Annotated in this window: 51 protein-coding genes (2 of these 51 cut by a window edge); 30 read left to right on the forward strand and 21 right to left on the reverse strand. The window is 64.6% G+C overall.

Going from position 1 to position 57,498, the window contains the following annotated elements:
- From AB4099_RS21490 to AB4099_RS21560, 15 genes are all read left to right on the forward strand, one after another.
- Positions 1–740, forward strand: the 3' portion of a protein-coding gene (locus AB4099_RS21490; RefSeq protein ID WP_441479560.1) for an LLM class flavin-dependent oxidoreductase. It extends 595 nt beyond the left edge of the window; only the last 740 of its 1,335 coding nucleotides appear in the window; the start codon falls outside the window, past its left edge; the stop codon is at positions 738–740.
- A gap of 202 nt (positions 741–942) precedes the next feature.
- Entirely contained in the window at positions 943–1,584 is a 642-nt protein-coding gene (locus AB4099_RS21495) for a GNAT family N-acetyltransferase (RefSeq protein WP_441479561.1), read from the forward strand.
- Between the two features lie 146 nt (positions 1,585–1,730).
- Positions 1,731–2,747, forward strand: coding sequence for a PLP-dependent cysteine synthase family protein (locus AB4099_RS21500; protein WP_441479562.1), 1,017 nt, complete (start codon positions 1,731–1,733; stop codon positions 2,745–2,747).
- A gap of 552 nt (positions 2,748–3,299) precedes the next feature.
- Positions 3,300–3,836, forward strand: a complete 537-nt coding sequence (locus AB4099_RS21505; protein ID WP_441479563.1) for an OsmC family protein — start codon at positions 3,300–3,302, stop codon at positions 3,834–3,836.
- Positions 3,837–3,888: 52 nt separating this feature from the next.
- Positions 3,889–4,911 (forward strand): ABC transporter substrate-binding protein, encoded by a 1,023-nt coding sequence (locus tag AB4099_RS21510; RefSeq protein ID WP_441479564.1) that lies wholly within the window; start codon positions 3,889–3,891, stop codon positions 4,909–4,911.
- Positions 4,898–5,917 carry an ABC transporter permease gene (locus AB4099_RS21515; protein WP_113511401.1) on the forward strand — a complete coding sequence of 340 codons (1,020 nt, stop codon included), beginning with the start codon at positions 4,898–4,900 and terminating at the stop codon, positions 5,915–5,917. Before AB4099_RS21510 ends, AB4099_RS21515 begins: the two co-directional genes overlap by 14 nt.
- Complete coding sequence (locus tag AB4099_RS21520; RefSeq protein WP_441479565.1) at positions 5,911–6,717, forward strand: ABC transporter ATP-binding protein; 807 nt, start codon at positions 5,911–5,913, stop codon at positions 6,715–6,717. Before AB4099_RS21515 ends, AB4099_RS21520 begins: the two co-directional genes overlap by 7 nt.
- A gap of 41 nt (positions 6,718–6,758) precedes the next feature.
- A complete protein-coding gene (gene copC / locus AB4099_RS21525) occupies positions 6,759–7,127 on the forward strand; it encodes a copper homeostasis periplasmic binding protein CopC (protein WP_113511398.1) in 369 nt (122 codons plus the stop codon).
- 1 nt (position 7,128) lies between these two features.
- Positions 7,129–8,892, forward strand: coding sequence for a CopD family protein (locus AB4099_RS21530; RefSeq protein ID WP_441479566.1), 1,764 nt, complete (start codon positions 7,129–7,131; stop codon positions 8,890–8,892).
- Positions 8,893–9,360: 468 nt separating this feature from the next.
- Positions 9,361–9,882 carry a hypothetical protein gene (locus AB4099_RS21535; RefSeq protein WP_441479567.1) on the forward strand — a complete coding sequence of 174 codons (522 nt, stop codon included), beginning with the start codon at positions 9,361–9,363 and terminating at the stop codon, positions 9,880–9,882.
- A 263-nt stretch (positions 9,883–10,145) separates the two neighbouring features.
- Entirely contained in the window at positions 10,146–10,340 is a 195-nt protein-coding gene (locus tag AB4099_RS21540) for a hypothetical protein (RefSeq protein WP_113511393.1), read from the forward strand.
- Positions 10,340–10,576 (forward strand): hypothetical protein, encoded by a 237-nt coding sequence (locus tag AB4099_RS21545; protein WP_441479568.1) that lies wholly within the window; start codon positions 10,340–10,342, stop codon positions 10,574–10,576. The genes AB4099_RS21540 and AB4099_RS21545 overlap by 1 nt, the downstream gene beginning before the upstream one ends.
- Before the next feature lie 326 nt (positions 10,577–10,902).
- The gene (locus AB4099_RS21550; protein WP_069881900.1) at positions 10,903–11,106 is read left to right on the forward strand and encodes a cold-shock protein; all 204 of its coding nucleotides are present in this window, start codon (positions 10,903–10,905) and stop codon (positions 11,104–11,106) included.
- Positions 11,107–11,780: 674 nt separating this feature from the next.
- A complete protein-coding gene (locus AB4099_RS21555; RefSeq protein WP_162767946.1) occupies positions 11,781–12,164 on the forward strand; it encodes a nuclear transport factor 2 family protein in 384 nt (127 codons plus the stop codon).
- A gap of 239 nt (positions 12,165–12,403) precedes the next feature.
- Positions 12,404–13,222, forward strand: a complete 819-nt coding sequence (locus AB4099_RS21560) for an MBL fold metallo-hydrolase (RefSeq protein ID WP_441479569.1) — start codon at positions 12,404–12,406, stop codon at positions 13,220–13,222.
- Positions 13,223–13,249: 27 nt separating this feature from the next.
- On the opposite strand, the gene AB4099_RS21565 is transcribed toward AB4099_RS21560, so the two are convergent.
- Together AB4099_RS21565 and AB4099_RS21570 are read right to left on the reverse strand one after the other, a co-directional pair.
- Positions 13,250–15,772, reverse strand: coding sequence for a rhomboid family intramembrane serine protease (locus AB4099_RS21565; RefSeq protein WP_441479570.1), 2,523 nt, complete (start codon positions 15,770–15,772; stop codon positions 13,250–13,252).
- A 295-nt stretch (positions 15,773–16,067) separates the two neighbouring features.
- On the reverse strand, positions 16,068–16,790 hold the full coding sequence (locus AB4099_RS21570) for a hypothetical protein (protein WP_441479571.1): 723 nt from the start codon (positions 16,788–16,790) through the stop codon (positions 16,068–16,070).
- Between the two features lie 287 nt (positions 16,791–17,077).
- Here AB4099_RS21570 and AB4099_RS21575 point away from each other — a divergent pair, with 287 nt between their 5' ends.
- Positions 17,078–17,569, forward strand: a complete 492-nt coding sequence (locus AB4099_RS21575; RefSeq protein ID WP_441479572.1) for a hypothetical protein — start codon at positions 17,078–17,080, stop codon at positions 17,567–17,569.
- 137 nt (positions 17,570–17,706) lie between these two features.
- Here AB4099_RS21575 and AB4099_RS21580 read toward each other — a convergent pair whose 3' ends face one another.
- From AB4099_RS21580 to AB4099_RS21610, 7 genes are all read right to left on the reverse strand, one after another.
- Entirely contained in the window at positions 17,707–18,522 is an 816-nt protein-coding gene (locus AB4099_RS21580) for an ABC transporter permease (RefSeq protein ID WP_441479573.1), read from the reverse strand.
- 2 nt (positions 18,523–18,524) lie between these two features.
- A complete protein-coding gene (locus AB4099_RS21585) occupies positions 18,525–19,439 on the reverse strand; it encodes an ABC transporter permease (RefSeq protein ID WP_113511379.1) in 915 nt (304 codons plus the stop codon).
- Entirely contained in the window at positions 19,436–20,584 is a 1,149-nt protein-coding gene (locus tag AB4099_RS21590) for an ABC transporter ATP-binding protein (protein WP_441479574.1), read from the reverse strand. The genes AB4099_RS21585 and AB4099_RS21590 overlap by 4 nt, the downstream gene beginning before the upstream one ends.
- Complete coding sequence (locus AB4099_RS21595) at positions 20,581–21,636, reverse strand: ABC transporter substrate-binding protein (RefSeq protein WP_441479575.1); 1,056 nt, start codon at positions 21,634–21,636, stop codon at positions 20,581–20,583. Before AB4099_RS21595 ends, AB4099_RS21590 begins: the two co-directional genes overlap by 4 nt.
- 168 nt (positions 21,637–21,804) lie before the next feature.
- Positions 21,805–23,103 (reverse strand): NAD(P)/FAD-dependent oxidoreductase, encoded by a 1,299-nt coding sequence (locus AB4099_RS21600; protein WP_441479576.1) that lies wholly within the window; start codon positions 23,101–23,103, stop codon positions 21,805–21,807.
- Between the two features lie 24 nt (positions 23,104–23,127).
- Positions 23,128–24,621 (reverse strand): aldehyde dehydrogenase family protein, encoded by a 1,494-nt coding sequence (locus tag AB4099_RS21605; protein ID WP_441479577.1) that lies wholly within the window; start codon positions 24,619–24,621, stop codon positions 23,128–23,130.
- Positions 24,618–25,724 (reverse strand): mandelate racemase/muconate lactonizing enzyme family protein, encoded by a 1,107-nt coding sequence (locus AB4099_RS21610; RefSeq protein WP_441479578.1) that lies wholly within the window; start codon positions 25,722–25,724, stop codon positions 24,618–24,620. The genes AB4099_RS21605 and AB4099_RS21610 overlap by 4 nt, the downstream gene beginning before the upstream one ends.
- 167 nt (positions 25,725–25,891) lie before the next feature.
- Between AB4099_RS21610 and pdxR the strand changes: the two genes are divergently transcribed.
- The 4 genes from pdxR to AB4099_RS21630 all read left to right on the forward strand — a co-directional run bounded on the left by pdxR (position 25,892) and on the right by AB4099_RS21630 (position 31,393).
- A complete protein-coding gene (pdxR, locus tag AB4099_RS21615) occupies positions 25,892–27,376 on the forward strand; it encodes a MocR-like pyridoxine biosynthesis transcription factor PdxR (RefSeq protein WP_441479579.1) in 1,485 nt (494 codons plus the stop codon).
- A gap of 191 nt (positions 27,377–27,567) precedes the next feature.
- Positions 27,568–29,178: a GMC family oxidoreductase gene (locus AB4099_RS21620; protein ID WP_441479580.1), complete on the forward strand. Its 1,611-nt coding sequence runs from the start codon at positions 27,568–27,570 to the stop codon at positions 29,176–29,178.
- A 78-nt stretch (positions 29,179–29,256) separates the two neighbouring features.
- Positions 29,257–29,937 carry a hypothetical protein gene (locus AB4099_RS21625; RefSeq protein WP_441479581.1) on the forward strand — a complete coding sequence of 227 codons (681 nt, stop codon included), beginning with the start codon at positions 29,257–29,259 and terminating at the stop codon, positions 29,935–29,937.
- A 361-nt stretch (positions 29,938–30,298) separates the two neighbouring features.
- Positions 30,299–31,393, forward strand: a complete 1,095-nt coding sequence (locus tag AB4099_RS21630) for a helix-turn-helix transcriptional regulator (RefSeq protein ID WP_441479582.1) — start codon at positions 30,299–30,301, stop codon at positions 31,391–31,393.
- A gap of 192 nt (positions 31,394–31,585) precedes the next feature.
- Here AB4099_RS21630 and AB4099_RS21635 read toward each other — a convergent pair whose 3' ends face one another.
- Entirely contained in the window at positions 31,586–32,914 is a 1,329-nt protein-coding gene (locus AB4099_RS21635; RefSeq protein WP_113511344.1) for an MFS transporter, read from the reverse strand.
- Between the two features lie 51 nt (positions 32,915–32,965).
- The gene (locus tag AB4099_RS21640; RefSeq protein WP_113511342.1) at positions 32,966–33,628 is read right to left on the reverse strand and encodes a flavin reductase family protein; all 663 of its coding nucleotides are present in this window, start codon (positions 33,626–33,628) and stop codon (positions 32,966–32,968) included.
- Positions 33,629–33,781: 153 nt separating this feature from the next.
- On the opposite strand from AB4099_RS21640, the gene AB4099_RS21645 reads away from it, so the two are divergent.
- Positions 33,782–34,423, forward strand: a complete 642-nt coding sequence (locus AB4099_RS21645; protein ID WP_441479583.1) for a GntR family transcriptional regulator — start codon at positions 33,782–33,784, stop codon at positions 34,421–34,423.
- A gap of 140 nt (positions 34,424–34,563) precedes the next feature.
- Here AB4099_RS21645 and AB4099_RS21650 read toward each other — a convergent pair whose 3' ends face one another.
- Complete coding sequence (locus tag AB4099_RS21650) at positions 34,564–34,944, reverse strand: phasin family protein (RefSeq protein ID WP_113511338.1); 381 nt, start codon at positions 34,942–34,944, stop codon at positions 34,564–34,566.
- Positions 34,945–35,787: 843 nt separating this feature from the next.
- On the opposite strand from AB4099_RS21650, the gene AB4099_RS21655 reads away from it, so the two are divergent.
- Complete coding sequence (locus AB4099_RS21655) at positions 35,788–36,426, forward strand: DedA family protein (protein WP_113511332.1); 639 nt, start codon at positions 35,788–35,790, stop codon at positions 36,424–36,426.
- 64 nt (positions 36,427–36,490) lie between these two features.
- On the opposite strand, the gene AB4099_RS21660 is transcribed toward AB4099_RS21655, so the two are convergent.
- The 7 genes from AB4099_RS21660 to AB4099_RS21690 form a co-directional block, all read right to left on the reverse strand.
- Positions 36,491–38,557, reverse strand: a complete 2,067-nt coding sequence (locus tag AB4099_RS21660; RefSeq protein WP_113511326.1) for an alkyl/aryl-sulfatase — start codon at positions 38,555–38,557, stop codon at positions 36,491–36,493.
- 250 nt (positions 38,558–38,807) lie between these two features.
- Positions 38,808–39,665: a hypothetical protein gene (locus AB4099_RS21665; protein ID WP_441479584.1), complete on the reverse strand. Its 858-nt coding sequence runs from the start codon at positions 39,663–39,665 to the stop codon at positions 38,808–38,810.
- Positions 39,666–39,875: 210 nt separating this feature from the next.
- Complete coding sequence (locus AB4099_RS21670; RefSeq protein WP_441479622.1) at positions 39,876–40,874, reverse strand: HAD family hydrolase; 999 nt, start codon at positions 40,872–40,874, stop codon at positions 39,876–39,878.
- A gap of 75 nt (positions 40,875–40,949) precedes the next feature.
- On the reverse strand, positions 40,950–41,345 hold the full coding sequence (locus tag AB4099_RS21675; RefSeq protein WP_441479585.1) for a hypothetical protein: 396 nt from the start codon (positions 41,343–41,345) through the stop codon (positions 40,950–40,952).
- A gap of 152 nt (positions 41,346–41,497) precedes the next feature.
- Positions 41,498–41,719 (reverse strand): hypothetical protein, encoded by a 222-nt coding sequence (locus AB4099_RS21680; protein WP_113511313.1) that lies wholly within the window; start codon positions 41,717–41,719, stop codon positions 41,498–41,500.
- Positions 41,720–41,817: 98 nt separating this feature from the next.
- Complete coding sequence (locus AB4099_RS21685; RefSeq protein ID WP_441479623.1) at positions 41,818–43,563, reverse strand: arylsulfatase; 1,746 nt, start codon at positions 43,561–43,563, stop codon at positions 41,818–41,820.
- 85 nt (positions 43,564–43,648) lie between these two features.
- Positions 43,649–44,572: a formylglycine-generating enzyme family protein gene (locus AB4099_RS21690; RefSeq protein WP_441479624.1), complete on the reverse strand. Its 924-nt coding sequence runs from the start codon at positions 44,570–44,572 to the stop codon at positions 43,649–43,651.
- Between the two features lie 429 nt (positions 44,573–45,001).
- On the opposite strand from AB4099_RS21690, the gene AB4099_RS21695 reads away from it, so the two are divergent.
- From AB4099_RS21695 to AB4099_RS21715, 5 genes are all read left to right on the forward strand, one after another.
- Positions 45,002–47,215, forward strand: coding sequence for a sensor histidine kinase (locus AB4099_RS21695; RefSeq protein WP_162767944.1), 2,214 nt, complete (start codon positions 45,002–45,004; stop codon positions 47,213–47,215).
- A gap of 7 nt (positions 47,216–47,222) precedes the next feature.
- Positions 47,223–47,828 carry a response regulator transcription factor gene (locus tag AB4099_RS21700; protein ID WP_113511295.1) on the forward strand — a complete coding sequence of 202 codons (606 nt, stop codon included), beginning with the start codon at positions 47,223–47,225 and terminating at the stop codon, positions 47,826–47,828.
- 100 nt (positions 47,829–47,928) lie between these two features.
- Positions 47,929–48,279, forward strand: coding sequence for a response regulator transcription factor (locus AB4099_RS21705; protein WP_441479586.1), 351 nt, complete (start codon positions 47,929–47,931; stop codon positions 48,277–48,279).
- Between the two features lie 48 nt (positions 48,280–48,327).
- Positions 48,328–50,106 carry an ABC transporter ATP-binding protein gene (locus tag AB4099_RS21710; protein WP_441479587.1) on the forward strand — a complete coding sequence of 593 codons (1,779 nt, stop codon included), beginning with the start codon at positions 48,328–48,330 and terminating at the stop codon, positions 50,104–50,106.
- A gap of 42 nt (positions 50,107–50,148) precedes the next feature.
- Positions 50,149–51,141 carry a phospholipase D-like domain-containing protein gene (locus tag AB4099_RS21715; protein WP_113511280.1) on the forward strand — a complete coding sequence of 331 codons (993 nt, stop codon included), beginning with the start codon at positions 50,149–50,151 and terminating at the stop codon, positions 51,139–51,141.
- A gap of 234 nt (positions 51,142–51,375) precedes the next feature.
- Here AB4099_RS21715 and AB4099_RS21720 read toward each other — a convergent pair whose 3' ends face one another.
- Positions 51,376–52,524 carry an HlyD family secretion protein gene (locus AB4099_RS21720; RefSeq protein WP_113511274.1) on the reverse strand — a complete coding sequence of 383 codons (1,149 nt, stop codon included), beginning with the start codon at positions 52,522–52,524 and terminating at the stop codon, positions 51,376–51,378.
- Positions 52,525–52,535: 11 nt separating this feature from the next.
- Positions 52,536–52,937 carry a hypothetical protein gene (locus tag AB4099_RS21725; RefSeq protein WP_441479588.1) on the reverse strand — a complete coding sequence of 134 codons (402 nt, stop codon included), beginning with the start codon at positions 52,935–52,937 and terminating at the stop codon, positions 52,536–52,538.
- A gap of 1,048 nt (positions 52,938–53,985) precedes the next feature.
- On the opposite strand from AB4099_RS21725, the gene AB4099_RS21730 reads away from it, so the two are divergent.
- The 3 genes from AB4099_RS21730 to AB4099_RS21740 form a co-directional block, all read left to right on the forward strand.
- Complete coding sequence (locus AB4099_RS21730; RefSeq protein ID WP_113511268.1) at positions 53,986–54,402, forward strand: DUF1236 domain-containing protein; 417 nt, start codon at positions 53,986–53,988, stop codon at positions 54,400–54,402.
- 96 nt (positions 54,403–54,498) lie between these two features.
- Entirely contained in the window at positions 54,499–55,605 is a 1,107-nt protein-coding gene (locus AB4099_RS21735) for a class I mannose-6-phosphate isomerase (protein ID WP_441479589.1), read from the forward strand.
- Positions 55,602–57,498 carry the 5' portion of a glycosyltransferase family 4 protein gene (locus tag AB4099_RS21740; protein ID WP_441479590.1) on the forward strand. The gene runs 389 nt beyond the window's last position, so only the first 1,897 of its 2,286 coding nucleotides appear in the window; it begins with the start codon at positions 55,602–55,604; its stop codon lies off the right edge, out of view. The genes AB4099_RS21735 and AB4099_RS21740 overlap by 4 nt, the downstream gene beginning before the upstream one ends.

Here is a 57,498-nt window from a genome sequence, read left to right on the forward strand (position 1 = left end):
GCGCGCATTTTTCGGTGCGCGGCCCGCTCAACATCTCGCGGCCGCCGCAGGGCCATCCGGTCATCGTGCAAGCCGGCTCCTCGCGCGACGGCATCGGGCTCGCGGCCGCCGAGGCGGATCTCGCCTTCACTGCGCAGGACACGATTGCCGACTCCCACGTCTACAGGGAGGCGCTGAGCGAGGCGGCGAAAGCCGCCGGACGCAAGGCGCCGGGCCTGCCGATCCTGCCTGGAATCATGCCGATCGTCGGGCGGACCGATGCCGAGGCACGCGAGAAATTCGCGGCGATGCAGGAGCATACCGACATCGCCGCAGGCATCCGCCAGCTGTCGGGGCGCTGGGGCTATGACCTGTCCAGCCATCCGCTGGATGGGCCGGTGCCGGAGCCGGGCGAACGCATCCATGGCGAGAGCCGGGTGCGCTTGCTGCTGAACAAGGCGCGCGCCGAGAACTACACGCTGCGCGAACTCGCTGCGCTCGCGATCGCCTCCCATGGCCATCGCATCATCATGGGCTCGCCCCAGACGATCGCCGACGACCTGCAATCATGGTTCGAGCAGGGCGCTGCCGACGGTTTCAACCTGATCCCGGCCTCGATGCCCGACGGGCTCGACGATTTCGTCGATCTGGTGATCCCGGTCCTGCAGGAGCGAGGGCTGTTCCGCCGACATTACGAGGAAACCAGCCTGCGCGAGCGCTTTGGCCTCGACATCCCCCGGCTCGCCGCATTCACGAACTGAGCGGCCGGCGCCGGGGCGCTGACCAGCGAGGCGGATAAATTCCTTCCGTCTCGCCCGCTCATTGGGGAACTATAGATTTCCAAATAACCCCTAATATAGCCAAATATACTTATTGTTCTGACAGTATTGATTGCACAAACGGTTCAGATACGAATGCCATGGGCGCTTATTTCCGCTCAACGCCAAATTCCGGAACCGTGCCATGACTGACTTGATCGTGCGATCGTCTCCCTTTGACGGGAAAGCGGAGGTTTTGATCGAAGGGCTTGTTGCCGAGTACGACGGCCGATACGGGGCCAATAGCAGGCCAGGCGGCGCGCGCACCGAGATCCTGCGCTACCCGGCCGAGGCCTTCTCCCCGCCTTTGGGAGATTTCCTGCTCCTGCGGCGCGGCGACGAGACCATCGCGGGCGGCGCCTTCATGAGCCATGACGACGAGACAGCCGAGCTCAAGCGCATCTGGACGCGGGACGATCTGCGTCGGCAGGGACTGGCACGGCAGATCGTGCTGGCACTCGAAGAGGCGGCGGCCGCGCTCGGCTACACCCGTGCCTATCTCACCACCGGGTTCCGGCAGCCGGAAGCGACGGGCCTGTATCTGTCGCTCGGCTATCGGCCGCTCTTCGACACGACAGTGGACCCGACGCTCTATCGCTCCCTGCCCTTTGAAAAACATATCGGAGCGAAGGCCGGCACCGCCGGCAGCACCGCGATCTATCCGCCGGCCGCATCGCTCGACGAAGCGACGGCCCGCGTGGCCATCGTCAAGGCCGAGCAGGAAGCGAAGATAGCGGCCCGGCTGGCGGCCCATCGCGCGGCGACGGCGCAGGTGGCGGCGGCTTGAGCGGCAAAGACGCAGTCTCGCCGGCAGCATGACGCTGCACCCCGCAGCGCCTGCCAATCAGGGGCAAGCGGCTGCCGAACATAGGCGACCGGCCATCGCGCCGGTCTTCGGTGGCGTGCGCCACCTCTCCTGGGAGTGAGAGCATCATGGGAACGCAGAACGACCACTTTGCAGCGCTGGTCGGCAACACGCCGCTGCTGGAGCTGCGCCGCCTTGCCGAAAGGCTGGAGATCGCCTCCCGCGTCTTCGCGAAGATCGAGTATCTGAACCCGGCCGGCAGCATCAAGGACCGCACGGCCTGGGGCATCATTCGCGAGGCAGAGGAGAAGGGGGCGCTGAAGCCCGGACAGCTCATCGTCGATCTCACCAGCGGCAATACCGGCATCGGCCTCGCCGCCTTGGCAGCGGCCCGCGGCTACCGCTCGAAATTCTACCTCCGCAACACGATCAGTGAGGATAAGATCAGGCTGCTTCACCAATACGGCGCCGAAACCGTCCTGATCGACAACAGCGTCTTCCTGGAAACCGGCGCCATCCACGCGATCATCGACCGCGTCCGCCGCGAGAATCCCGATGCGTACTACACCAATCAGCGGGGAAACCCGGCAAACCCCCGCGTTCACTTTGAGACGACCGGGCCGGAGATCTGGCGCGAGACCAAGGGCGAGGTCGACATCTTCGTGGCCGCGGTCGGTACCGGCGGCACGATCTCCGGTACCGGCCGCTTCCTGAAGGCGCAGAAGCCAGGCGTGAAGGTCGTGGTCGTCGAGCCCGGCGCGGCCTCGATCCCCTCGGCGGAGACGCCCTACCCCGACAGCATCGAGGGCGTCCACAAGGTGACCGATGTCGAAACCGCTTACCTGCCCGAGAATTTTGACGCTGCCGTCGTCGACGAGGTCATCGTGACCGACACGGCGCAGGCCCGCGAATTCGCCCGGGCGCTGGCACAGGAGGAAGGCATCCTGGCGGGCACGTCGTCGGGAGCGGTGTTGTTTGCCGCCGCCACACTCGGCCGGCGCCCCGAAAACGCGGGCAAGACGATCGTCGCCATCGTTGCCGATAGCGGCGAACGCTATCTCAGCCCGCCCAAGCTCGGCCCCACCGTCGCGCAGACGGAAACGGCGAGCCCGCCCTCGCTCCCGGTCGCCGCTGCAGCCTACTAGGATTCGGGGCGGCGGGATTTGAGAAACCTGATTTTCGTCACCACAACCCCGAACAGAAACAAATCATCGCCTTTCCGCAATCAAAACGCACAGTTTGTTTCATTGATACAAATAATCATCTGAGCAATAATCTTGAACGTGAAGAGTAACCCTAACGTCTTCACCGCGGGATTTGCTGGAGCAGCTTGCGCCGCGTCAACAACGCTAAAAGCACCACGATCGCTCGTGGGCTCCTCTCTTGCTTTGGAGACGCGAATGCCCTTCCCGCTTGAACTGACAACGATCGGCCGGCAGCCCCCTTGCCATCGAAGGCTATGATTTCGGAATTTTTGGCTGGTGCTCGTCGCTACCGCGGACAGAACCGCGACAGCGACCTCCCGATGCATCGGCGCCCTTGAAGCGGGACGCGGTCTTGCCGCTGCCCGGACGACCTCCCCCGGATTTCGTGATGTCTCCGATGCGCCGGCTTCCAGCGGTGCAGCGGCCGGGCGAACGCGCGAAATCGAGGCAAGCCCCTCTCCCCAGCCCTTTCCCATCCGCGAGCCGCCAACCATGTCCGATCTCACCGAATATCTCGTCCAGAAGCGCGACGCCCTGCTGCGCCGCAAGGCTCATGCCCGCACGCCGGAGGCCCGACCGCAGCGCCTGCAAGCCCAGGCCACGGCCGAAGGGCGCAGCGGCATCCGGCGCATCCGGATCCGCGACTTCCAGGTCGTCAGCGACAGCCCGCCGGATTTCGCCGGCTATGATCTCGGCCCGAGCTCGCCGGAACTCCTGCTCGGCGCGCTGTCCAGCTGCCTGACGCACACTTACCTGATCCAGGCGGCCGACCAGCAGATCGATCTGCGGGACGTCTCGGTCGAGGTGCAGGGTCAGCTCGATCCGCGGGCCGGCACGCCGGGTTTCGAGACGACGCCGGTCTATCCGCACGACCTCTCCTACACGGTGCGGCTGACCACCGATGCGACCGATCTGGACGCACTCAACGCCGCAGTCGAGCGCTTCTGCCCGATCCTGAACCTGCTCCGGCGCGGCACGGAGGTGCGTGGAACCGTCGAACGCATCCCGGCCAGCCGCGCCGCCGCCTGATTTTTCCAAAGCCCTGCATGAGGCCGCTCAGAGCAGCGGCAAAGGAGCGAAGATGACCCTTCTCACCAGCCAGCCCACCCGCCGCACGCTGTTGCGCGGAGCCGCCGCCCTCGCCGCCGCACCGCTCGTCGGTGTCGCCGGACATCACGCGTTCGCCCAGGCCGCGCCGCTGGCGCAGCGACAGACGATCAAGCTCGCCTGGGGCCAGACGGCCGTCTGCCAGTCGCCGATCTCGGTCGCGCTGAAGCAGGGGCTGTTCGAGAAATACAACATCGCCGTCGAGCCGGTGAACTTCAGCGGCCCGACCGATGCGCTGCTCCAGGCGATCGCGACCGGCCATGCCGATGGCGGCATCGGCATGGCACTGCGCTGGCTCAAGCCGCTCGAACAAGGCTTCGATGTCGGCCTGACCGTCGGCACCCATGGCGGCTGCATGCGGCTGCTCGTTGCCGAGAACGCCGGCATCGGCAGCCTGAAGGACCTGAAGGGCAAGTCCGTCGCGGTCACCGACCCGGCGAGCCCGGTGCGCAACTTCTTCGCCATCCGTCTCGCCGAGATCGGGCTCGATCCGGAGAAGGATGTCAGCTGGGTGCAGTATCCGCAGGACCTGTTCGGCGAAGCGCTCAAGAAGGGCGAGGTCCAGGCGCTGGCCGGCGACGACCCGCATCTTTATCTCATCCGCGAGCGCGACAAGCTCGTCGAGCTCGCCACCAATCTCGAGGGCCAGTACGCCAAGTCGACCTGCTGCGTGCTCGGCCTGCGCGGCGCCCTGATCCGCGACCAGCCCCAGGTCGCAGCCGCGGTCTCCCGCGCCATCGTCGAGGCCCAGGCCTGGACCGCAGCCAACCCCGACAAGACGGCCGAGATCTTCGCCCCCTTCGTTCCGGCGAAGGTGACGCCCGAGACGGTGGCGGCGATCCTGCGCAGCCATACGCATGACCACCACTCCACCGGAGCGGCGCTGCGCGACGACGTCGCCCTGTTCACCGAACAGCTGAAGCTCGTCAATGTGATCCGCAAGAACACCGACGCCAAGGCCTTCGCGCAGAAGATCGTGCCCAATGTCGCCGTTTGAACAGACAGGCTCCGCGGCAAGCTTCGACCGGCCGCCCCTGCAGGTCGATGGCGCGGTGCTGGCGCGGGGCGCGCTTGCGACGGTCGCCTGGACCGCGGTCGCGGCGTCCGTCACCCTGCTTGCGAACAGGAAGGTCGGCTTCGCCGAACCGCTCTATGTCGACCAGACCAATCTCGGCCTGGCCGCATGGGCGGTCCTGCTCGCGATTGCCACGACGATCGGCGCCGTCTGGCCGCCGCTCGGCGCGCGGCTCGGCCGGGCCGCGCCTTGGCTCGTCGTGCTGGCGCTCTTCGTCGGAATCTGGGACCTGCTGACGGCCAAGCTCGGCCTGCTTCCGGTGCCCTTCTTCGCGCCGCCCTCCTCTCTCGTCGAGGTCTATGCCGAGGACTGGCCGCGGCTCGGCGAAAGCGTGCTGCATTCCCTGCGGCTGCTCGCGCTCGGCTTCCTGTTCGGCACGATCTCCGGCTTCGTCACCGGCGTCGCGATCGGCTGGTCGCGCGGGCTCGGTTACTGGGTCCACCCGGTGCTGCGCTTCCTCGGGCCGATTCCGTCGACCGCGCTCCTGCCGATGTCCTTCTTCTTCTTTCCCTCGAGCTTTTCGGCGGCGATCTTCCTGATCGCACTCGCGACCTGGTTCCCGGTCACGGTGCTGACCTGGTCCGGCGTCGCCAGCGTCGACAAGGCCTATTACGACGTCGCCCGCACGCTCGGCGCCCGCCGCTCGTTCCTGATTTTCAAGGTCGCGATCCCGGCCGCCCTGCCGCATGTCTTCGTCGGCCTGTTCATGGGGCTCGGCGCCTCCTTCTCGGTGCTGGTGGCGGCCGAGATGATGGGCGTCAAATCCGGCCTCGGCTACTACCTGCAATGGGCCCAGGGCTGGGCGGCCTATGCCAACATGTATGGCGCTCTGATCGTCATGGCGCTGATCTTCTCGAGCCTGATCACGCTGCTCTTCGCTGCGCGCGACCGGTTGCTCGGCTGGCAGAAGGACGTGGTGAAATGGTAGCCGCCACGCTAATCGCCGCTGTGGACCGCAGCGCACCCGCCTCGCGCGGCGCCGATCTCGCGATCGCGGGTGTCTCGCATGCCTTCGATCTCGAGGGCCGGCCGCTGCCGGTTCTCGACGATATCGACCTTAACGTCCGGGCCGGCGAATTCGTCGCCCTGCTCGGTCCGAGCGGCTGCGGGAAGTCGACGCTGCTGCGGCTCGTCGCCGGGTTGGAGCCGCCCACTCAAGGCCGGATCGCGGCCGCGGGGGAGCTGATCACCGCTCCCGACCCGTCCCGCGTCGTCGTCTTCCAGGACCCGACGCTCTATCCCTGGCGCACCGTCTGGCGGAACGTCGCGCTCGGGCTGGAGGCGCGCGGCCTGCTCGCCACACAGAAAGGCCGTGTCGACGATGCGCTGCGGACGGTCGGTCTCGCCGGCTTCGAGCGGGCCTTTCCGCGCCAGCTTTCCGGCGGCATGGCGCAGCGCGCGGCGCTGGCACGCGCGCTCGTCAATGATCCCAGCGTGCTGATCCTCGACGAGCCGCTGGGGAAGCTCGACTCGCTGACGCGGATCGCGATGCAGACCGAGATCGCCGAACTCTGGCGCCAGCGCGGCTTCACCACGCTGCTCGTCACCCATGACGTGGAGGAGGCGCTGTTCCTGGCCCAGCGCGTCATCGTGCTGAGCGAGCGCCCGGCCCGGATCAAGGCCGAGATCGTCAATGACCTGCCCTACCCGCGCCATCGCGGGGATCCGCGCCTTGCGGAACTGCGCGGGCAGGCTCTCGCCCATCTCGGGCTCGACGCCAGCTGGTGATCGCCCAAGCGCAGCCCCCTCTCCATCACAGGACCATCTTCATGTCTCGCGTCACCGGGCTCACGCTCGCCCTCTCTCTTGCCGCTTCCCCCCTCGCCGCCTCGCCAGCCTTCGCCCATGCCCATCTCAGGACCGCTTCGCCGGCCGAGGGCGCGACGGTCAACGCTCCGGCCGAGATCGTGCTCGGCTTCACCGAGAATCTCGAGGTCAAGCTCAGCAGCATCACCGTGCGTGATGGGCAGGGCCAGCCGGTCCAGGCGGCGCCGGCAGAAGCCGTGCCGGGCGACAGCAAGGCGCTGAAGGTCCGCCTGAAGGCGACGGCGCCCGGCCCCTACACGGTTGAATGGGCGGCGACCTCCGTCGATACCCATCGCGTCACCGGGCAGTACCGGTTCACCGTCAGGCCCTGATGTGACTGCCTTCATCGAGGCGGCGCTGCCAGCGATCCGCTGGCTCCATCTGGCCGCTTTGCTGTCGAGCCTCGGCACCGAAGCCTTTCGCCTGCTGGCCTGGGGACGACTGGAGGCCTCGCCGGAGGCTCGGTCCTTGCTGCGGTGGCTGGCCCGGTTCAGCCGGGCCGGCGTGGCACTGGCCCTTGTCAGCGGCGTCCTCTGGTTCTGGTTCCAGGGCAGCGCCATGCTGGGGAATACCGTCGCGAGCCGGGAGGCGGCTCTGGCCATCCTCCAGACCCGCTTCGGCGGGACCTTGCTGCTGCGTCTCGCCCTGCTCATCGTCACGCTTTGGCTGCTGCAGAGCGAAGGACGCGGCCGATGGTTCGCCCTGCCTATCCTTGCAGCCTCCGCCTTCCTGCAAGGCGGGCTCGGCCATGGCGCGGCGACCGATGGCTGGGTCACGGTCGCCCTTGGCCTGCATGTCGTGGCGGCCGGGCTCTGGCTCGGTGCGCTTTTGCCGTTGCTCGCGACCTGCGTTCTGCTGCCCTTGCAAGCCGGCGCCATCGCACGCCGCTTCACGCCGCTCGGCCTCGCCTGCGTGCTGACGCTTGCCATCACCTCGCTGATGCAGGTGCAGGCGCTTCTCGGCACGCTGGCGGCGACGCTCGGCACGAGCTATGGCCGGCTCGCCCTGCTCAAGCTCGCCCTGTTCGCGGGTCTGCTGGTAATTGCGAGCGCCAACCGCTTCCGCTTCGTGCCGCAAGCAGAAGCCGGCGGTTCGATACGCGGCTTGCGCCGCTCGATCGCCCTTGAGACCGGCCTCGGGCTGGCCATGGTCGCGGCTGCCGCCGCTCTCGCAAGCCAGCCGCCGGGTATCCACGAACAGCCGGACTGGCCCTTCCGACTGCGGCCTGTTCCGGGCCTCTGGGACGATGCCTATCTGCGCGACGGGCTCCTGCGCCTGCTCGGCCCGATCGCCATCGCGGTCGCGCTCTTCGCCCTAGCCGTTATGCTGCGCAAACTGCGCTGGCCGGCGCTCGCGGCCGGCGCCGCAGCGCTGGTCTATGTCCAGGTGCCGCCATGGCGCCCCTATGTCGTCGCCGCGGTGCCGACAAGCTTTCAGCTGTCGCCGACCGGCTATTCCGCACGCTCGATCGCGGCCGGCCGCGCGCTGTTCCAGCGCGACTGCGCGAGCTGCCATGGCCTCGACGCGCGGGGCCGCGGGCCGGTCGCGGTCGCCCACGCGATCTGGCCTCCGGACCTCTCGGCGCCCTTGATCGCGGGCCGTCCAGGCGGGGAGCTGTTCTGGTCGATCCGCCACGGCACAGGACCGATGCCGCCGGCAACAAGGCTCGACGATGCCGAGATCTGGGCCCTGATCGATTTCATCCGGCTGCGTGCCGGTGCCCGCATCTATGCTCCCTCCGAGATGCGCTTTGCCGGAGCCGCCCGCATGCCGGGCTTCGTCGCCCGCTGCCAGGAGGGCGGCATCCTGACGCCGGGCAACGGTCGGGTCCTGCGCCTGTGGATCGAGGGCACGACCGCGCAGGTCCAGGCCGACGGCGCGGTCGCCCGCTGTCCGGTCGAGGACCCCGAGCCCCTGGCCGCCGCGCTCGCGGAACTGACCGGCGGCGGCCCCGCGCCCGCGCAGGTTCTGATCGACGCCAATGGCTGGCTGCGCCGCGCCTTCAAGACCGAGAGCAGCGCCTCACCGGATATCGTCGCGACCGAACTGAAGAGCATTCGGGAGGGGCCTTTGGACGTCACCTCTTCGCACCACTGACTTCGATCGCGAACCTGGTGACCGCTGGCCGCGGCAATGATCTCGTCGGACCCGAGCACACGATCCGGCCGCCGGTGTCGCCCGCTCGCGCTCGGTTCGACCTCGCGGTGCAGGCACCGCAAGATGGCCGATGAGAGGCCTCGCCGACGGCCCCCTCCATCCAAAAAATGCGCCGCGGAATGTGGTTCGGCACGCAAACTCTGGTATCCTATTTCAGAGGCAGTTGCTCATGCGTCGGCTGCGACATGAGCTTGGAGGCGCTCCGGGCATCGGCGATCGGAGATGCAGTCTCCTCCCAGGCCCTGTCGAAGCTAATCGGGTTGGCTTGCGACCGCGCGCTTGATCTCGGTCGGGGGGACAGGCGCTCGGCGAAACCACACACGCCTCAAGCGCAAGCAGGTCGCCTCGCAATCTGCGGCGGCGCAGAGCATCGCCTGTTCCGCCGCTCACACCATGGAGGAACCAACGATGACACCTGTCAAAACAGTGTTTCTCTCCGGGTTACTCTTGTCCTTGGCCCCCGGGGTCGTCCTCGGACAGCCGATCGAAAAGAAGGGGACCACGCCCTACGTGACGCACTTCATCTTTCGACCTTTGATGAACATCGACATCGCCGGCCTCGGCACGGCCACCTCGCTGGAAGCAGTCGGCACCACCCAAAACATGAAGGGCGAGAAGATGTTCGACAAGATGTCGGCACAGTGCACAGCGCTGAGCATCGCGTCAGGCGACAAGAAATACATCGACGGTGCCTGCGTTCTGGCCGATACCGACGGCGACAAAATCTTCTCGACCTTTGATACGCGGGATCTCGACAAATCGCAGCCGGAGATGGGTTGTGGCACCCATGTCATCACCGGCGGCTCCGGCAAGTACAAGGGCATCACCGGGCGTGAGCCCTTTGCTTGCCTCGCGATGCCTGTCCTGGCCGGTCCCGGCGGATATACCGCGATGGACATCCCGCATAACACGGTGTGGGAGATCAAATGACAGGAACCTCGTGTCCTGTCTCAAGCCAGGCGGCCGACAACCGGCCCCACTCCCGCTGAATGAGAGCCCGGCCCCGACCGCCGGGCCTTTTTTCGCTCATTGAAGACGGCCCTGCTGCACGCCGGGAAGCCGGGCGCCGGTCACGAGGGCCGTATGAGCATCGCCCGGCTCAGCGCCGCGTTGCCGCCGCTGGGAACTGGCCGGATCGCTTGACTCTCCAGTCCTGTAATGTTCCTATTTTGTTCCCATTGCAGGATTGAGTTATGCCAGACGATCAGGGGGCCATCACGGTCATCACCGATCAGGAGATCGACGCGGTGCTCTGCGAGGCGAAGGGAGACGCGCGCGAAGCGATCCGCATGCTTCTGCACGATCTCGCAGTCCTGGCCGCGGACGCCGAGCGGCTCGTCTCGAAGGGTTTTGTGCGCAATCGGGCGCCGTGGAAGAGGATCGGATGATGGTAACGCGCACGCAGAGGCATTTCTCGCCCTATGACGCGGAAAGGCTCCTGGCGCTGGTGGAGAGCGCGCGGGGCGAGATAGGACAGTATCAGGCGACGGTCCCGCTCAACTCAGCGATCGACACGGCCCTGAAGGCTTTCAGGGATGCCGCGACCCTGCTTGCCGACACTGCGCTCGGCGATGTCGGGACCGGTCGCGCCTTGCCGTCGCATGCGAGACCAGAGCAGTCGTGAGCGAAACCGGCGGGTAATGGACATCCCCCGGAACTTGCTCCTGCGCCGGTCATGCAGGTTGTGCGCGGCGCAAGATCATCGCCTTTGGGAAGATCGCGCGTCGGCGCTGGGCATTGTCGATCGCGCACTACCGGAGGTTTATATTAATGCATCACCGTTAACCGATGGCAACTCATAGTTGCGACGCTAAACTTCCTGTAATCAGCATCTCGTCATGCTTCACGTTTGGTCTCGACAACCTTTTCTTTTCGGTCAATTCTTTTTCCGCGGGTCGTCGGATCAAGCATCCGCCTCCCCGCAAGACGCAATCTTCAGAGGATTCGGCCATGGCGACGGGAAACGTGAAATGGTTCAATACTGAGAAGGGTTTCGGGTTCATTCAGCCGTCAGACGGTGGCAAGGATGTGTTTGTACACATCACAGCCGTGAAAGAGGCCGGCATGATGACTCTGACCGAAGGACAGAAGGTCGCTTTCGACTTGAAAACCGAACGCGGCAAGACAGCGGCAGGCTCCCTCCAACTTCTCTGATCACCACCTGACGTCTTTTGCGTCGAAGCGGCTTGCCACCTGACGGCAGGTCCTGACACGCATTTGCGCTGTCAGGCAGCGGTTGGAAGGCCAAGACATCCATCGATCAGGCATGCCGGGCGGATCGCACGCCCCGGGCAGGCCCGCGTGGGTGAGACGCTGTGGAACCGGGAACCCGGCCCGATGCACCTTCGGTCGTCATAGCGCGATCCCCGTCGATGAAATTGCGCTTGGCGACGGAGCCCGCAGGACGGCCCGGGATGCCGAATTCGAACCGCCGCTACCGCGGATTGCGCGGCGCGGTGCCATGGGATGCGCGCCCCAACTGATGGGCATCGACCAGCGCGAGGCCGCGGCGACGTGATCGGCCGAAGCAAGCGCCCCCGAAGTGCTCGAGATTCCGCCCGAAGCGCTCGATGTCATCGCGACCGCCTGCAACATCGACGTCATCGGCAACATCCTGCTGACTGCCTGGGGGCCGGCTCTCGCCGCACTTGTGGCGGTCTAAGCGAGCCTTACCGCGCTGCGATCGCCAACCCGAACGATATGGCGAAGCCTGGGGATTTGGCATCGGATCGATAAGGGCTCGCCGAAAGAGGAGATCATGATGTCGCCCCCCCTTCCCCGGAACCCGCTCCACCGATGCTCGTTCTCTTCGTCAAAGGAGAACAGCCATGTCCGGAGACAAGCAAACGATCATCGATCTCGAGACGCGCTTCTGGCAGTCCATGGTCGACAAGGATGCAAAGCTCGCGAAATCGATGATTGCCCAGGAATGTCTGATCACCGGCCCGATGGGAGCGATGAAGATCGACCCTGACCGGTATGAAGCCATGACGGAAGAAGGGCGGTGGACGCTTCAAAGCTTCAAGCTCAGCGATGTCGATGTGATCATGCCGACCGACGAAGTCGCCGTCATCGCCTACACGGTGCACCAGAAGGGCGACATGAAGGGCAAGCCCATGGACATGACATGCGCGGACAGCACGACCTGGGTCAGGGATGGCCAATCCTGGAAATGCGCCCTCCACACCGAGACGATGCTGCAGAATGCGTAGAGCGCTGGTTTGACTGCCTGGTGGCGAGTCGGCTTGTCCGATCACCGGATCGCCATTGGGCGAATGCCGCATTCTGGACGCTGCGGTCATCTGTGCTCCCGACGAAGCATGGCATCCGAGACGATCGCCGAGAAGCAGGACCCCGCCATACCTTGCGCGCAATTTCTCCCGCCTTCGACATCGCGTAAGAGCGAGCAGGACGGGTCTCGGTCGGCGTCGCCCCAGCGAAGGATAGGATATTGGCCTTTCTGACTGAACCGGAGCCGCCACGCGGCCGGCCGATGGAGGTTGTCCCCGGCATCTCCCGTATCGTCGCCAATAATCCGAGCTTGATGACCTATCGTGGCACCAATACCTATCTGATCGCGGATGACGACGGCTTCGTGGTTCTCGATCCCGGTCCCGACGATGCCGGGCATCTCGACGATATCTTGCGCGCCACGGGCGGTGCGGTTTCCGCGATCGTGCTGAGCCACACCCATTCCGACCATCTCGGCGCGACCGCCGGCCTGAAGGCCCGCACCGGCGCGAAGACATATGCCTACCATCTCAGCGCCGATGACGCCTTTATCCCCGATATCCTCCTGAAGGACGGCGACACCGCGCTGGGGATGACGGCGATCCACACGCCCGGGCATGCCTCCGACCATCTCTGCTTTGCATTCCGCGACGGGATCCTGTTCAGCGCCGACCACGTCATGTCCTGGTCGAGCAGCATCGTCGCGCCGCCGGGCGGTGACATGGCCGATTACGTCCGTAGCCTGCGGCTGATGCTGGCGCGCGACGACAGCCTGTATCTGCCCGGGCATGGGCCGCCGCTGCCAAATCCGCAGCCCTATGTCGGCGAGTTGCTCGAATTTCGCCTCAGGCGCGAGAACGCCATTGCCGATGCGCTGAAGGCCGGGCCGCTGGGAACCTGGGACCTCGTCGACCGGCTCTATTCGCAAACCGATCCGTGGCTGCGGCGCGCTGCGGAGCGGAATGTGGCGGCGCATCTGCTCAAGCTCAGGGATGAAGGGCGCGCAGCAGTGCGGGATGAGAAGTGGATCTCGGTCTGACGAGGTCGGGGCGTCCCGCGCCCCGTATCACCGCTCGATCAGGCGGCGCTCGGTACGGGCGGCCGCCCATTCCACGAAGGTTTTGGGGCAACTCGTGGCCGCATAGAAGATGAACGGGTCGGCTTCGGCCTTGGCGTTCTCCAGAAGGTGCCATTCGCCGAGATAGAAATTCGCCTCGCAGGTCTGTTCGCCATGCGTGATCGGGTCCCGGCTCTGCGTTGCGGCGCGCAAGACGTTGCGGTCGATCTCGCCGCGATAGAACTGGATGATCGGGGCTGGCCAGGCTTTCATGTCGACCCCCTTGGCGGCGGAAGCGAGCCTCCCCCCTCGCCCCGAACGTGCGGAGACGATGTGCAGCCACAAGGCGGCATAAGCGTCATCCGGCTTGAGCGTGAGAGCCCGTTCCAGGTCCTGAATGGCCTCCTTGGGCCGGCCGTCGAAGAAGGCAAGCCAGCCGCGATAGCGCAGTATGCCGGCATTGTCCGGCTCCAGGGTGAGCGCCTCATCGAGCCTGGCGATCGCGTCGCGCTGCCGGCCCATGGCGTCGAAGATGCCAGCCAGATCGACCAGCGCCTGGGTGCTGGATGGTTGCAGGCGAACCTGGACTTCTGCGTCTTCAAGCGCCGCGTCAAGCAAGCCGAGCGCGAGTTCAGTCTGTGCGCGCCAGCCATAGATCGCGGGTATAGGCGGCGCCGTTGTGGCGCTCGCGCGGGTGAAGAGGTCGCGCGCGGCTTCCCAGTCTCGCGCCTTGCGCCGCGCTTCGCCCACGACAAGGAAGGCGTTCTGCTCGACCTTGGGAAGACTGGCCGGGGACAGGGCCGCCTGGGTCCTGCTGACCAGCGTCAAAGCCCTCTCACGCGCGGGTTTGTCATTGCCGGCGGCGACGGCATGGGCGAGATGGCTGCGCGGATCGCGCGGATACTGGCGAACCAGCTCGGCGGAGCGTGCGAACCATTCAGCATCGGTCTTTGGCGCTTGCTCCGGCGGGATGGTCAACCGCGCCAGGGCTACGTCACCAAAGCCCGCGCGCGGGGTCGAGAGGAATGGCAGGGCTGTCAGGCCGAGTGCGACGGCAAGCGCGGGGCGGGCCCAGCGGGGGCGCCGCGTCCCGGCATCCCAGGACAGCAGGATCAGGACGCCGAGCATGGCCCCGGTGAGAGCCCCGCCGCCATGGCTGGCATGGTCGAGCTGTCCAGCCGCGAGCCTGCCGCCGGCGAGGAAGGTTGCGAGCAGGATCGCGACGCAGAATGCCTGCAGCCAGAGCCGGCGGGCATCGTCGGCAAGCCGGAGGCTCACCACGAGGCCCGCAGCGATCACGGCCATGATCGCGCCGGAAGCCCCTGCACCAATCAGGGTTGCCGGGTTCAGCAGGATCGAACCGAGAGCCCCCGCAAGCCCGCCGAGCAGGAAGATGGCGAGAAGCCAGCCCATCCCGAGGACCGGCTGCAGGAACCAGCCGGCGATCGCGAGGATGACGACATTGCCGATCAGATGCGCCAGGCTCCAGTGCAGGAACATGGCGAGGGCGAGGCGGTACCATTGCCCGGCCTGGATCGCGAGTTCGCTGGAGACACCGCCGAACAGCACGATGGTCACGCCGGTGACACCGAGGCTCTGCGACCGGAGGTAGGTTTCAACCAATTCGCCGATGAAGACGAGGATGAGGAGAGCCGCCAGCGCCAGCGTCGCCCAGGGGACGGGCCGGAGACCGGCGGACAGCGCGGCTTTCCGCGGGGCGGCGCCGGGAGGGCCAGGTTCTGCACCAGGAGGCTGCTCAGATGCGACCTCCCTGGCCCCGTTCACGAGACGCAGCACAGTGGTTCCCGCGGCTTCGTCGTAGAAGGCATCGCGCCCCCGCGCGATCGCGTACAAGGCGGCGATCACCGCCATGACGAGCGGCAGGTTGCCGAGGAAGCCCAGGATGGAGGCCAGATCGTTCGGAAGCGGCACCCCTGAGCGAAGGGCCGCAAACAGCAGGACCGCCATTGCCAGCGGCGCCACGCCGGGCAGCGCGAACAGACTATAGCGCCGGGCGAGCGCGGCGCGGATCTCTGCTGCTGCGACCGGCGCGTCCCATCGTGGCAGGACGCGCAGGGACAACAGATGGCGCCCGAGGGTCGGCACACCGCGGACCTCCAGCAGCCACCGCATCAGCGCCAGCAGCGGCCATTGCAGGACCGACAGGTCGAAGGCCAGCGTCATCTGGTCCTCAGCGCTCAGCGCATAGCTGAGCGAGGTCGTGACGCTTGAACCGTCCTCCTGCCGCGACAGCGTGTAGAACCGGGCGGTCGGCTGCCCCAACAGCGATTTCGTGCAGATGCTCTCTGATGTTGGCCGGAAGCCGGCCGGACTCTCGATCGTCGCGGGGCGGCCTTGCGCGGGCCGGCAGTCCGTCATGAAGCTGGAGCCGTCGATCAACGCCCCATTCGACAGCGGGAACAGGACGGCCGCCAATGCCTGGGTGACGATCATCACGACGACAAGATCGATCAGGAAGGCGAGGCCACGGCGCAGGACGCCGCCCTTCACCCAACCCTGTGTGTCACCCATGCCCCACCCCGATCGTGGCCGGCAGCCTCTTGCGCTGATTTGGCCGGCCGCAAGCTTAGGTTGTCATGAATAGGGCGCACCGTTCAACTTGTCACGGTCTCGCCACGTCTACGGGCAAAGGCAAGTCCACCGGCAAGGAATTGCCTCCATTGCCTTAACGTTGTCGCTCAACCTGACTTCTGCTTCGGAGAAAGTCCTTTGGAGGAACGGATTCCGGAACCGGTGATGAGGGGCCCGCAGATCAATCGGCCGCAGCATTGGAATTCAGCGCATGCGCAACGTGGGAGCACCACATTCACGCCATAACGAACATCGATCCTTCTGCCATTGCAGCTTTCTTCCTGGAATCGGTTGGGCGCGGTCGGCAGTAATCATCAGTGGAAGGACCATTGGGCCAGACATAATTTCTCAGCTGAACGGCAGCACACAAGAATAACCACATATCATCAAGCGCTTGGGGGCTCGTAAAAATTTCGTGCCAAATGTCATTTTGCTCAAAGTATATCCGACACATTCCAAATTGCCTGGGCGCAATGTAATCACAATTTGCATAAATATCTGAATCAAATTTCCCTCTAAAACCAATTTTCATATAATCCTTCGGATTATTGCTTAACTCTATAGCACTCCATTTTCCATTTTTAGATTTCAACGGACGAGTATCGAAGCATATTTCCCATTCATGCTTCGAGTCAGGCATTTCTGTGCATGTATCATTTATATTTTCTGGAGAACCAACCAGCATAGAGAACGGGTAAGACGAATTTTCAAACAATTTCTTTTCAGGATCCGGTAATTTTACCTTGATAAATTGCTGAATCGACTTGGCTGTAGTCCTGATATACAGATTTTCACTGCCATTCCGTTGTGTCTTGGAACCGGCCCAGAAATCACTGACAGTCGGTTTTCTTATTGGTGATCCATGGAATTTCTCATGAAAGAGTCTGGTTTCTTGAGCGTGAACTACACACGGCCAAACGGCAACAACGGTCCAAATGAAGCGACGAGCGTGGCGCATACGCGCTCCCTGCCTACGACACAACGAAAGGACCAGCTTATATCGCTCATCTGCACATGTCTCGACAGGAATGGCCGGAACGATGTTTAGTCAGACTTGGTTGAACGTTCCCGCTGGCCGGTTTCCGGAGAGTTGCGATTTGGGCCGAAGCGCCGCGCTGCCATTGCCAGAGGTTAGCGGATTCAGTCCAGCCCCTGGCGCCCGCTTACTGAGAGGACGACGTCATCACCGGCATCGCCGGTGCCCCGAGCGCGGAGCATTCTGGAACGCTGCAAAGGCGAGAGACTGTGGCTGATCAAGAAGATGCCAAGCCATCGGCGCGAGACTTCACTGTCTTCAGTTGGGGGACAAATCTGTGGCTGTATCTGCTTGCGTTAGTGATCGCCGGAATCATCGCCTATCCATTCGGCAAGCAAACAGCTGGCGAAATTTGGCCCTATCTCTTTATAATCATAATGAGCTCTGTAGCCATATTGATCTGGTTTCTGGTGATGCGTCGACGTAAAGGGTTTTGGGAGGAAGCCCGGAAAGCTCAATCGGCGTCCCCGTTCAGAATGAAAGGCATAGCGTTCCTTATATTTATCTTCCTAACGTGTCTTTCAAATATATATCAATTACTTGTTAATAATAAACAACCTCACGGAAGAATCTGGGAGACCATTCCAGAGAGAAGCTGGATTTTTGGATATTTACTCATCAATATAACTGGATTGGCGGTTGGCGGTATTTTGTCCGTGATCTTCCTTCATGACCTTTGGCGAAGACTCTTCAAACGATAGAGCCGCACCAAACCTGTGGCTTGGAGACGGCGGCGGACGCCCCATCAGACGGTACGCGGCACCGGAGCGGGATCAGGCGCCACCTTCGCGGCTTTGATCCACAGCTCCGCCCCGCCCCGTCCTGAACGGCCTTGGCCCTATTTCTCCGCCTTGCCCAGCAGCTGCGAGGCGGCGAGCAGCAGCGAGGTGATCACGATCATGATGGTCGAGATCGCCGCGATGGTCGGGTCGATCTGGTCGCGCAGCGCCATGAACATCGCGCGCGTCAGCGTCGAGTTGTCGCCGCCGGAGACGAAGAGCGAGACCACCACCTCGTCGAAGGAGGTCAGGAACGAGAGCAGGGCCGAGGTGACGATGGCGAAGCCGATCTGGGGCATCGTCACCTGGAGGAAGGCCTGCGCCCGCGTCGCGCCCAGGCTGCGGGCGACGCGCTCCTGGTCGAGATCGAAACTCTTCAGGGCCGAGCCGACGATCATCATCACGATCGGCACGGCAAGCATCGTATGCGCGAGCACGATGCCGATGAAGGAATTGACCATCTTGAGCTGCACGAAGGCATAGAACAGCGCGACGCCGACGAGGATGACCGGAACGATCGTCGGCGTCAGCAGCGCCAGGATCACGACCCCGCCGAAGCGCAGCCGGGAGACATGCAGCCCATAGGCCGCAAGCGTGCCGACCGGCGTCGCCACGAGCGCCGTGCAGATGCCGGCCTTGAGCGAGGTCCCCGTCGCCGCCATCCAGCTCTGCGAGGAGAAGAACGCCTCGTACCAGCGCAGCGACCATTGCCGCGGCGGAAACTCCAGGTACTGCGACTGGGAGAACGACATCGGGATCACGATCAGCGTCGGCAGGGCCAGGAAGGCGAGCACGAGCACGCCGAGCCCGTAGAGCCAGAGCCGCGACCGGTGCGTGATCTGCGTGTCGCTGGCGGGACGATCGAACCAGCTCATGTTCAATGCCCCGCGCCGAAGAGGCCGGCCCCGCGCGAGAGCCGGGCGGCCAGGACGAGCACGACGAGCGTGATCACCAGCAGCACGACACCGAGCGCGCTCGCCGCCCCCCAGTTGAAGAACAGCTCGATATCATTGGCGATGCGGTTCGAGACCATCGTCACCTTGCCGCCCCCGAGCATGGCCGGCGTCACGTAGAAGCCGAGGCAGAGCACGAAGACGAGCGCGGAGCCGGCGGCGAGGCCGGGCAGCGAGAGCGGAAAGAACACGGTCCAGAAGCCATGAGCCGGGGTCGAGCCGAGGCTGGAGGCCGCACGCAGCAGATCGCGGTCGATCGCCCGCATCGTGCCGTAGAGCGGCAGGACGAGGAAGGGCAGCATGATATGGACCATGCCGATCAGCGTCCCCGCGACATTGTGGACGAGCTGCAGCGGCTCGCTCCAGAGGCCGAGCTCCATGCCCCAGGTGTTGATCAGCCCGCGGCGCTGCAGCAGCACCAGCCAAGCATAGGTGCGCACCAGGAGCGAGGTCCAGAACGGCAGCAGCACCGCGATCATGCAGAGATTGGCGGCGCGCCGCGGCAGCTGCGACAGGAAATAGGCGAGCGGATAGCCGAGCAGGATGCAGATCGCCGTGGTCAGCAGGCTGATCTCGAAGGTCGTGCGGAAGGTCCGGCCATAGGAGGGCTCGGCCAGCATGCGCCGGTAATGCTCCAGGCTCGGTGCGCCGGCATCGTCGAGGAAGGACAGGCCGAAGAGCCAGCCGACCGGCAGCAGAACCGTGATCGTGACGAGCAGGAGCGCAGGCGCAGCCAGCGCCGCCAGCCCGAACCGCTCGCGCCAATGGTCGCGGCGCAGCGCCGCGGCATGGAAATCGTCTCCGGGCGCGCCGGCAATGCTGAGCCCCGGCGCGCTCATTTGCGCGCCCTCCCCTCGTCGGCCAGCAGCACGGTGTCGCTGACGGCGATGCCGACCGCGATCGGCGTGCCGCGTGCCGGCGGCGCGGCATCGTCGCCCCGCGTCGCCATGCGCAGGCTGACCAGGCTGCCATCGCCGAGCGCGAGCTGCAGCAGCAGCGTGTCGCCCTGGTAGATCGCGCTCTGCACCGTTCCCTCGAAGCGGTTCATCGCCTCGGCTTCGCTGCCGTCCAAGATGCGCAGCCGTTCCGGGCGCAGCATCATCACGCAGTGCCGCTGCCCGGCCGGGACCTTGGGCGCCTGGATGACTGCGCCCGCCGCCCGGCAGATGCCATCGGCTATGGCGACATCGAGGAACGAGGATTCGCCGATGAACTCGGCGACGAAGCGGCTGCCGGGCTGGTCATAGATCGCGCGCGGCGTGTCGATCCGCGCGATCCGACCGCGATCGAGCACCGCGATGCGGTCCGACATGGTCAGGGCTTCGCGCTGGTCATGCGTGACATAGACGGTGGTAGTGCCGAGCCGGTCATGGAGCTGGCGCAGCTCGATCTGCATGCGCTCGCGCAGTTGCTTGTCGAGCGCCGAGAGCGGCTCGTCCATCAGGATGATGCGCGGCTCGAAGACGATGGCCCGGGCAAGCGCGACGCGCTGGCGCTGGCCGCCGGAGAGCTGGTTGATGCTGCGCTCGCCATAGCCACCGAGCTGGAACATCTCGAGCGCGGCCTCGACGCGGCGGGCGATCTCGTTCGCAGGGACGCGCCTCAGCCTGAGCGGGAACCCGACATTGCGGGCAACATCCATATGCGGAAACAAGGCGTAGTTCTGGAAGACCATGCCGATCTCGCGCTTGTGCGGCGCCAGCCGGACGACCTCGCGTTCGCCGAAGCGGATGCTGCCCTTGTCGGGCCGCAGGAAGCCGGCAATCGCCATCAGCAGGGTCGTCTTGCCCGAGCCCGACGGGCCGAGCAGGGTCAGGAACTCGCCTGGCCTGACATCGAGATCGACATCGTCGAGCACGGAGACGGCGCCATAGGCCTTGCTCAGGCGCCGCACTGCGATCGGCAGAGCCTTCCCCGCCGGGGAGACGAGCGGGGCTGCCGCGATGGCAGCCTCCCGCTCGCCGGAATCAGCCGCCAGTCTCATTCGGTCAGCATGTTATGATAGGCTGCCGAGGCCTGGGTCTCGAACTTGATGTACCAGTCGAGATCGATCGGCACCTGCTTGGCGGCATTGTCGGGGTGGGACGGCAATGCCTTGGCGTAGGCCGGCTCGATCGTGCCGAGGTCGTAGGCTTTCTGGTTGGTCGGCCCATAGGTGATGTATTTGGTGAATTCGGCCTGGTATTGCGGCTTGCTGATCTCGGCCAGGAACTTCATCGCCAGGTCCTTGTTCGGGGCACCCTTGGCGACGGCGAAGCAGTCATAGTCGAGCAGCGCCTGGTTGAAGGTGTAGGCGACCTTGGCACCGTCCTTGGCGGCGACGTCGAAGCGCCCGTTCCAGCCGGTGATCATGTCGACCTCGCCATCCTTCATCAACTGGGCGTGCTGGGCGCCGGAGCTCCACCAGACCGCGATATGCGGCTTCAGCTCGCGGATCTTCTTGATCGCGCGCTCGATGCCACCGGGCTGCGACAGCACCTCGTAGACCTTTTCCGGCGGAACGCCGTCGGCCATCAGCGCCGGCTCGAGCGCACCCGCCACGCCCTTGCGATAGGAGCGCTTGCCCGGGAATGTCTTGACGTCCCAGAAATCGGCCCAGCTCTGCGGGCCCTTCTCGCCATAGGTCTTGGTGTTCCAGGCGAGCACCGTGGAGAAGACGTCGCCGCCGACGCAGTAATCCTGCGCGGTGCCGGGCACGAAGCTCGAGGTGTCGATGACCTTGTAGTCGAGCTTTTCGAGGATGCCCTCGGAGCCCGCCCGCGCCGCGCTGCCGGAGCCGCTGGCGACGACATCCCAGGTCACGGCGCCGGCCTTCACCTTGAGGCGCAGGTCGGCGATGCTGCTATAGGTCTCTTCCTTGAGCTTGATGCCGAGCGCCTTGGCAGCGGGCACGAACAGCGCCTTGCTCTGCGCCTCCTGATAGGAGCCGCCGAAGGAGACGACGGTGAGCTCCTGCGCGAGAGCGGGCAGCGCGCCGGCCAGGCTCAGGAGAAGGACGAGGGTCGATCGCGACGGCAGGATCGGCGGGCACTGCATGTCATATCTCCTGAGCTGAGGGGCACATGTCCAGCGGCAGTCGCGCAGTCGCCGTAGCGACCCAGCTTCCCACCACTGAGAGCGTGCAGAGTTTGTTGAAATTGGTCTGGCCAGAAGGTCCATTCTGAGAATTGGGGAAGGCCAATCCGCAGAGACGATCCTGCTGGCTCATCGGGCCAGGCGATCGCGCCAGCGGTAATAGAAGACCGATGGTGCGAGGAACCAGGGATTGCCGCTGTAGAAGGGCCGCGTCGGGAACGGCAGGTCGTCGAGCGCCGTCTTGCCTTCGGCCAGGCCGAGCACCTGTTGGCCGAGCCGCATGCCGAAATAGCTCGCCGTGCCGACGCCCGCCCCGCAATAGCCCATGGCGTAGTAGAGCCCGTCATGGCGGCCGACATGCATCAATTCGTCGAAGGTATAGGCGACGAAGCCGCACCAGGAATGGCTGATCCGCGTCTTGGCGAGCTCGGGAAAGATCGCGCTCATGTCGGCATGGAGCTTTGGCCCGCTGCGCCGCGGATCGGTCTCGCTGAGCGAGACGCGGCCGCCGAACAGGATGCGCCGCCGGTCGGGTGAGGCTCGGTAGTAATAGACGACCTTGCGGGTATCGCTGACGATGCGGTTGCGCGGGATCAGCTTGTCCATCAGCGCCGGCTCCAGCGGCTCGGTCGCGATGATGTAGCTGCCGATCGGAATGACGCGGCGGCGCAGCCAGCCGGTCGCCGGCCCGGTATAGCCGTTGGTGGCGACGATGACGTCGCGCGCCCGGATCGTGCCGCGCGGCGTCTCGACCAGGAAGTCCTTGCCCTGGCGGGTGATCGCGGTCGCCGGACAGAACGGCACCAGCTCGGCGCCGGCCGCGAGGACGCGTTCCAGCAGGCCCTGGTGATAGCGCGCCGGGTTGACCGAGGCATGGCCGGCATAGACCACGCCGCCATGATAGAGATCCGAGCCGATCTCGTCGCGCTGCTCGGTGCGCGGCACGACATGGCAGGGCACTTCGAGGCCCTTGGTCTGGTTGTCGACGCGCTGCGCCAGCATCTCGTACTGGCCCGGCGAATGGGCGGCATGAAAGCGCCCGACCACGCCGAAATCGCAGTCGATCGCCTCCTCGCGCACGAACTCGGCGATCCAGCGCAGCGAGCGATGGCCTTCCTGCAGAATGGCGAAGGCCCGCTTCTCGCCGTGACGGCGCGCCAGGGCCGCGAGGCCGGGCTTGATGCTGGTCGAGATCTGGCCGCCATTGCGGGTGCTGCAGCCGAAGCCGGCCGCCTCCGCATCGAGCACCACCGTGCTGCGCCCGCCCCTGGCGGTCTGGAGCGCGGCATGCAGGCCGGTATAGCCGGAGCCGACAATTACGACATCGGCCTGTTTCGGCGGCTCCGAGCGGGGCAATTCCGGACGCGGGACTCCGTCCCACCAATAGGGTGCCGCCTTGAAATCGGCGGTAAACAGCTCAGTCGACATTCCGTCGTTTCCCCCCGGGCTCGTTCAGAGCCGCGCCACAACACTCTTGAGCTTGCAGTAGCTGCGCAAGCCCGCCATGCCCTTGGCCCGGCCAAAGCCGGATTTACGGTTACCGCCGAAGGGCATGGCGATGCCGCCGGCGAAGAACTCGTTGATGTAGACCTGGCCGGCATCGACGGCGCGCGCGAAGCGCCAGGCCTTGGCATGGTCACGGGTGTAGATGCCGGCAACCAGCGCATAGGAGGTCGCGTTGGCGGCCGCGATGGCCCCGTCCAGATCCGCGACGATCTGCACGGTCAGGACCGGGCCAAAGATCTCCTCCTGCACCAGCGGGTCGTCCGGGCCGCGGGCGAGAATGATGGTCGGGCGATAGAACCAGCCGCCGCCGCACTCGCCTTCCGGGACGATGCCGCCGCCGATCAGGATGCGGTTGCCGGCCGCACGCGCGCGCTCGACATGGGCCTCGATGCGCGCGAGCTGCTGCAGCGAGTTGATCGGCCCGATGCCGGCCTCGCCCAGGCCATGGCCGAGCTGCATCGCTGAAACGCGTGCGACGAGCCTGTCGAGAACCTCGTCCGCGATCGGCGCCTCCAGGATCAGCCGCGAGCCGGCCGAGCAGATCTGGCCGGCATTCTCGTAGATCGCGCCGAGCACCCCTTCGACCGCCGGCCCCATTTCGCAATCGGCCATCAGCGCGACGGGGGATTTGCCGCCGAGTTCGAGCGCCAGCCGCGTGACATGCTCGGCGGCTGCCCGCATCACGCGCTGGCCGGTCGCGACCGAGCCGGTGAAGGTGATGTGGTCGATGCCGGGATGGGAGACGAGCGCTGCGCCTGCCTCCGCCCCCGTGCCGGCGACGACATTCAGCACGCCGTCGGGCAGGCCGGCCTCATGCAGCAATTCCGCCAGCATCAGCGTGGTGAAGGGCGTCTGCTCGGCCGGCTTGACGACGAGCGTGCAGCCGGCGGCGAGCGCCGGCGCGATGCCGCGCGCGGCCGTCGAGAGCGGATAGTTCCACGGCACGATCTGTGCGACGACGCCGACAGGCTCCTCGATCGTCACGCCGAGATAGTCCGGGCCGAGCGGCACGCTGTCGCCATGGAGCTTGTCGGCGGCCCCCGCATAATAGGCGAAGGCACGGATGACGCCGCCGACATCGCCCTCGGATTCGGCGAACAGCTTGCCGGAATCGAGCGTCTCGACCACGGCGAAACGCGCTGCCCGCTCGCGCAGCAGATGGCTCGCCCGCATCAGGATCTCACCGCGGGCCGCCGGCGTCATTTGCGACCAGGGGCCAGACAGCGCCGCTCGTGCCGCAGCGACCGCCGCCGCCACATCCTCGACTGCACCGGCTGCAACGCTGGCGAAGGGGACGCCGCGGCCGGGGTCGAAACTCTCCATCTCCCGCCCCGAAACGGAGGCAATGAGCCGGCCGCCGATGAAATGCCCGCGCGGCAGACCTGCCAGGGTACCAGTGCGTCGCGCTTCCTCGACCAGCTTCTCCCGGTCGAGCGTCATGCCGACACCTCGGTCACGCGATAGGCGGCCCGGTCCAGCCAGCTGGGCTCGATCTCGACGCCCCAGCCGGGCTCGGAGGGGATTGCGACCATGCCGTCGCGGGCTTTTGGCGGATTGCGCAGCAACCCCTGCTCCCAGGGGTAATAGTCCGGTCCCTCGATCGAGAACTCGACATAGGGCCCGGCATTAGCGAGCGCGCCCATGACATGCAGGGTGAACACCGTCACCAGCGACTGGTTGGCGGAATGGGGCGTTACCGGCAGGCCGGCCTCGGCGGCCCAGCGCGCCACCGTCAGCATGCGTCCGACGCCGCCGAGATAGCAGATATCCGGCTGCACCACGTCGACGACGCGCCCATCGATCATCGCGCGCCAGATCGCGAGGTCGCAATCCTGCTCGCCGCCGGTGACGTCGAGGTCGAGTGCCTCGCGGACCTCGCGCGTCCAGGCATGCTCCCAATAGGGACAGGGCTCCTCGAAATGGACGATGCCATGGTCCTGCAGCATGCGGCCAACCGCGATCGCGCTTGCCGGCGTATAGCCGCTATTGGCATCGACCAGCAGCGTCGCCTCGTCGCCGAGCGCGGCGCGGACCTGCGGCACGATTGCCTCGGTGCGGCCGGGCCATTCATCGAGGTCGCGGCCGCATTCGCGCCCGACCCGGAACTTGAAGGCGCTGTAGCCATGGGCGTCGCGCAACCGGGCGAGGCGCTCGGCCTCGGCCTCGGGGGTGATCTCGCCGCGCTTCATGCTGGAGGCGTAGACCGGGAACGGGCGCGGCGTGCCGCCGAGCAATTCGCAGACGCTCTTTCGCTCCTTCCTGCCGCGCAGGTCCCAGAGCGCCGTGTCGAGCCCGGTCAAGGCCCGGCAGAGATAGGAGCCCGGGAACTTGTGCTCGCGCTCGCCGATCGTCGCCACGAGGTCGTCGACCGCCAAAGCGTCCCAGCCGATCGCCCAGCGGGCGACCTGGCGGTGGAAGACGGTCGCGGTGATGTCGGCATTATAGGGTGAGAACTGGCCCCAGCCCTGGCTGCCATCCTCGCAGGTGGCACGGACGAAGCCGACATCCGGCGTCGTGAAGCTTTCGAGACGGGTGATCTTCATTATTGCCGCCGCCAATCCATCGCCGTGGCCCAGCGCGATTGCCGGGCGGCGTGGGCCCAGAAAGGGACTTGAATTGGACTGAACCCAAGGTCCATTCTGGCGAAAGCAGCAGTCCAATCCCGGAGATCGGGGCCAGCGCTGGTTCGGGCAAGATCACTGGGAGCGACATGGTCAAACGCGAAGAAGGCGTCCTGCTGCAGTCGATCGTGCTGGATCGGGAGGGGCCTTACGGGCTCAGCGTCCAGATCTGCGTCGGCTTGCGCGAGCTCATCCTGAGCGGCGCGCTCAAGGTCGGCGAGCGCCTCCCCGCGACGCGCACGCTGGCGCAGGAATTCGGCGTCGCGCGCACGACCATCGTCGAGAGTTTCGAGCGGCTCGCCTCGGAGGGGCTGGTCGAGACCCGTGTCGGCGCCGGCACCTATGTCAGCCAGGCATTGGCGAGCGAGCGGCCGGCGCCCGTGACGGCGGCGGTGGCCGTGCCGACCGCGAAGCTCAAGCTGGCGCAGGCGATGGACTCCGCATCAAAGCTGTTCGGCACGCGCCTGCCGCATCAACCGCGCGCCTTCACCACGGCGATGCCGGCTTTTGACGCCTTCCCGATGGCGCAATGGGCCAAGCTTTCCGGCCGGCACTGGCGCAAGGGCCGCCAGCAGGTTTTGGGCTATCCCGATCCCCATGGCGAGGCGGTGCTGCGCCAGGCGATCGCGGCCCATCTGCGGCTCAACCGCGGCATCGCCTGCGAATGGCAGCAGATCTTCATCGTCGCCGGCGCCCAGCAGGCCTTCCAGCTGCTCGGCGCGACGCTGATCAATCCCGGCGACAAGGTCTGGTTCGAGAACCCGGGCGCGATCGGCGCCCGCAACAGCCTGATCCTGTCGGGCGCCGATATCGTGCCGGTACCGGTCGACGAGGCCGGCCTGATCGTCGAGGCGGGCCTGCGCCGTGCGCCGGATTTCAAGCTCGCCTTCGTCACGCCCTCGCACCAGCAGCCGCTCGGCGCCAAGATGAGCCTGGAGCGGCGCCTTGCCCTGCTGGAGGCAGCGCAGGCGAGTTCCGCCTGGATCATCGAGGATGACTGGGACGGCGAGTTCTGTTTCCAGGGCGCGCCGATGGCGACGCTGACCAGCATCGACCTGACCGGCCGGGTGATCTATGTCGGCACCTTCTCGAAGACGCTGTTTCCCTCGCTGCGCCTCGGCTTCCTCGTCGCCCCGCCGCAGCTCGCCGAGCAGATCGGCATTTGTCTCGACGCCTATTCGCCGGGCGTGCCCACCGCGCTGCAGGGCATCGTCGCCGACTTCATCGTCGAGGGCCATTTCGCCACCCATGTCCGGCGTATGCGCAAGCTCTACCAGGAGCGTCACCAGGCGCTGATCGCAGCAGCGGGCGCGCATCTGGCGGGCGATCTCACCGTCGTGCCCACCCATACCGGCATGCACACGATCGGTTTCCTGCGCGAGCGGCTCGATGCCGTTGCGGTGACGCAGACCGCCGCCCGGCGCGGCATCACGGTGGCGCCGATCAGCCGCTTCAGCCTGGAGCCGGTCGAGCGCGACGGGCTCGTACTCGGCTTCAGCGGCTTCACGCCGGCGCAGATCCAGGCCGGCGTGCTTGGCCTGCGCCAGGCGATCGACGATCTCAGCTCGACCTGACCCTGGGCGAGATCGCCGGCCTGGTCCCCACCGATTGGACTGGCGCTTCGAACAGAATGGTCCTTAGCGACAAGCCCAATTCCACCTAAGACATCGGCCCGAAACGTGGATCGCGGTTTTCGGGGAAAGCCGATGCAAACACATCGAGAGCCTGACACTCAGGCAGCGCCGGAAGCGGCAGGGAGTCCGTCTTGGAGGAATGGGATGTCATCGTCATCGGCGCGGGCTCGGCCGGTTGTGCGCTGGCCGGGCGCCTTGCATTGGCCGGGCGCGGCCGCATCCTCGTTCTGGAAGCCGGGCCGCGCGACCTGAGCCCCTGGCTGCATCTGCCGATCGGCTACGGCAAAACCTTCTATCACCCGCGCCTGAACTGGATGTACCGGACGGAAAGGCAGCCAGAACTCGCCGGCCGCGAGATCTACCAGCCACGCGGCAAGGTCGTAGGCGGGTCGAGCGCCATCAACGCGATGGTTTATATGCGCGGCCAACGTGAGGATTTCGACGGCTGGGAGGCGATGGGCAATCCCGGGTGGGGCTGGCGCGAGGTGCTCGCCGCCTATCGCCGCATGGAGGACCATGCCCTCGGCGCGTCAGTGTGGCATGGCGCGGGCGGCCCGGTCCATGTCGAGGACATCGCCTCGGCGGTCCATCCCCTGACCCCTATCTTCGTCAAGGCGGCTGGTGAAGCCGGCCTGCCCTTCAACCCCGATCTCAACGGCGAAAGCTGCGAGGGCGCCGGCATCTACCAGATCACCACGCGCGGCGGCCTGCGTGAATCGGCAGCCCGCGCCTATCTGCATCCGGCCCGCAAGACCGGGCGCGTCAAGGTCGAGACGGGCGTTCTGGCCTCGCGCATCCTGTTCGAGGGGCGCCGCGCGGTCGGCGTCGAAGGCCGGCGCGAAGGCCAGCCCGTCAGCTTCCGCACCGCCGGCGAGATCGTCGTCGCAGCGGGCGCGATCAATTCTCCCCAGCTCCTCCAGCTCTCCGGCATCGGAGCGCCTGCGCTTCTCGCGCAGCACGGCATCACGCCCTTGCACGCCCTGCCGGCGGTCGGGGGCCATCTGCAGGACCATCTCTGCTATGACCACGTCTACCGGTCGAGGCAGCCCAGCCTGAACGAGGCGCTGCTGTCCTGGCCCGGCCGCATCGGCATGGCCCTGCAATACGCGCTTCAGCGCAGCGGCCCGCTCTCGCTCAGCGTCAACCAGGGCGGCGGCTTCTTCAAGACGCGGCCGGGGCTCGAGCGCCCGGACATGCAGCTCTATTTCTCGCCGCTGAGCTATGAGCGCGCCCTGCCCGGCGTGCGCGCCCTGATGAAGCCCGATCCGTTCTCCGGCTTCAGCACCAGCGTCTCGCCCTGCCGGCCACGCAGCCGCGGGCATGTCGCGATCCGCTCGCCCGATCCCCATGTCGCCCCGGTGATCGAGCCGAACTATCTCTCCGATCCCGAGGATATCCGCGACATCCTGGCCGGCTCACGCTTCCTGCGCCGCCTGGCAGCGGCGCCAAGCTTCGCCGCCCTGATCGAGAGCGAGATCCGTCCGGGGCCGGACTGCGCCGATGACGAGGCGCAGCTCGACGCCATCCGGCAGCAGGCCTACTCGGTCTTCCACCCCTGCGGCACCTGCCGGATGGGTCCCGATCCTGCGGATTCAGTGGTCGATCCCAGCCTCAGGGTGCATGGCCTCAGCGGCCTGCGGATCGCCGATGCCTCGATCTTCCCGACGATTCCCTCAGGCAATACCAACGCTCCGGCGATGATGGTCGGCGAGCGGGCCGCCGAACTCATGCTGGCAGAGTGACGTGCGCGCGGCCTTGAGCCGGGCTGGCGCTGACCGGAGCAGCCGTGCCAGGTTTGCGCCCGAACGGAGCGCGCAACGGTGACGACCACGACTTTCCGCAGGCCTGGCGTCCAGATCGGCCACCACCGCATCGCTCTCTTCTGCGGCTCCTTCATCGCGGCGATGTCGGGCGCCGGCATCTCGTCCGCTCAGGTGCCCGACATCTTTCGTGGGTCGACCCTGCGCGGCGCGACCAGCGCAGGCTTCGTCGTCGTCACCTTCAAGCGCCGCAATGATGAGATCCTCAAGATCCGGGCCAATTCTCAGACGGTGCAACCACTCATCGCGGCCAGGCTGCCGGCCGGCAATCCAGACAGGCCCTATGAATTCCTGCTCGAAATCGGCGCACCGCAGGGCGTCCGGCAAACCTGTTCGAAATTTCCAGACAGCGCGGCCGAATTCGAGACCTGTTTCAAGACCAGGCCGATGCAGGCCTGGCGGGGCTGGGATGTCCTCGAGCTTGCCCCCTTGGACGGCGAGATCAGGTCAGTGGGATTTCGCTCGAAATCGAAACCGGTGATCTACGCACGCTGTGTTCATGTTCCTTCGCTGGCGTCATGGCGCCACTGCGAATACATCTTCGAGCAAGGCAGTGATCGTCACGTCCTGAGCACGTCGGCGAGGGCCTTGACCGACATCAGGCTCTTTCGCTGCGCCGCGCTGCAACTTCGCAACGCCGTATGGCCGGACGCCCCTCCGATCGCCGATCTCTGCCCTTAGGCCTCACCTGAATAGCGTCGCACATCACCGCCATTGGCGACTCACCAGTGGCTCGGTTACGGCGCTCCTCACGCCGCTCCAGGCACTCAGTGTGCCGAACATCGCGTTGTTCCCCACCCCAGCTTGTTCGAGGGGCAGGTCAATAGATGAGTCGGCTGAATCCCTTACGCGCGGTCTCTCAACGTCCACCATAAGATGAAGGCGGCGCGGCGACCGAACTGCCCCCCTGCCCGGCCAAGGTTTCGCTCCATCGGCCAGCAATCGTCCTGGCGATCATCTGTCTCCGGAACGGGTCTCGGCCAAAACGATTGAGGAATGGCCGGCACTGTTCCACTCTCGTCGGCGGGGGGGATGGACGGCCATGCTTGATGCGAACGAGTTTGGGGATGCGGTCGCCATGCTCTATGAGGCCGCCGCGGTTCCGGAGGTCTGGCCGACTGCGATCGAACGGCTGGCGGAGATCGCGGGCTGTACCGGGGGACTTCTCTTCGTGCATTCAGGACAGGGCACGAACTGGGTCGCGTCCAGGGCGTTTTCACCGGTCTTCCAGCGCTTCCTGGATCAGGGCTGGATGGACAGGAATGCCCGCATGGCCGGCCTCTTGGCGCATGGCGGGACCGGTTTCGTGACCGATCACGACCTCTTCACGGACGACGAGCTGAGGGAGACCGCGCTCTATCGCGATTTCCTGCGGCCCGAGGGCTATGGCTGGGGCACGGCCACCCATGTGCGCTCGGCATCGGGCGAGACCATCGTCTTCACGCTGGAGCGCAAGTTCGAACTGGGTCCGGTCTCCCGTCGCGAGACCGAACTGCTCGACAGCGTCCGCCCCCACCTCGCCCGGGCCGCGGTCCTTGCCTCAAAGCTCCAGATGCAACGGGCCCAGGCCAGCCTCGATTCCTTCGAGAAGGCCGGATCTCCGGCTGCGCTGGTGGGCGCAGGCGGCGCCGTCTACGCCGCCAACCCGGGCTTCGAAGCCCTGCTCGGGCAGATCGTCCTTAAGGCCAGGGACAGGATCGCGCTCGATGATCCCCGTGCGAACACGCTTCTGCAAAGGGCGCTCGCCGATCTCGGGCATGATCGCATGGGCGATACGCGGTCGATCCCGGTGCCGGCCAAGGGCGATCTTCCCGCCTTCATCATCCATGTCATGCCGGTCCGCCGGCAAGCGCGGGATGTCTTTTCGCGCGCCCAGGCCCTGCTCGTCATCACCACCTCAGCCCGCAGCCTGCGGATCGAAGCCTCGCTGCTTTGTGAGCTCTATGATCTGACCCGGGCGGAGGCAGCTGTCGCCGGCGGGCTCCTGGACGGCCGCACGGTCGAGGAACTCGCTGGGACACGCGGGGTCGGCCGGGAGACGGTTCGCGGCCAGGTCAAAGCGGTGCTGGCGAAAACCGGCAGCCGCTCGCAGGCCGATTTCATCAGGCGGCTGGCTCCGCTGACGCTGTCGGCCTGAGCAGCGGCCCAAGGCGGGCATCGCCGAGCCGGAGCCGTGCCGGGATTTCGGTCGGGCCGCCCTGCCCCCGCCTCCGGAGTGGCGATGAGCGACAGCCTGCCGGTGGCGGGGTTGGAGACGGTGCAGAGGGCCGCGCGCGCGGCCCTCCTCTGTTCACCTTGGCCCTCAGGCCGAGGCTGGTATCCTCCGGGATCATTCTCGCGGGGTGTTGGCCAGGCGGCCGGTGTCCGGCCTGTCCAGATCGAGATACCTGGTTTCCGGGATCAGGAAGCCGGTCAGCAAGGTGATCGCGGACACGACCATGAGATAGACGAGGAACAGCGAATGCTGGCCCTGCTGGGCGAGATAGGTGTTCACATAGGGCGCGGTGCCCCCGAAGATCGCGGTCGCCAATGAGAGCGGCCCGCTCACCCCGGTCGCCCGAACCTCGGTGGGAAACACCTCGGCCCAGACCGCCGTGTTCACCCCGAATAGGCAGGCCAGGATCAGCAGCGCCGCGATCATCGCCGAGAGCAGCCCGCTGAACTGGTTGGTGATCATGCCGTCCAAGGTGAAGGTCAAGGCGATGAAGCCAAGCCCGAACAGGATGATGAAGGGCCTCCGTCCGAACCGGTCGGCGAGCCAGCCGACCAGCGGGATCGCGGCGAAGAAGACCGCTTGCGCGATCAGGCTTGCCGTCAATGCCGACTTGGCGTCGAGGCCACGGCTGATCTGGGCGAAGGTCGGGCTGTAGATCAGCCAAGTGTAGAACATGATCGAGCCGCCGGCGGAGAGCCCGAAGACCACGGCGACGCCACGCCAGTTCCGTGCAAGCGGCGCAAGTCCCGTCGCCTTGGCGGCCTGCGCCTGCTTCTTCTCGAAGCTGGCCGTTTCCGTCAGCTTACGCCTGAGGTACAGGCCGTAGAGCCCGAGCAGCCCCCCCATCGCGAAGGGGATGCGCCAGCCCCAGCTTTCCAGGGCCGCCCGTTCGAGATTGGCATTGAGCAGGAGACCGGTACAGGTCGCGATCATCGTGCCGAGCACGACGCTCATCCACGACGTGCTGCCGTAGAGCGCGCGCCTGTGCGACGGTGCGCGCTCGACCAGATAGGTCACCGATGTGCCCATCTCGCCGCCATGGGCGATGCCCTGGGCGAGGCGCGCGACCAGCAGGACGACGGAGGCAAACAGGCCGGCCGAGGCATAGGTCGGGGCGCAGGCGATGACGACGCTGCCGCCGGCCGTCACCAGCATGGCGAGCGTCAGGCTCTTCTTGCGGCCGACGCGGTCGGCGTAGAGCCCGAAGATCAGGCCACCCAGCGGCCTGGTCAGGAAACCGGCCGCGAATACGGCCAGGGCCGCCAGCAACGCGGCCGACTTATCGTTCGACGGAAAGAACTGAAGCGCGAAATAGGGAGCGAAGATCGTATAGATCGCCCAATCGAACCACTCCAGCGTATTTCCGAAATTGACCGCGATCAGATCCTTGATGCGACGCGAGGTCGGGGCGCGATCCGCCAGGGATAGCTCGGCCGTTGACATGGAATTCCCCTCTTATTGTTTGGTTCTTCGGCTAGAAAATCGGTGAAACCGTCAGCGCAAGGTGGACCGCCCTTCCAGCCCTTGCCGCGCGTCTCCGTCCGCGCCCGGAACCCGCATCTCGAAGACGTCCTTGACCACCGTGTAGTCAAAATAGCCCAGGCGGGCGATCGGCTTGATCTTCTCGATGTCGAGCTTTCCGCTCGGCAAGATCACACCGTCATCGATATGGATCTTCTCGACCTGGGCGAAGACGATATCGATGGAGCCGACGGGGGAATTGCCTTTGATCCGGTGAGTGCTGACATATCTGCACTCGAACTTGACCGGGCTTTCCCTGACCATGGGAATGCGCGCGTTATCGGCATAGTCGCGGGTGACATTCAGGCGATCGAACTCGCTCTCATGCGCGGGCAAGGCCATCGCGCTGATGTTCACGGCCTCGCGCAGGTCGAAGGTCGCCATGTTCCAGACGAACCAGCCCGTCTCCTCGGCATTGAGGACCGTGTCCTTGCGGCGACCGTCTGGATACTGGTTCGCCGAGAACATCACCATCGGCGGGTCGAAGGTGAGGTTTTGCCACTGGCTGTAGGGCGCGATGTTCTCGACGCCGGCTGCGCTGACGCTCGACAGCCAGCCGATCGGCCGCGGCACCGTGCAGCTCTTGAAGGGCGAAAACGGCAAGGGACTGGGCTCGAGATGAGGGGCGTATTTCAAGGATCATTCCTCCGGCGGCGACATTGAACATCGATAATATGCAACCGATATATCGGATGAATAATGGTTTGGAAAGCCGGCGCGGATGAAGTAGGCGGAATCGAACGCCGCTGCCGGCCTGCGCGGCGAGACAGCGCGGCGCGGAAGGGCGAGATGAACCAGTCGGAAGAAGCCGTCGTCGTGCTGCAGCGCCTCATCGTCCGGGGCGAATTGAAGCCTGGCTCGATGGTCTCGGAGCGTCATCTGATGGAGTTGACCGGGCTCGGCCGGACGCCGGTGCGGGAGGCGATCCAGCGCCTCGCGCTCAGCTACATGGTGAGGATCCACCCCAACAAGGGCATCGAAATCCCCGGCATCTCGATCGAGGATCAGCTCAGCGGCCTGGAGGTGCGGCGCGCCAACGAGTTGCTCGCGGTGGAGCTTGCCTGCGCGCGAGCAACGCAGAAGGACCTTGCGGCGATCGAAAAGCTGGCGGCCGCGCTCGATGGCGAATTCACGCTGCACGACTATTCAGAAACGGTCGGACAGACTCACGCGCTGATCATCGAGGCGGCGCATAATCCCTATCTCGCGGCCCTGATGACGCCGCTGCAGTCCTTGTCGCGGCGCTTCTGGGTGATGCATGTGCGGGACGAGCAGCAGGAGATCGCACGCGGCAAGCGGCTCCACCAGCAGATCCTCAAGGGCATCGCCAGCAGGGATGTGGCCGCGGCCAGCACGGCGTCGCTGACGCTCAACGCCTACCTCGTGGAATTCGCCCTGGCCGTCGTCGGCCGGATGGCAACGCCGCGATAGGCGCAGCGAACCAGGGCAAGGCTCCGCCGGCTGCACCACCACTTGCTATGACGGGCTCACTCTCCGCGCAGCGGCCCCGCCTTAACCTCGCCGGAAGCCTGCCAACCGCCCGGGCAATGACTGCGCGAAGCCGGCCGCGCTCACGCAGCCTTGTGCGAGACCCTGCCTTGCAGAGCCAGCGGCTGCGGTGATTGACCGATGGCCTCTTCGGTCAGCCTGCCGCATTCCTCCATGATCCCCTCGCCGAGATCAGCCAGTGCCTTGCTGTCGTCGATCAGCTTTTCGGACAAGCTCATCGCGGCCTCGATCTGGCCGGCCTGGAACGCCAGAAGGTCATCCGTGTCTTTGATCTCAGCGGCGGCTTTCAGACGCGCGAAGCCCAGGTCCATGCAACTCCGCAGCAGGCCCATCTGCAGCACGCCAAGCTTCTGAGCATTGTCGAGGGCGAGCCTGTTCGTCTCGACTGCGACAGTCAGAGAATTCTTCCACGGTTCCATCAAGTTGTTCGAGAGCTCAGGCATGGTCGCGTCTCCCTTGCTGTGATGGTGGGGCGACAGCGCCTTGCAAGTGGCCGCGCTCGGGCCGCTTTCGGGCGCCCTCGCCAGATCGGATCGCCCCCTCGCGGCGGCCGTCTACAGCGGCCGATATCCGCAAACGAACCAACCGCAGCCTGCCGCAGTCGAGGATGAGGCTCGCGCCGCATGCTGGGATGATGCCAGCGTTGTGCTCGCGGATGATGGCGGTTTCCTGACGGGAGAGCCCGTCGTCCCGGGGGCAAGCCTTGAGGCAGCGCTGCCCGTTGACGAAGTCGTGACCCCGGCCACGAGCCCGGCAGCATCAAGGCCGCTTGCGCCGCCCGCGGGCAGGTTCAAGATGAGATCGAGGCTTGGCTGGCTCCGTCACCGGAATCGAGGTCCGCGACGGGTTCGCTACGTGAGTTCCGTCGTTGCGTCTGGGGGAGCGTCGCATGCTTGTGAGACATCACGTCAGGGCTGTCTGGCTGCGCATCGGGGTCGTGTTGGCTCTCGCCGCACTCTTCGTCGCCCCGATGGCGTTCAAGTAAGGGCGACTGTGCCGGTTGCGCCCCTGGCAGCCACCGGCCCCAGGCTGGCGCTCGTGGGCCAGGCTAAAACCTGAGTCCGCCAAAGATCTTAGACGCAATGACTCAACGTCCACAATAAGATGAAGACGGCGCCTGCGACCGGACTGCGGACAGTCCTGGCCCGGCGTTCCGGTCGACCGTGGAGCCTTCCGCCGCGACTCATCAATTTACTGGCCGGGTGATCCGCCCACCAAGGATGTGCCGATTTTCTTCAGACAGGATACGATAGCCGCTGCGATGATCCAGCGAGGCGACGCGCGGAATGGAACATCTGTTTTCGGCCGTCGAGCCCTATATTCGCGAATATGGCGCTCTCGCCATCTTCGTGATCCTGTTTCTGGAGTCGCTCGGAGCACCTTTGCCGGGGGAATCCGCGCTGATCTTCGCCGGCGTGCTCGCTTCCCGTGGCGAGCTGTCCTTGTCCGCCGTCCTCTTCAATGCCTGGGTGGGAGCTGTGCTCGGCGACAATGTCGGTTACCTGATCGGCCGGACCTTCGGCCGAGCCGTCATACTCAAGCATGGATCCCGGATCGGATTGACACCGGAGCGCTTCAATCGCGTCGAAGCGGTCTTTGCACGTTATGGTCCAGCGACGGTCGCCGCGGCGCGGTTCGTCAACATCCTTCGGCAGCTCAATGGCATCGCCGCCGGCACGATCGGAATGGACTGGCGGCGCTTCCTGCTCTTCAACGCGCTCGGCGGCGCGCTATGGGTTGCCGTCTGGGGTGCCGGCGCCTTCTATTTCGGCACGCACATGTCCGGGATCGCGGCCTATATCCCGCGATGGGGTCATGTTGGGATAAGGGTGCTCCCGCTCGTCCTGGCTGCGATCGCCGCGGTCGTGCTCATCATCTGGCTTTGGCGTCACCGCGGCCGCAAGCAACACGGCTCGCCGCAATAAAGGTCCGAAAAGAAAGCCGAGGAGCTTTCGTGCTCCGGGATGACTGAGCCCTTCGTTGGTTTAGTCAGGGCCCCTCGTAATAGATCGCGTCGTCCTGCAGGATTTCGGGTCTTGGCGAAGTTCCGGTCTCCTTCTTCGTGCCCGGCAGGACTTCGAACCAATTGTCGAACTTGACCATTGTCGAACCGAGCTGCGCGAGCACGGCGGGATTTCCTTCCATCCTGGCCCTTCCGGCCGAGACCTTGTCGGCCAGCTTCGCAGTGCCGATCATCACGTCCTCCAGCTCGCGGCGGTCGATCGTGATCGTCAGATCTGCATCCGCGGCCTGATAGCCGGCGATCGTCGTCAGCGTCGCATTGCTCATCTCGACCACAAACCGCTCGCCATTATCCGGCGTCGAGATATTGATCTTGAACTTCATGCCGTCGGCCTTGCGGCTGTCCATCTGGACCCCGAGGTAATTCAGGAACAGCTCGGTGGTGGTGCCGCGTACGAAGTCGGGACTGCCCGCCTTTGCCGCTTTCACCGCGATGACGCCATCGCGCAGCTCCTTGGCGCCGGCCAGGAAGCTGTTACGCAGGCTCGGGCTCTCGAACTGGTAGCCCATCTGCTCGAACGTGTCGGCGAGGAGATTTTTTGCGTCCTGATTGCCCGGCTCCGCATAGACCAGCTTGTTGAGAATCTCGGTTGCGTGACGGTACATGCCCTGTTCGTAGAGCTCGCGCCCCTTCGCCATCACCTTCGCGGCGCCGCCCATCATCTCCACGTAAAGCGGTGCCGATTCCTCCGGCGACAGTGGGACCAGGGTTGCCGGGTTCAGATCCCAGAATCCAAGGTAACGCTGGATCACGGCCCGGCTGTTATGCAGGTAGGAGCCGTGATAGCCGCGGTCATACCATTGCTGAAGCAGGCTTTTGGGCGGCTCATAGACATTGTGGATCTGGTTGATCGTCACGCCAGAATTCGCCAGATGCAGGACCTGGTTGTTCAGGTTCGCGTACATGTCGCGTTGTCCGCGCATCACCTCGGCAATCCGCGCCTTTCCCCAGCGGGGCCAACTATGCGATGCGAACATCACCTCCGCCTGATCGCCGAACCGGTACAGCGCCTCGTTGATATACTGCGACCACGCCAGCGCATCGCGCACCGGCGCGCCCCGCAAGGTGAGCACATTGTGCTGGCTGGCGACGATGTTCTCCGCGGCCCAGAACGCCTTGAAATCGGGAAACCAGGTGTTCATCTCCGCCGGCGCTTCGGTGCCGGGCGTGTTCTGAAAAACCATCCGCACGCCGTCGATGGTCAATTCCTCGACCGGCTGCTCGATGCTCCGGGTCGGGGGCAGGATCCCGACATCGCCGCTGGCGACTCCCTTGCCGATCGATGAATCGACATGGCCATAAGGGCTCTGAGGCAGCAGGTCGCCATAGGTATAGCTCTTGCGGCGGGTCATCGCGTTGCCGGCATAGAGATTCTCGGAGATGGCCTCGTTGATGAAGCCCTTGGGGGCAATGATCTGCAGCTTTCCTACCGCCAGCGCAGCATCATCCACGACGCCGCGGATTCCGCCGAAATGGTCACCATGGGAATGGGAAATGATCACGGCCACGACGGGGCGTTCGCCGAGTCTCTCGTTGATGAACCTGAGCGCGGCGCGAGATGTTTCCTTGACGGTCAGGGGGTCGATCACGATCCAGCCGGTATTCCCTCGGATGAACGAGACGTTGGCGAGGTCGAAGCCACGGACCTGATAGATGCCAGGCACAACTTCAAACAGGCCATACTCCATGTTGAGCAAGGCCTGGCGCTGCAGTGACGGATGGATGCTGTCATAGTCCTTCCCGTTCAGGAGGAAGTTCCAGTTATCCATGTTCCAAGCCACGTCGCCCTTGTCATTCATGATCTTGCGGTAGGGCGGCGAAGCGATGAAGCCGCGCTTCGCTTCCTGGAAGTCCTGCTTGTCGGCAAGGGGCAATATCCGCCGCTGCTGTTCCTGCGCTTCGATCGTGAATCGCGAAGGCATGTTCCCCTTCGGATGGAAATGCTGCTGCTCCTGCGCGACCGAGGCATCACCAAATGCTCCAGCGACGACTGCGCCAAGCACAAGCGCCAGAATTCTCAATGAGCCGCTCATTTTCTAGCCCTCTGTATTGGCCGAATGAAGCATCAGACGCGGGGGAGGAGATCTCGACGAGGCGGGTCTACGGCCTGCCGGCAGGATGAGAGCTTGCTCCGCCGCGCGGCGGCCGGATGCGGCCCGCACCTGCCTTGCCGGCATCCCTTGTCACGCCGGGTCGATCCCAGGCCGAGGATCGTCTCGACGCGAAGGGAACGACCCTGAGCAGTTTGCGCTTGCCCCACCGGCCCGGCGCACCACGGGGGATCTAGTAGCAGGCCGGATAGGGATAGTACCCGCACTGACCATAGCCGTAGCCATATGGCCGCGTCGCAGCGAGTCCGGCAGCCGCACCCAGCGCCGCCCCACTGGCATACCAAGCGCCATTATAGACCGGCGCATGCCAGTAGGCGCCGCCAACCCGGGCTCGATCATAGGCGCCCCAGCGGTCATAGCCCACACGATCATCCCCCAATCGCGCGTCGCCCAGTCGCGCATCGCCGCCAAACCGATCGCCCGCAAGACCGCCACCAAATCGATCACCTCCGCCGAAGCCGCCCAAGTCGCGCCCGCCAAAATCGCCGCCTCCGAGGCGACCGCCGAACCCGCCGCCGCCGAAGCCTCCGAAGCGGTCGATGAACAACGCCGCCGGCCCGCTCGCCCCGGTGAGGCTCCCCTCGAGGATTGAGACCTCAAAGGTCAGGTTGCCCGCATCGAGTTTCGGCGATCGCAACGTCACCACGGCGTCGCTGACTTTCGAACCATCCCCGCCCAGGACCGATATGGTGGCATTCGGCGGATCCTTGGCGAAATTGTCCTTTCCTTCGTCCCACTGCATGATGAACTGCCTGGTGGCGACGTGGCCGGCGGCGCGCACGGGGCGATCAGCGAAAACGATCGAATTCGCCGAAACACCCGTCAAAGTCAGGGTGTTTCCCTCCAGCTTTGCGCCTGTCGAGTTGATGACGGCGAGCGAGGGAACTGGCCCCGTGGGTGTGGCTACACCGATCGTCTTTTGCAGAGGGATGTTCGGCCGAGGTTCGGTGCCTTGCGCCTGAGCCTCACCCCGCACCGATCCAAGCCCGGCAAGTAGCAAAATGACGCAAGTGAAGTGTTTCGTGAGCATTTGGAGCCTCCCCTGTGGGTGTGCACGCCTCCGCCGGCGCGTGCAAAGAGCCCAGATCGCTCGGCGCAATGCGCTTTCACGGCGTGTCAGAATGAATGAGATGTCCCCTTTCACATTGCGCGCAGCCAGACGGAAACCCTGCACTCGTTCGGCGCCTCGGGACATGCTCCCTGCGCCCTCCCTGCGCCGCGCGGCCGCCGAATGCCGTCCTCACTCCGCGAACGGAAAGATCTTCTTCCAGTCCCGCTTCATGTCGACCACCGTCCATTTATTCACGCCGGCGGCGTCGAGCGCCTTGTCGAGCTTTCCGAAATGCGAATTGCGGTCATACGCGTATTCGCGTTCCGCATCGGTGTGGTGGACGATCAGGCCGAAGCGCGGCCCACCCGACAGCGTGGTCCATTGCAGCATTTCGAGATCCCCGTCGGAGTTCCCGAACGCAGCAATCGGCCGGCGGCCGATATGCTGGTTGATACCCACGGGCTTGCCGACCGTGTCGTCAATGAAGTTGATCTGCGGCAGGCGAAAGATCTCCGGGCTGCCATCGCGCATCTCGAAGCGCGTCTTGATCGAGGAGCCGATGACCTGCTCGGGGGGAATGCCGTAGACCCTGTCGGTCCATGGGCGCATGAACTCGATACCGCCGCCGGAGGCGATATAGGTCTTGAAGCCATTGGCCCGGAGATAGGCGAGCAGTTCCAGCATCGGCTGGTAGACGAGTTCGGTATAGGGCCGCCTGAAGCGCGGGTGGCGCGCCGTCGCCAGCCAGTCCGTGGTGATCTTGGCAAACTCCTCCGAGGTCATGCCGGCATGGGTGACGCCAATCAGCTGCATCAGCCCCTGTTCGCCGGATGCCGCCAAGGCCCGCATGTCGCCCCCGAGGACCGCCTTGAACGGTTGTTTGGTCTTCCAGCCAGGGTTCTGCGGCGCGAGCGCCTTGACGCGATCGAGCACGAAGGCGAGCTGGACATACATCGGCTGCTCGACCCACAGCGTGCCATCATTGTCGAACACCGCGATACGCTCGGCGGGTGCGACGAAGTCGGGACCGCCCTGCGCCGTGACGCGCGAGACGAAATCGGTGATCGATGCCTTGGTCGGGCCCTCGTTCCAGGACGGCAGAGCGTCGGTCTGTGCGGAAGCCGACGAGACGATGAAACTCAAGGGGATGGCGAGGGCCGGCAGAGCCGCCAGGCCTTTGAGCAGCATGCGTCGGTCCAGGTCGACGAGAGAGCTGATCGACTTCATCCTTGCCTTCCTTCCAATGCCGGTGAGAAACAAAACTCAGTACATGAATGGTCCCGGTCCACCCCAGGGTCCGAAATCGAAGGCGTTCTGGTTCATGACCGCTGTCATCTGCTGCTCGTTGGCCAATTTCTGCGCGAAGACCATCTGGCGGAACTGAGCGTATGCCGTCTGGTTGCCGAAATAGACGCATTGGCAGACGATCGGATCCGCGTAGACGTAGATGATCTGCGAATTCTTCACCTGCTGAACGAATTTGTTGGGCGGCAGCTTCTTCATGGCTGCGAGGCGCTGCGGCGTGTTTGCGGGCTGCGGGGTGAAGCCGGCGGCGGAGAGCAGATCCTCCTTCTGCTGCACGGTTTGCGACGTGGACTGGCAACCCGCCAGGGCAAGCCCGAACGAGAGCGCAAGGGCAGTGAAGGCGTGGGATGGCATGACGTCCTCCAGAGATTTCGGGGGAATACAGGTCGATTTCACTCGGGTCCTTGCAACGAAGCCTCGCTTGCTCGCGTCGGGACCCTGGCATGACGAAGGGGGCCAGCCGGGAGGGCTTGGGCCGGATCCTGCGATTCGACCCAAGGCAAGCGTCAGTTTCCGGCAGCGGCGCCGAGCAGATAATCCTTCTGCAATTGCCGCGTGCTTGACGGATAGAGCGTCTGGCATTCACGCCAATAGCCGGACTTCGGCGCTCTGTTATTGGGGTCGGCGCAGATCGCGGCGAGTTGTTGCTGCCTGGATTGCGAACTCTGGCAGCCCGACAGGATCAGTCCGACCGATAACACAATGCCGGTCACGACATAGGTCTTCATGACGTCCTCCTTTGATTGGGGTCCGGGTGCTCGCGAGCCTGGGAGAAGGGAGCAGGCGCCCCCGCGCGGGGCGCCGGCCTGATTGCTTTCGCCAGCGCTCAGTCGGACCGGCCTTTCGAGTTCTTGATCTGGTCCATGACCTGGTCGAGGTTGTAGCTCGCCGGGTCCTGCATCGGCGGGAAGTCCTTGTAGGAGAGGAGTTCCTTCATCCACAGCGCCTGGCCGATCGGCAGCATGTTCCAATCGTAGATATAGGCCGTGGAGGGGGAGCCGATTGTGCCGCCCATGCCCATGAGCGTCTTGTATTGCGAACCGATCGATGTCTCGAAGGGATCACGCTTGATATTGACGACCTGGGCCCAATGGAAGGGGAGCACGCCCGAGATGAAGCCGGCTGGCGAATCGGACACCATCGCGAAATAGATCTTCCAGTTCTTGTAGCGCACCGCCGAAGGGTCCTTGCCGGAATAGTAGAAGAACGTGTCGCGTGCCGATTTGTCCGACCGTCCGAGAAGGTATTCGACCTGGTCGACGCCATCGAGCTTGGTCTTGACGATGCCGGGATAGCTGCCGGCCATGATGCGCTGGTTCAGCGCATCGCCCTTGTCTCCGCCCGCGAGGTTGACGAGGGTCGGCAGCCAGTCGAGCGACGCGAAGATGTCATTCTTGATTGTGCCTGGCCGGATGCCGCCGGCTGGCCAGCGGACGAGGAGCGGCGCGCGCATGCCGCCTTCCCAGGTGCTCAGCTTGCCGCCCTTGAAGGGCGTGGTGCCGCCGTCCGGGAAGGTGATCGTCTCGGCACCGTTGTCGGTGGTGAACACGACAATCGTGTTGTCGAGCTGGCCCATGTCTTGCAGTTTCTTGAGCACGACGCCGATATTGTCATCCAGCTGCTTCATGCCGGCCTCGTTGAGACCCCAGTCCTTGCCGCCGGGCTCGCCGATCATGGCCTCGTATTTCGGCGACAGCATCGTCGTGATGTGCATGCGGGCCGGGTTGTACCAGGCGAAGAACGGCTTGTTGGTCCGCCTTGGGTCGTTGCGCTCGAGGAAGTCGACGACCTTGGCCGAGATCTCCTCGTCCACCGTCTTCGAGCGTTCCAGGGTCAGCGGACCTTCGTCCCGGCAGGTCTGATTGGCTGCGGTGCCATTGGAGGAGGTGCAGGAAATCACGGGGCGTGGCGGCGTCAGGCAAACGGTTGTTCTTGGATCCACCGCGCCGGGAACCGCGGGAAGGCCCGGGATCGGCGTATTCAGGCATGGCGGAGCCACGGTCTGCTGGGTGGGGGTCCTGTTGATGTCGGGGAAGCTCACGCCCTGCATCGCATCGAGATGATACAGATAACCCCAGAACTCCTGGAAGCCGTGCGCGGTCGGCAACGCATCCGTGTGGTCGCCGAGATGGTTCTTGCCGAACTCCCCGGTGTTGTAGCCGAGATCGATCAGGAATTTCGCCAGCGCCGGCGTGCCTGGCCGCAGATAGGACGGGCTGCCCGGCAGCTGGGGCGGGATCATGCCGGTTCGCAGTGGGTGCATGCCGGTGAAGAAGGCATTGCGGCCGGCCGTGCAGCTCTGTTCGGCGTAATAATGCGTGAAGAGCGCGCCTTCCTGGCCGATCCGGTCGATATTGGGCGTTTCCCCGACCATCAGCCCGCGGTGATAGATGCTCGGCTGCATGATGCCGATGTCATCGCCCATGATGAACAAGATGTTCGGCCGGGACGGCGCCTGGGCCGGTGCTTGTGCCGGGGCCTGCGCGACGGCCGGAGTCAACGCTGCGGCACAAATGAGCGCGGTGGCGCCCAGGAGAGCCGTTCGCGTCGTTTCGCGAGCGCTGGCAAGCATGCGACGGAGCCCCCATCGGTTATCATCTGGGGCAGTGCTCGTTGTTCCGGCGAGAATGTCATGCTTCACGGCATATCCTCCTCTTTTAGATCTTCGAGACGCCGCGCCGGACGCAGCGGAAGCCAATATGGCTTGCCGAGGTGTCGACGAGTTGGGGGTGGCGTGCCGCCGGGCGGTAGCGGCGGCAGTAATTGGGCGCACACAAGTGTGAGCCGCCCTTCAGGACCCTGCGCGGGATCCTGAGTTCCGGATGGCATGGGTCGTAGCTCTGCTCCTCGCGGCCGCCGCGCGGGTTTTGCGGGATGCAGCACGCCTTTGGCGCGTCAGCGGTGTGCCTCGCCACGTAGAAATCGCTCGTCCATTCCCAGACATTGCCGATCATGTCGTAGAGGCCATAGCCATTGGGCGGGAAGGCGGTGACGGGCGAGGTGCGCGTAAACCCGTCCTGCGCGAGATTCTGTCGCGGGAAATCGCCCTGCCAGGTGTTGGCCATGTGCTGGCCGCCGGGCGTGAACTCGGCGCCCCACGCGAACTCCGCGCCGTCGAGGCCGCCGCGGGCCGCGAACTCCCACTCGGCCTCGGTCGGCAGGTCCATGCCGGCCCAGCGCGCATAAGCCAGCGCATCAGCAAAGGCGACGTGCGCCACGGGATGGTTGTCGAGCCCGTGGATGCTGCTCTTCGGGCCGTAGGGATCCCGCCAGTCAGCGCCCTTCAAGTAAGTCCACCACTCGCCCCAGAAGCGCAGGTCAGCGGGATGGTCGGGTGGCGAGAAGACGAGCGAACCCGCATAGAGCATCTCCGGCCGGGCCGCCGGGTAATCTTTCGGGTCCGGTCGCCTCTCCGCACATGTGATGTGGCCGGTAGCGCGAACGAAGTCGCGGAACTGGCGGTTCGTGACCGGCGTCCGGTCCATCCAGAAGCTGTTCACGGTCACCCGGTGGACCGGAGCCTCCTCAGGGTAATGTCGATCCGACCCCATGCTGAACGTGCCGCCCGGTATGACAAGCATATCTCGCGGAGGCGCAGTTCCCGCACTCAGCGAGCGTTTCAGAGGATCGCTGGAGGCCGCGAGCGGTCGTGCCGTGATTTCAAGATTTCGCATGAAACACTCTCTGAGTGCTCGGCTCTCAAGCAGGCTCTACCGATAAAGTGAGCGTCCCTCTACTGGACCATGGCCCAGTATCGGGGCTTTCCGGGCTCCAGGATATCCCGGGGCTCCGCGGTCAAGGTTCAACCGCTGACACCATGCTTGTGCCGAAAGGGACCGGGCGCCCAGGAGCCTCGGCTCGGCAAAAATGCATCTCGACAGGGTAGAGGTGAGGCTGAATAATGCCGCCCTCCAGAACTTCGAGACCTTCCACGTGTCCCTGCGGTAGGAAAGATGGAAGTTCGTTTACAACTTGTAGCAAAGACCACGCGAGGCATTGGAGCGTTGGGCTTGCTCCTTCTGGTGCTCGCCTTCCCTTGGCTGGCTCCGCCAGCGCGGTCGCAGCGGAAACCAGCGCGCATCCTTCTTCTTCATGCGTTCAACTATACATTCCCGGCCACGACGGCCATAAGCGAGGCCGCGCGGAAGCGACTGTTGGAGCGCGCTCCTCACAAGATCGAGATCGATGGGGAGTTCCTTGACCTCGCGCGCAGTTCCGACCCCGCGCACGAGGACCGGACGGCCGCTTTTCTGCGTGACAAATACGCGCATTCACCGCCGGACGTCATCGTCACCCTGGGGAGCCTGGCACTGCCGTTCATCATCAAGCACCGCGCCACGATCGCTCCCGCCGTACCCGTCGTGTTCACGAGCATCTCTCCGGCGACCTATTCGGCTTCACGGCCGCCACCCGATGTCACCGGGATCATCACCGAGTTTGATCTGGAAAGGACGCTCGCATTGGCGAAGCTGCTTCAACCCAACTCTCGGAAGGTCGTGGTGATTGCCGGGAGTGCTGAAGTCGATCGCCGATGGCAAACCCAAGCGCGGACGACGCTGCAAGCTCATGCCGAACTTGACGCCACGTACCTCTTTGGGTTGCCGTATGACACGCTCGTTGTAGAGTTGGGACGTGTTCCAGTCGATGCGATCGTTATCGTCCTGACGGTTTTCGCAGACGGCACGGGCAAGAGTTTTGTTCCGGCCGAGGTCGCGTCGGCGCTGGCCGCGCTTTCTCCCGCTCCCGTCTATTCACCCTACGATACCTATCTGGGCAATGGCACGGTTGGCGGCTTCATCGAGACGTTCGAGTCTGTCGGCATAGCCGCAGCCGACCTCGCACTTGAAATCATTGCAGGCGCTGACCCGGCCGGGCTCCCGCCACGAACCAATCCCGGACAGAGCTACCGTGTCGATGCCAGGGCGATGCAGCGTTGGAATCTGGGGGAAAGCAATCTCCCCGCCGACACTGTGGTCATGTTCAAGACGCCGACGCTCTGGGACCAGCATCACAATCTGGTGCTTGCGGCCCTCGGCATCTCTGCATTGCAGATGGCCGTTGCCGGTGCCCTGCTGCTCCAGAGGCGCAGAAGACAGCGTGCCGAAGCCCTGCTCAAGGAGAGCGAGGAACGGATGACCTTTACGGCGGCGTCCGTGAATCTGGCCCTCTGGCAATTCGATCGCGAGACCGATGCGCTCTGGGCGACCGAGCACGCGCGGGCTCTGTTCGGTCTTGGGGAACATACTCCCCTCACTCGCGATGCGCTCCTTGCTGCAATCCATCCCGAAGATCGTGCGGGAGCGATGAACTCGCTCACAAAGGCGGCCAACAGCGACCAGTCGGCCGTCGCAGACGTTCGCGTCATGCGGGACGACGAGCCGCGCTGGATACGGATTCGCGCGCGGTTTCATCCCGACCCCGGGGGCGATTCGAAGCAGCTCAGCGGAATCTTCATTGACGTTACCGACCAGAAGATGGCCGAGATCGAAACGGCCCTGCAACGCCAGGAGGTGGCACATCTGATGCGGGTTTCGGTGCTGGGCGAACTGTCGGGCGCGATCGCCCATGAGATCAATCAGCCGCTGACGGCAATCCAGTCGAATGCGGAAACGGGGCTCGATTTGCTTGCCGCGGCTTCGCCTGACCTGGCCGAGCTCCGCGATGTGTTGCAGGATATCGTCGACGATAATCGTCGGGCCAGCAATGTCATCCAGCGCTTGCGTAACCTGCTCAAGAAAGGGCAGACCACATCTGTTCCCGTCGATGTGAATGAGCTCGTCACGTCGACGCTTTCCTTGCTCCATAACGAACTCGTCAGTCGCAGGATCAGTGTAAGCCTTGAACTGGCGGGCGAACTGCCCACGACGGTTGCGGACCCCGTCCAGCTGCAGCAGGTCCTGCTCAACCTCCTGGTCAACGCCATGGACGCGATGGCTTCCACCCCGACGCCCGAACGAAACATCGCCGTTTCGACGTTGCGTACGCCTACGGAGATGATCGAAGTCCGCGTCAAGGATTGCGGACCCGGGATTCAGCCCGAGGCGGCAAGCCACGTGTTCGAGCCCTTTTACACGACCAAGCCAAACGGACTTGGGCTCGGACTGGCGATTTGCTCGACCGTCGTCGAGGCCTATGGTGGCGAGGTCGAACTCGCGAACGACGAGACGGGTGGAGCGGTCGCGAGCCTCTTGCTGCCAGCGCAATCGCTGAACCCGGCGGAGTGAGCGCCCGATGTTTACGGTCTTCCTCGTTGATGACGACGAAGCCATCATCAAGGCGTTATCGCGGCTTCTCGGGACAAGGCGATACGAGGTTGCGGCATACACGTCCTCGCAGGACTTTCTCGCCGATCATGACGCTTCGATTCCAGGCTGCGCGGTCGTTGACCTCTGCATGCCTGGACATGACGGCCTTGAACTTCAGCAGGCACTGACAGCCAAAGGGACCAGTCGGCCGGTCATCTTTCTCACCGGCAAGGGCGACATTCCAACGACGGTGCGTGCGATGAGGGCGGGCGCCGTCGATTTCCTGACCAAGCCGGTTAGCGCCCAGGATCTGGTGGCTGCAATAGAACGCGCGAGGGAAGCGGATTCCCGCGCCCGGCAAGCGCAAGCCGAACTCGACTCGGTTGAGAGCAGAATTGCGACCTTGACGCCCCGCGAGCGTGAGGTTCTGACATATGTGGTCGCGGGAAAGCTGAACAAGCAGATCGCATACCAGCTCGGCACCGTCGAAAAGACGATCAAGTTCCACCGCGGGGCGATCATGAAGAAGCTTGGCGTTCGCATGGTCGCCGACCTGGTGCGCCTGGCAGAAAAGGCCGGCATCTCCGCGTAGTCGCCACGCGCTGCGTACTGGCCCAACGGTCAGGTCGACAACCCGCAAAAAGCGCCTCACGTTCCGCCCCATGGGGCAGGATTCTTCCTGGATCGCTATCGTGGACGACGATCCGTCCGTACTGAAGTCCCTGAGTCGGACGCTGAGGATTCGCGGCTATGAGACGAAGATCTTCAACTCAGCTCAGGAGTTTCTGACGGCCTTGCCCGGAGGGACGCCTGCCTGCCTGATCCTCGACGTACAGATGCCGGGCGTGACCGGCCTCGAGCTTCACCATCACCTGATCAAGGCCGGCATCCATATTCCGACGATCGTCATTACGGCACATCGTGACGGGGTGCGCGAGCCCTCTCAACCCTCGGACATCGTCGCGGTTCTTTCGAAGCCATTGCGGAACGAGACCCTGTTCGACGCGCTTGGGGCTGCGCTCGGACCGGCCAGGGAAAAATGATCCTGTGAATGTGCCGAGCCGAGACGGACCCCGTGCAGGAGGTGGCGAATGACACGGCTGGTGCTGGACCTACTCCGCCCTTATCGTGGCTGGCTGATCATCGCCTTTGGCGCAATGCTGGTCGAAATTGCCGCGAGCCTCGCCGCGCCCTGGCCCCTGAAGCTGGTCCTGGACGATGCGCTCGGCAACCATCACTTGCCTGAATGGCTCGCATGGCTGCATCAGTACGGGTTCAGTCGGAATACGACCGGTGTCGCGATTTTCGCAGGACTCGCAACGCTGCTCATTGCCATCATCGGCGGGATCGCGACCTATCTGGACAATTACTACACCACCAGCATTGGCCAGTGGATTGCCAATGATCTGCGCATCCGCATCTATGAGCACCTGCACCGTCTGTCGCTGCGCTACTATCAGAATGCCAAGATCGGGGCGCTGATCTCGACGATCACCTCCGACGTCTCGACCCTTCAGAGCTTCGCCTCGTCCTCGACGTTGAGTATCGTCGTCGACCTTCTCACGATCGTCTTCATGGTCGGGCTGATGTTCTGGCTCGACTGGGACTTCACCTTGATCGCGATCGCCGTCATTCCCTTCCTTCTGGTTTTCATCATGCGCTTCAAGCGGGCGGTGAAAGAGGCTACGCGCCTGGTGCGCGTCCGGCAGAGCGAAGTCCTGGCAGTGGTGGAACAGGGCTTGGGCTCGGTCCGGGCGGTCAAGGCGTTCGGCCGGCAGGATCTCGAACTCGCGAATCTGCAGGATGTGAGCCAGGCGACGGTCGATGCGGCGCTGAAGGCGCGGCGGGTCAAGTCCCTGCTGTCACCCGTGGTCAGCATCGTGGTTGCATTCTGCACGGCCATCGTTCTCTGGAAGGGAACGGGGCTGATCATCGCAGGCGCGATGACGGCCGGGTCGCTGACGGTCTATCTCGCCTATCTCTCGAAGTTCTTCAAACCCGTTCAGGATCTTGCGAGCGCCACGACGGCAATCGCACAGACGACCGTCGCGCTGGAACGCATCCAGACGATCCTCGCCGCCGACGACATTATCCGCGAGCGCGCCGATGCCGTCGATCCGGGGCGCGTCAAGGGCGCGATCACCTTCGAGCATGTCGCGTTCGGCTACGAGGCCGATGTCCCTGTGCTGCAGGACGTTTCCTTCTCGATCGCGCCAGGGCAGGTCGTCGGCATCGTCGGGCCGACAGGTTCCGGCAAGTCCACCGTGCTGAGCCTGCTGCCACGCTTCTATGACGCGAAGAGTGGGCGCATTCTGATCGACGGCACCGATGTCGGCGCGTTCAAACTCGCCGCCCTGCGCGCCCAGATTGGTTTCGTGCTGCAGGAGACGGTGCTGTTTCGCGGGACGATCCGGGAGAACATCGCCTATGGGCGGCCCGGAGCGACAGACGAGGACGTGGTCGCAGCGGCCAGGATCGCCAATGCCGACGAGTTCATCGCCCGCATGCCGCATGGCTATGATTCCATGGTCGGGGAGCGCGGCGATACGTTGTCGGGCGGCCAGCGCCAGCGTATCGGCATCGCCCGGGCCGTCGTTCGTGACAGCCCGATCATGATCCTCGACGAGCCGACCGCGGCGCTCGATACTGAATCCGAGCACCTGGTGATCGAGGGGCTGCGGCGGCTGATGGAGGGCCGCACCGTCATCATGATCGCCCATCGCCTCAGCACGATCCGAAATGCAGACAAGATCATCGTGCTGAAAGACGGGATCGTCGCGGAAGAGGGCTCGAATGAGGAGCTGATTGCCCGCGGCGGGATTTATGCCGAACTCAACCGGGCTCAATTCGAAACGGTCGCGGCCAAGTGAGACCGCCCCACCCATGCCTGCGCATCTCAAGGAGTGCCGGCCATGTCGCACAGACTGATTGTCCTTCCCGACGATACCCCCGAGGCCATCCTGGCGCCGATCAACGCCGCCACGCGGGCGCTTAATATCAGGATGTTCCTATTCACGGACCCGACCCTGCTCGGCGCCGTGCTCGCGGCGAAGCAACGCGGTGTCCAGGTGCGCGTCATGCTCAACCCGGCGCGACGCGATGGCGCGAGCGAGAACGAGGAGACGCGCCAGGTGCTCGATGCCGCCGGCATCGAGGTGCGCGACAGCAGCCCGGCCTTTGCGCTCACCCACCAGAAGTCGATGGTGATCGACGATACGATCGGCTTCGTGGAGTCGCTGAACTGGGAGACGCGGGATCTCACCGAGACGCGCGACTATGCCGTCACCACCACCGACAAGCTGGAAGTCGCGGAGATGGTGCGCTGCTTCGAGGCGGACTGGGTACAGACGGAATTCGAGCCCGATCCTGCATCGAAGCTGATCTGGTGCCCCAATAACGGCCGCGAACGGATCGCTGCGTTCATTGACGACGCCAAGAAAACCTTATGGCTGCAGAATGAACGTTACCAGGACACGGTAATCATCGAGCGTCTCGTCCGGGCACTGAACCGCGGTGTTGAGGTCCACATCATGGCGCGACAGCCGCACAAGCTGAAGAGCGACAAGCTGGTGGAAGGTGTCGGAGGCCTGCGGATCATGGAAGATGTCGGAGCCAAGATCCATCGGCTGAAGAATCTGAAGCTGCATGGCAAGATGCTCCTGGCCGACGAGAAACGCGCGATCGTCGGCTCGATCAACCTGACCCCTGGCAGCTTCGATGCGCGGCGCGAACTCGCCATCGAAACCGACGCCCATCATCTCGTCGAGCGCCTGGTCGAAGTCTCGCATCATGACTGGAAGCATTCGCACCGGCTGGACCTGTCGGACGAAGGATTACTGGCCGACCTGCAGAAGCACGGTGTCGATGGCGCCAGCAAACTCGCGATAGCAAACAAGGATCCATAGGCTGGGATGGGCTCGTACAGGCCCACAAGCTCAGGCCTCCGATCGGAGCCGCCGACTGGCAGCTCAGGGCCCAGCTCCAGTTCCTGTTCCCGAAATGAAGCGAGCCACGTCGGACCCGCTCCAAGGTGGAGAGCCAAATCTGGTCAGGGGTCCGCCCCCCTGCTCTACCGTCCAGATGCGGCTGACGATGCCTTTGGCCCAGCATGGTCGCAGCAGGGGCCAGCGCCAATTCACTTATTGCAGTGGATATAGCCAGTTTGCCCAGGAGTAGGCGCGGATGGCCACCCTCCTCAGGGCAGCGAAGCCGCCGCCGCCCGTATAGATCGCGGCGATACCTTGGGCGCCGATTGGAAATTGTAGCTGATCGACTGCATCGAGATGGATCTTCACAGCGAAGAGCCCCTCGGCCATGCGCTCACCCTGCGCGGTAAAGACAGGCAGGTCGGCGGTCGGCAGCATCTGGCCCTGGCCCGTGCCCCACCAGATGCTGTCGACCCTGCCTTTGAAGATCTGCCCTGGATAGAGATCGATGGCGATCTCGACCGATTGGCCGCCCTTCACATATTTCAAGTTCTCTTGACGAAATAGTCCGAGAACGTAGCGGTCGTCGTCGACTACGAGGGCAGCAATCGCGCCAATCCGCACAATTCCCACGACCATGCCGGGGCGAGCCTGCAAATTGACGATCCGTCCGTCAGCCGGGGCAACGATCGTGGTGTGGGAAAGGTAGTAGCGTGCTTGGCCAAGCTGGGCCTGAATATCGGCGACCGCCGTATTGACCCCGTTGATTTGGGCCTCTGCGAGCTGGCGCGCTGCGTCCAGTTCACCGACTGCCGCGAGATGGGCAGCCTCCGCGCCGTTGACGCGGCTTTGCCACTTCTGGATGTCATCCTCGCGCGCAGCCTGCTCTCGCGCCAGTTTGTCGAAGATCCCCTTCTGAAAGAGTTCGTAGTCCAGTTCGGTCTTGAGCTTCGCCGCCCGTTGGACAGCAATCTCGACATTCGTCGTCAGAATGCGAGCGTTCTGACGCGCAGCTTCCAACTGCGCCTCGAGTTGCTGCACACGCAAGGCATAGAGCGTCGGATCAAACTTGAAGAGTGGCTGGCCCTTACGAACCGGAACGTTATCGGTCACGAGCACTTCGGTCAGAACAGTCGGATCTGTCAGCCGCGGGATGAGTTGGACAGTGTGCTGCACGACCACCGCCCGGTAGGAGCCAGGGGCGACGAAACGCATGCCGATCAGAAAGATCAGGATGACATGCAGGCCAACCATGGCTGAGACCACGCCCCAGCCGACCGAGAAGCGCAGCCATTTCAAGCGGAAGAAGACCAGCCAGATCAGCGCGACGTAAACGGTCGTAATCGCGAGCGCGATAAACATGGCTCGGCCCGTCAGGTTTGACGTGACGCGGGTGGGGAAGCATCCGGCGGAGCGCGTGGCGGGGCGGTCGGTTGGTCTTCCGACGCACTCGCACGGGACTTGCTTTTCATGTTTTGGATCATCTCGGCGACAGCGCGCCGCTCCTCAGCCGGCCAGCGTCTGAGATCGACGACGTCCGTCGGCTTGAACGCCCACATAAGGGCCTGCATCCACGGCACGACCGCAAGAAAGCCGAGCCATCCCATGAGATTGACGGCTTCCGCCTCGGGGTGATTTCGGGCAAGCGCCAAACGCCCCGGCAAACCCAAAATCAAGACCAGCGCGCCAAGAATGCCCATTCCACAGACTGCGAACGCGCCAAAGGTTACGACATCCCATCCATCGATCTGAACACCACCCAGTGTCACGTTCATGTCTCCCTTCAGTCCATCGAAAAGGGGGAAATATCAGCAGCAGAAGACGATGTGATGCCGTTCGTCGCGAGCAGCTGCCCGTCCGCGAGCCCCCGACGGGGAGAATGCAGATTTTGCTGCGACTCCTCATTCCTCCCGTTGTTAAATCCAGCGGTGCGCTGCGCGCGTGTGAGGTGTGAGGTTGAGCCAAGGCTCAACCTCACACGCGCCAATGCAGCAACGACATGGGCTCGCGATAATGCGTCAGCCCACGAGCGCACGATACCTAGCCCTTGGGGCAGGTACCCTTGCCCCCTTGCGACACCCGAGCTAGCCCTTTCGTCGCCGCGCCAAGGCCGCAAAACGCTCCCGACAAATATGACTGGCGGCACGTGAGGTACCCTCGGCACACGTCCCCTGCGTGAGCCGGCACGACCGAGATTTCCGGGCGCCTTCTCCGCCTGGAGCGTCAGGCACTCTGACACGGCCCAAGTGCCGATATGCCAGTCGGAGGACACGACATCGCCCCGCTGCTGCCGGTTTAGGACCCGCTCGACCCTCCGGCTTCCCTCAATGCCGCGGTCGACACGCTGCGCAAGCGGGGGCTGAGCAATACGCAAACCGCAACAGGTTCTCTGGCGGCATTTTCAAAGAACCGGTTCGAGGCAGCTATCCAACCTCTGCTTACGACGCGCTTCTTCCGGGTTCGTGAGCGAGAGGCCTAGCCACGCAGTGGGCAGCCACCGCTCCCGGCAGCGGCGCGACCACTCCTTCAGGGTCTGTGCGGCTCGCGTTAAACTGAAGCCTATTGCATATGGAAAGGCCGAATTGGCCGGCCATGTCCGTTCAATCGCGAGGGAGGTACCGAGGAAATCCCCATCGCGCCGATCCAACTCTAATGCTGAATCGATAAACCGGGACCTCGCTCCAGCAATTTTTAATCCTCACCGCGCCAGTCGGCACGATTCAAAAATAAAATTGGAACTTCTTTGTACCGAGTACATTTAAGTGCTAGGTGGTCAGCTTGTTGGATATTCCTTCCGGCCGGTTCACGCGAAGGATTACTTCCATGTTGAAGAGATTTATTCTTATCGCCGCGATTTCCGCCATTCCGATGACCGCTTTCGCCCAGAACGCACCGGCAGCCCAGGGCGGCGCGCTCGGCGGCGCGGCGACCGGAGCGGTCGGCGGTGCGATTGTCGGTGGCCCGGTCGGTGCCGTCGTCGGCGGGGTCGGGGGTGCCGTGGTCGGCGCGATCGTCGGCGATCAGACACCGCGCTTCCAGGCCTATGTCGTGGAGCAGCGCCGTCCGTCCTACAGCTATGCCGAGCCGCTGGCCGTCGGCGTGACACTCCCGAACGAGGGCGTCATCTACTACGACGTGCCGCCCGAATACGGCCAGACCAGCTACCGCTATACTGTCGTGAACGACCGCACCGTGCTGGTTGATCCAAGGACACGCAGAGTCGTGCAGGTCCTTCAGTAGAGTGCCTCGATTGCTTTGCGGGTGATGGCGCAAGACGCGCTGTCGCCTGCCGAACCAGGCCGGAAGCCCGCTCCAACCATGGAGCGGGCTTTGGCCATGACGATGCGCGCAAGCCGCGCAACGATGCCGCTCGCGATGGGGCCCGCCCCCTCAAGACCTGCGCCATTGATACTGTCGCCGACCATTGCCGCATCGATCGACAGCCGTCGCTCGATCACTGGCGATGTGAACCAGGAGACCGATATGGCGCTCGAACAGGCCTGCGTGCAGGCGATGCCCAAACCCTGGGGGTCGACCGATCTCCTGCCCTGGAGCGCGATCGAGCCTGACGGCGCCGCGATCGGCGAGCTCTGGTTTCAACGCCGCGACATGCACGCGACCGAGCCCGCCCTGCTGCTCAAATTGTTGTTCACGCAAGAAGCCTTGTCGATCCAGGTGCATCCGGACGACGCCTTCGCGCAAGCGCTGGGACTGGCTCGCGGCAAGACCGAAGCCTGGTACATCCTCGCCGCCACGCCGGATGCGATGGTCGGCGTCGGGCTGAAAGCGCCCTGTACGGCCGTAGAACTGCGCGCTGCCATCACCGATGGGTCGATCACCGAGCTCGTGCAATGGCGAAGGGCCTGCAAGGGCGACGTCATCTTCGTGCCGGCCGGAACGATCCACGCCATCGGGCCCGGGCTCGTCCTCGCGGAAATCCAGCAGCGGAGCGATACGACATTCCGCCTGTTCGACCATGGCCGCCAGCGCGAGCTTCACATCGAGCACGGCGTTGCCGCCGCCCATCCCGGCCCGGCCGAGCTGCAAGCGCCGGCGCGTCATCTCGGCAATGGCAGGACCCTGCTCGTCGCGAGCCCGCATTTCGTCCTCGAACGGTTCGATCTGGCTTCAGGATCGGCCTGGAACCTCAGTGCAACCCGAGAAACCTGGCTGGTCGTCATCGCTGGCGCCGCCAGCCTCGGATCGTTCCCGGTGGGTATCGGCCAGGGCTGCTTCATCGAGGCCGACAGCGTGCGCATCGAGGCGGGGCGCGACGGCCTGACCTGCCTGGTGGCCTATGACGCGGCAAGTCCCTGCCCCGACCTTCTGCATGACGTCTCTGCGCGCGATGCGCGTGCGCCAGGCGATGCCGTTTCCCAGCCGCCCCTGCCGCTCCCCGCACTGGCGGGTCCGTCCAACCCTTTCACGGAGGCCCGAGCATGAGCCCACTCCACCGCATTGCCTTCATCGGCAACTCGCTTCCGCGTCGCTGCGGAATCGCCACCTTCACCACGGACCTGCAACAGGCGGTCGCTTCATCGGGCACGGATCTCGAAACCTCGATCGTGGCCATGAACGACCATGGTCATGCCTACGACTACCCACGTTCCGTCCACTATCAGGTCAGCGATGACCGGATCGAGGAGTATGCAGGGGCCGCCGACTTCCTGAATGATGGCCGGTTCGACGTCGTCTCGCTCCAGCATGAGTTCGGCATTTTCGGCGGAGAGGCCGGCGGGCACATCATGGCGCTGCTGTCGCGCCTGAAAATGCCGGTCGTCACCACGCTCCACACCGTCCTGTCCGAGCCCACGCCTGTGCAGCGTGACGTCATGGAGCGGATCGTCGACGCCTCGGCGCGGGTCGTCGTCATGGCCGAGAAGGCGCGCGATCTGCTGCGGACAGTCTACCGGCTCCCTGCCGATAAGATCGAGGTGATCGCACACGGCATCCCCGACTTCGCCTTTCTCGCACCGGACGACGCCAAGGCCAGGCTCGGATTCAGCGGCCGCTCCGTCATCCTGACCTTCGGCCTGCTCTCGCCCAACAAGGGCATCGAGGTGATGATCGACGCGATGCCTGCGATCCTGCGGCGTCGCCCCGATGCGGTCTATGTGGTCCTGGGGGCAACGCATCCCAATCTGGTCCGCGAGCAAGGCGAGGCCTATCGTGCCAGCCTGATGAACCGCGTGCGCGAACTCGGCGTCGAGGATCATGTGATCTTTCTCGACCAGTTCGTCGACCAGGCGACCCTGCTCGGCTTCATCTCGATGTGCGATGTCTATGTCACGCCCTATCTCAACGAGGCGCAAATGACATCGGGCACGCTGGCCTACAGTTTCGGCCTCGGGAAGGCCGTCGTCTCGACGCCCTACTGGCACGCTCAGGAGCTGCTCGCTGACGGGCGCGGCATTCTGGTGCCGTTCGGCGACGCCGTTGCCATCGGCGACGAGATCGCGGGACTTCTGACCGATATCGACAGGCGCCAGGCGATGCGGCTGCGGGCCTATGCCAGCAGCCGTTCGATGACCTGGGAGCGAACCGCCAAGCGCTATCTCGCCGCGTTCGAGACGGCACGTCGGGGCCGGATTCTGAGCGTTGTCACCGGCACGGCCATGACAACGCCCCCGCCGCAGATGCCGGCTCCCCCGGAGATGCAGACAGGCCATTTCCTGTGCATGTGCGACGACACCGGATTGTTCCAGCACGCCGTTCATTCCGTGCCGGATCGCGCACATGGCTACTGCGTCGACGACAATGCCCGCGCGCTGCTCCTCGCCTGCACATTGAACAGCACCGGCGAACGGCACCTGGCGGAGGCCCTGACAGCCCGCTTCGCATCCTTCGTCCAGCACGCCTGGAATCCCGACATGCGGCGCTTTCGCAATTTCATGAGCTTCGACCGCCGCTGGCTGGAAGAGATCGGTTCGGAGGACAGCCATGGACGAACGCTCTGGGCGCTGGGCGAATGCGCACGCAGCGATGTCAGCCCCTCGCGCCGGCAATGGGCGGCCGCCCTGTTCGCACAAGCTCTGCCTGTCGTCGAGAGTTTCACCTCGCCGCGCGCCTGGGGCTTCACCCTGCTCGGCCTCGACGCCTATTGCGCCGTCGCCGGGGCGCCGCCAACCGCGATCTGGCTGCGCACGCTGCTTGCCGACCGCCTGCTCGGCTTGCTCTCGGCGGTCGAGACACCGAGCTGGGTGTGGTTCGAAGACGGACTTTCCTATGACAATGCGCGCCTGCCGCAAGCGCTGATCGCAACCGGAGCGTCCATGCAGGTTCCAGGCTATCTAGAGGCCGGATTGCGCTCCCTGCGCTGGCTCGCGGACCTGCAGA

The sequence above is a fragment of the Allobosea sp. 2KB_26 genome, from assembly GCF_052115715.1.
GTDB lineage: Bacteria > Pseudomonadota > Alphaproteobacteria > Rhizobiales > Beijerinckiaceae > Allobosea.

Excerpts from the sequence above, each read along its gene's own strand:
- AB4099_RS21665 (WP_441479584.1), bottom strand. The coding sequence starts at position 39,665 with ATGCTCACGAAACACTTCACTTGCGTCATTTTGCTACTTGCCGGGCTT.
- AB4099_RS21610 (WP_441479578.1), bottom strand. The coding sequence starts at position 25,724 with ATGAAGATCACCCGTCTCGAAAGCTTCACGACGCCGGATGTCGGCTTC.
- AB4099_RS21655 (WP_113511332.1), top strand. The coding sequence starts at position 35,788 with ATGGAACATCTGTTTTCGGCCGTCGAGCCCTATATTCGCGAATATGGC.
- AB4099_RS21585 (WP_113511379.1), bottom strand. The coding sequence starts at position 19,439 with ATGAGCGCGCCGGGGCTCAGCATTGCCGGCGCGCCCGGAGACGATTTC.
- AB4099_RS21510 (WP_441479564.1), top strand. The coding sequence starts at position 3,889 with ATGACCCTTCTCACCAGCCAGCCCACCCGCCGCACGCTGTTGCGCGGA.
- AB4099_RS21545 (WP_441479568.1), top strand. The coding sequence starts at position 10,340 with ATGGTAACGCGCACGCAGAGGCATTTCTCGCCCTATGACGCGGAAAGG.
- AB4099_RS21730 (WP_113511268.1), top strand. The coding sequence starts at position 53,986 with ATGTTGAAGAGATTTATTCTTATCGCCGCGATTTCCGCCATTCCGATG.
- AB4099_RS21700 (WP_113511295.1), top strand. The coding sequence starts at position 47,223 with ATGTTTACGGTCTTCCTCGTTGATGACGACGAAGCCATCATCAAGGCG.
- AB4099_RS21580 (WP_441479573.1), bottom strand. The coding sequence starts at position 18,522 with ATGAGCTGGTTCGATCGTCCCGCCAGCGACACGCAGATCACGCACCGG.
- AB4099_RS21520 (WP_441479565.1), top strand. The coding sequence starts at position 5,911 with ATGGTAGCCGCCACGCTAATCGCCGCTGTGGACCGCAGCGCACCCGCC.
- AB4099_RS21670 (WP_441479622.1), bottom strand. The coding sequence starts at position 40,874 with ATGCTGCTCAAAGGCCTGGCGGCTCTGCCGGCCCTCGCCATCCCCTTG.
- AB4099_RS21675 (WP_441479585.1), bottom strand. The coding sequence starts at position 41,345 with ATGCCATCCCACGCCTTCACTGCCCTTGCGCTCTCGTTCGGGCTTGCC.
- AB4099_RS21630 (WP_441479582.1), top strand. The coding sequence starts at position 30,299 with ATGCTTGATGCGAACGAGTTTGGGGATGCGGTCGCCATGCTCTATGAG.
- AB4099_RS21715 (WP_113511280.1), top strand. The coding sequence starts at position 50,149 with ATGTCGCACAGACTGATTGTCCTTCCCGACGATACCCCCGAGGCCATC.
- AB4099_RS21590 (WP_441479574.1), bottom strand. The coding sequence starts at position 20,584 with ATGAGACTGGCGGCTGATTCCGGCGAGCGGGAGGCTGCCATCGCGGCA.
- AB4099_RS21645 (WP_441479583.1), top strand. The coding sequence starts at position 33,782 with ATGAACCAGTCGGAAGAAGCCGTCGTCGTGCTGCAGCGCCTCATCGTC.
- copC (WP_113511398.1), top strand. The coding sequence starts at position 6,759 with ATGTCTCGCGTCACCGGGCTCACGCTCGCCCTCTCTCTTGCCGCTTCC.
- AB4099_RS21605 (WP_441479577.1), bottom strand. The coding sequence starts at position 24,621 with ATGACGCTCGACCGGGAGAAGCTGGTCGAGGAAGCGCGACGCACTGGT.
- AB4099_RS21635 (WP_113511344.1), bottom strand. The coding sequence starts at position 32,914 with ATGTCAACGGCCGAGCTATCCCTGGCGGATCGCGCCCCGACCTCGCGT.
- AB4099_RS21550 (WP_069881900.1), top strand. The coding sequence starts at position 10,903 with ATGGCGACGGGAAACGTGAAATGGTTCAATACTGAGAAGGGTTTCGGG.
- AB4099_RS21505 (WP_441479563.1), top strand. The coding sequence starts at position 3,300 with ATGTCCGATCTCACCGAATATCTCGTCCAGAAGCGCGACGCCCTGCTG.
- AB4099_RS21720 (WP_113511274.1), bottom strand. The coding sequence starts at position 52,524 with ATGTTTATCGCGCTCGCGATTACGACCGTTTACGTCGCGCTGATCTGG.
- AB4099_RS21680 (WP_113511313.1), bottom strand. The coding sequence starts at position 41,719 with ATGAAGACCTATGTCGTGACCGGCATTGTGTTATCGGTCGGACTGATC.
- AB4099_RS21710 (WP_441479587.1), top strand. The coding sequence starts at position 48,328 with ATGACACGGCTGGTGCTGGACCTACTCCGCCCTTATCGTGGCTGGCTG.
- AB4099_RS21555 (WP_162767946.1), top strand. The coding sequence starts at position 11,781 with ATGTCCGGAGACAAGCAAACGATCATCGATCTCGAGACGCGCTTCTGG.
- AB4099_RS21650 (WP_113511338.1), bottom strand. The coding sequence starts at position 34,944 with ATGCCTGAGCTCTCGAACAACTTGATGGAACCGTGGAAGAATTCTCTG.
- AB4099_RS21660 (WP_113511326.1), bottom strand. The coding sequence starts at position 38,557 with ATGAGCGGCTCATTGAGAATTCTGGCGCTTGTGCTTGGCGCAGTCGTC.
- pdxR (WP_441479579.1), top strand. The coding sequence starts at position 25,892 with ATGGTCAAACGCGAAGAAGGCGTCCTGCTGCAGTCGATCGTGCTGGAT.
- AB4099_RS21595 (WP_441479575.1), bottom strand. The coding sequence starts at position 21,636 with ATGCAGTGCCCGCCGATCCTGCCGTCGCGATCGACCCTCGTCCTTCTC.
- AB4099_RS21725 (WP_441479588.1), bottom strand. The coding sequence starts at position 52,937 with ATGAACGTGACACTGGGTGGTGTTCAGATCGATGGATGGGATGTCGTA.
- AB4099_RS21600 (WP_441479576.1), bottom strand. The coding sequence starts at position 23,103 with ATGTCGACTGAGCTGTTTACCGCCGATTTCAAGGCGGCACCCTATTGG.
- AB4099_RS21495 (WP_441479561.1), top strand. The coding sequence starts at position 943 with ATGACTGACTTGATCGTGCGATCGTCTCCCTTTGACGGGAAAGCGGAG.
- AB4099_RS21515 (WP_113511401.1), top strand. The coding sequence starts at position 4,898 with ATGTCGCCGTTTGAACAGACAGGCTCCGCGGCAAGCTTCGACCGGCCG.
- AB4099_RS21500 (WP_441479562.1), top strand. The coding sequence starts at position 1,731 with ATGGGAACGCAGAACGACCACTTTGCAGCGCTGGTCGGCAACACGCCG.
- AB4099_RS21685 (WP_441479623.1), bottom strand. The coding sequence starts at position 43,563 with ATGCTTGCCAGCGCTCGCGAAACGACGCGAACGGCTCTCCTGGGCGCC.
- AB4099_RS21540 (WP_113511393.1), top strand. The coding sequence starts at position 10,146 with ATGCCAGACGATCAGGGGGCCATCACGGTCATCACCGATCAGGAGATC.
- AB4099_RS21535 (WP_441479567.1), top strand. The coding sequence starts at position 9,361 with ATGACACCTGTCAAAACAGTGTTTCTCTCCGGGTTACTCTTGTCCTTG.
- AB4099_RS21565 (WP_441479570.1), bottom strand. The coding sequence starts at position 15,772 with ATGGGTGACACACAGGGTTGGGTGAAGGGCGGCGTCCTGCGCCGTGGC.
- AB4099_RS21570 (WP_441479571.1), bottom strand. The coding sequence starts at position 16,790 with ATGCGCCACGCTCGTCGCTTCATTTGGACCGTTGTTGCCGTTTGGCCG.
- AB4099_RS21690 (WP_441479624.1), bottom strand. The coding sequence starts at position 44,572 with ATGCTTGTCATACCGGGCGGCACGTTCAGCATGGGGTCGGATCGACAT.
- AB4099_RS21735 (WP_441479589.1), top strand. The coding sequence starts at position 54,499 with ATGACGATGCGCGCAAGCCGCGCAACGATGCCGCTCGCGATGGGGCCC.